The 47,543-nt window shown below is 67.1% G+C and carries 30 protein-coding genes and 1 pseudogene; 16 read left to right on the top strand and 15 right to left on the bottom strand.

Annotated features, from left to right (window positions below):
* The first annotated feature begins 178 nt into the window (after positions 1 to 178).
* On the top strand, positions 179 to 667 hold the full coding sequence (locus ACFWBN_RS08200; protein WP_385172390.1) for a hypothetical protein: 489 nt from the start codon (positions 179 to 181) through the stop codon (positions 665 to 667).
* A gap of 324 nt (positions 668 to 991) precedes the next feature.
* On the opposite strand, the gene ACFWBN_RS08195 is transcribed toward ACFWBN_RS08200, so the two are convergent.
* The 3 genes from ACFWBN_RS08195 to ACFWBN_RS08185 form a co-directional block, all read right to left on the bottom strand.
* A complete protein-coding gene (locus tag ACFWBN_RS08195; RefSeq protein ID WP_385172387.1) occupies positions 992 to 2,794 on the bottom strand; it encodes a hypothetical protein in 1,803 nt (600 codons plus the stop codon).
* A gap of 166 nt (positions 2,795 to 2,960) precedes the next feature.
* Positions 2,961 to 3,188 (bottom strand): hypothetical protein, encoded by a 228-nt coding sequence (locus ACFWBN_RS08190; RefSeq protein ID WP_385172384.1) that lies wholly within the window; start codon positions 3,186 to 3,188, stop codon positions 2,961 to 2,963.
* A gap of 364 nt (positions 3,189 to 3,552) precedes the next feature.
* Positions 3,553 to 4,575 (bottom strand): competence protein CoiA family protein, encoded by a 1,023-nt coding sequence (locus ACFWBN_RS08185; RefSeq protein WP_385172381.1) that lies wholly within the window; start codon positions 4,573 to 4,575, stop codon positions 3,553 to 3,555.
* 92 nt (positions 4,576 to 4,667) lie between these two features.
* Between ACFWBN_RS08185 and ACFWBN_RS08180 the strand changes: the two are divergent.
* Both ACFWBN_RS08180 and ACFWBN_RS08175 read left to right on the top strand, forming a co-directional pair.
* Positions 4,668 to 4,799 (top strand): annotated as a pseudogene (locus tag ACFWBN_RS08180) (NUDIX hydrolase); the annotation flags it as partial.
* 334 nt (positions 4,800 to 5,133) lie between these two features.
* On the top strand, positions 5,134 to 6,036 hold the full coding sequence (locus tag ACFWBN_RS08175; RefSeq protein WP_385172378.1) for a tyrosine-type recombinase/integrase: 903 nt from the start codon (positions 5,134 to 5,136) through the stop codon (positions 6,034 to 6,036).
* A gap of 411 nt (positions 6,037 to 6,447) precedes the next feature.
* Here the strand turns inward: ACFWBN_RS08175 and ACFWBN_RS08170 are convergent, their stop codons facing one another.
* The 5 genes from ACFWBN_RS08170 to ACFWBN_RS08150 form a co-directional block, all read right to left on the bottom strand.
* On the bottom strand, positions 6,448 to 8,586 hold the full coding sequence (locus ACFWBN_RS08170) for a UvrD-helicase domain-containing protein (RefSeq protein ID WP_385172376.1): 2,139 nt from the start codon (positions 8,584 to 8,586) through the stop codon (positions 6,448 to 6,450).
* The gene (locus tag ACFWBN_RS08165; RefSeq protein ID WP_385172374.1) at positions 8,586 to 15,194 is read right to left on the bottom strand and encodes a DEAD/DEAH box helicase; all 6,609 of its coding nucleotides are present in this window, start codon (positions 15,192 to 15,194) and stop codon (positions 8,586 to 8,588) included. The genes ACFWBN_RS08170 and ACFWBN_RS08165 overlap by 1 nt, the downstream gene beginning before the upstream one ends.
* A gap of 9 nt (positions 15,195 to 15,203) precedes the next feature.
* Positions 15,204 to 20,111 carry an Eco57I restriction-modification methylase domain-containing protein gene (locus ACFWBN_RS08160; RefSeq protein ID WP_385172371.1) on the bottom strand — a complete coding sequence of 1,636 codons (4,908 nt, stop codon included), beginning with the start codon at positions 20,109 to 20,111 and terminating at the stop codon, positions 15,204 to 15,206.
* Entirely contained in the window at positions 20,108 to 23,044 is a 2,937-nt protein-coding gene (locus ACFWBN_RS08155; RefSeq protein ID WP_385172368.1) for a DEAD/DEAH box helicase, read from the bottom strand. The genes ACFWBN_RS08160 and ACFWBN_RS08155 overlap by 4 nt, the downstream gene beginning before the upstream one ends.
* 187 nt (positions 23,045 to 23,231) lie before the next feature.
* Positions 23,232 to 24,383, bottom strand: a complete 1,152-nt coding sequence (locus tag ACFWBN_RS08150) for a serine/threonine-protein kinase (protein ID WP_385172365.1) — start codon at positions 24,381 to 24,383, stop codon at positions 23,232 to 23,234.
* A 1,352-nt stretch (positions 24,384 to 25,735) separates the two neighbouring features.
* Here ACFWBN_RS08150 and ACFWBN_RS08145 point away from each other — a divergent pair.
* The gene (locus ACFWBN_RS08145) at positions 25,736 to 25,996 is read left to right on the top strand and encodes a helix-turn-helix transcriptional regulator (protein ID WP_385172430.1); all 261 of its coding nucleotides are present in this window, start codon (positions 25,736 to 25,738) and stop codon (positions 25,994 to 25,996) included.
* 46 nt (positions 25,997 to 26,042) lie between these two features.
* A complete protein-coding gene (locus ACFWBN_RS08140; protein ID WP_385172363.1) occupies positions 26,043 to 27,287 on the top strand; it encodes a tyrosine-type recombinase/integrase in 1,245 nt (414 codons plus the stop codon).
* 418 nt (positions 27,288 to 27,705) lie between these two features.
* Here ACFWBN_RS08140 and ACFWBN_RS08135 read toward each other — a convergent pair whose 3' ends face one another.
* Complete coding sequence (locus ACFWBN_RS08135) at positions 27,706 to 28,875, bottom strand: magnesium and cobalt transport protein CorA (protein ID WP_385172360.1); 1,170 nt, start codon at positions 28,873 to 28,875, stop codon at positions 27,706 to 27,708.
* Between the two features lie 133 nt (positions 28,876 to 29,008).
* Between ACFWBN_RS08135 and ACFWBN_RS08130 the strand changes: the two genes are divergently transcribed.
* Both ACFWBN_RS08130 and ACFWBN_RS08125 read left to right on the top strand, forming a co-directional pair.
* Positions 29,009 to 30,130 (top strand): winged helix DNA-binding domain-containing protein, encoded by a 1,122-nt coding sequence (locus ACFWBN_RS08130; RefSeq protein WP_385172357.1) that lies wholly within the window; start codon positions 29,009 to 29,011, stop codon positions 30,128 to 30,130.
* Between the two features lie 162 nt (positions 30,131 to 30,292).
* On the top strand, positions 30,293 to 31,834 hold the full coding sequence (locus ACFWBN_RS08125) for an AMP-binding protein (RefSeq protein ID WP_385172355.1): 1,542 nt from the start codon (positions 30,293 to 30,295) through the stop codon (positions 31,832 to 31,834).
* A gap of 139 nt (positions 31,835 to 31,973) precedes the next feature.
* Here the strand turns inward: ACFWBN_RS08125 and ACFWBN_RS08120 are convergent, their stop codons facing one another.
* Positions 31,974 to 32,462 (bottom strand): glutathione peroxidase, encoded by a 489-nt coding sequence (locus ACFWBN_RS08120; RefSeq protein ID WP_385172352.1) that lies wholly within the window; start codon positions 32,460 to 32,462, stop codon positions 31,974 to 31,976.
* Between the two features lie 91 nt (positions 32,463 to 32,553).
* On the bottom strand, positions 32,554 to 33,405 hold the full coding sequence (locus tag ACFWBN_RS08115; RefSeq protein WP_385172350.1) for a hypothetical protein: 852 nt from the start codon (positions 33,403 to 33,405) through the stop codon (positions 32,554 to 32,556).
* Positions 33,406 to 33,673: 268 nt separating this feature from the next.
* Here ACFWBN_RS08115 and gcl point away from each other — a divergent pair, with 268 nt between their 5' ends.
* Positions 33,674 to 35,461 (top strand): glyoxylate carboligase, encoded by a 1,788-nt coding sequence (gene gcl, locus ACFWBN_RS08110; protein ID WP_385172347.1) that lies wholly within the window; start codon positions 33,674 to 33,676, stop codon positions 35,459 to 35,461.
* Between the two features lie 161 nt (positions 35,462 to 35,622).
* Here gcl and ACFWBN_RS08105 read toward each other — a convergent pair whose 3' ends face one another.
* The gene (locus ACFWBN_RS08105; protein ID WP_385172344.1) at positions 35,623 to 36,204 is read right to left on the bottom strand and encodes a TetR/AcrR family transcriptional regulator; all 582 of its coding nucleotides are present in this window, start codon (positions 36,202 to 36,204) and stop codon (positions 35,623 to 35,625) included.
* A gap of 172 nt (positions 36,205 to 36,376) precedes the next feature.
* On the opposite strand from ACFWBN_RS08105, the gene ACFWBN_RS08100 reads away from it, so the two are divergent.
* Complete coding sequence (locus ACFWBN_RS08100) at positions 36,377 to 37,315, top strand: nitrilase-related carbon-nitrogen hydrolase (RefSeq protein WP_385172342.1); 939 nt, start codon at positions 36,377 to 36,379, stop codon at positions 37,313 to 37,315.
* 438 nt (positions 37,316 to 37,753) lie between these two features.
* Here the strand turns inward: ACFWBN_RS08100 and ACFWBN_RS08095 are convergent, their stop codons facing one another.
* The 3 genes from ACFWBN_RS08095 to ACFWBN_RS08085 all read right to left on the bottom strand — a co-directional run bounded on the left by ACFWBN_RS08095 (position 37,754) and on the right by ACFWBN_RS08085 (position 41,238).
* A complete protein-coding gene (locus tag ACFWBN_RS08095) occupies positions 37,754 to 39,211 on the bottom strand; it encodes a catalase (protein WP_385172428.1) in 1,458 nt (485 codons plus the stop codon).
* Between the two features lie 227 nt (positions 39,212 to 39,438).
* Positions 39,439 to 40,329, bottom strand: a complete 891-nt coding sequence (locus tag ACFWBN_RS08090; RefSeq protein ID WP_385172338.1) for a 2-hydroxy-3-oxopropionate reductase — start codon at positions 40,327 to 40,329, stop codon at positions 39,439 to 39,441.
* 75 nt (positions 40,330 to 40,404) lie between these two features.
* Entirely contained in the window at positions 40,405 to 41,238 is an 834-nt protein-coding gene (locus tag ACFWBN_RS08085; RefSeq protein ID WP_030656704.1) for a TIM barrel protein, read from the bottom strand.
* Between the two features lie 126 nt (positions 41,239 to 41,364).
* Between ACFWBN_RS08085 and ACFWBN_RS08080 the strand changes: the two genes are divergently transcribed.
* From ACFWBN_RS08080 to ACFWBN_RS08050, 7 genes are all read left to right on the top strand, one after another.
* A complete protein-coding gene (locus ACFWBN_RS08080; protein WP_385172334.1) occupies positions 41,365 to 41,616 on the top strand; it encodes a thiamine-binding protein in 252 nt (83 codons plus the stop codon).
* Positions 41,613 to 41,996, top strand: a complete 384-nt coding sequence (locus ACFWBN_RS08075; RefSeq protein WP_385172331.1) for a helix-turn-helix domain-containing protein — start codon at positions 41,613 to 41,615, stop codon at positions 41,994 to 41,996. Before ACFWBN_RS08080 ends, ACFWBN_RS08075 begins: the two co-directional genes overlap by 4 nt.
* Positions 41,997 to 42,162: 166 nt before the next feature.
* Positions 42,163 to 42,669, top strand: coding sequence for a 2-oxo-4-hydroxy-4-carboxy-5-ureidoimidazoline decarboxylase (gene uraD / locus ACFWBN_RS08070; RefSeq protein WP_385172328.1), 507 nt, complete (start codon positions 42,163 to 42,165; stop codon positions 42,667 to 42,669).
* A 2-nt stretch (positions 42,670 to 42,671) separates the two neighbouring features.
* A complete protein-coding gene (gene uraH / locus ACFWBN_RS08065) occupies positions 42,672 to 43,061 on the top strand; it encodes a hydroxyisourate hydrolase (protein ID WP_030715205.1) in 390 nt (129 codons plus the stop codon).
* A gap of 1 nt (position 43,062) precedes the next feature.
* Entirely contained in the window at positions 43,063 to 43,986 is a 924-nt protein-coding gene (gene pucL, locus ACFWBN_RS08060) for a factor-independent urate hydroxylase (protein ID WP_385172324.1), read from the top strand.
* A 188-nt stretch (positions 43,987 to 44,174) separates the two neighbouring features.
* Entirely contained in the window at positions 44,175 to 45,578 is a 1,404-nt protein-coding gene (locus tag ACFWBN_RS08055; RefSeq protein ID WP_385172321.1) for an 8-oxoguanine deaminase, read from the top strand.
* A 399-nt stretch (positions 45,579 to 45,977) separates the two neighbouring features.
* Positions 45,978 to 47,369, top strand: a complete 1,392-nt coding sequence (locus ACFWBN_RS08050) for a nucleobase:cation symporter-2 family protein (RefSeq protein WP_385172318.1) — start codon at positions 45,978 to 45,980, stop codon at positions 47,367 to 47,369.
* Positions 47,370 to 47,543 lie beyond the last annotated feature (174 nt).

Raw genomic sequence — 47,543 nt, 5'->3', positions numbered from 1 at the left:
GAGCTACCTCGCCGGCCTCCACCTCCGCGCCGCAATGATCTGGATCGACGACCTGCTGAAAACCGCCGAATGATCACGACATCACACAGGCCCTAGTAGGGGATGGCCTCCGCGGGGCCTACTGGTCTCCATGACCTCCTGTGGTTGTGACTACGGCATCTCTACCGGGCCTGGCCTTATGGCCGCCGACTTCCTGCGCCGGCACCAGAGTGGCGGCGGGCATGACGAGGAGACCTGGCCCGACACGATGCGGCTGCTCATCCTCATCTACACCGAGTTGACGGATGATGGCCCAGTTCTCCTGGACTTCGCCGCCAAGGCGGAGGAAGCCAGGGTCAGCGTCGAGGAGCTGCGGGCCGAGGTGGAGTGGCTCGTCGAGCACGAGTTCCTCGCCCTGCACGGGGATGTCGGCGGAGTGGCCCGGCTGTGGGTGAACCCATCGGTGGCGTTCCTACCCGGGACTGATCCGAGGGTTGCCGCGGCCCGTCACCGGTTTCCGTACATTGGCGTGGCCGAGGGCGGAATGAGCGCCGGCGAACCGGTCATCGTTCATCCATACGAGCCGGAGCTCTGGGAGGCGGTCTACGACGCGCAGCGGGACATGTTTGAGGCCCCGCCGTGCTTCTCGTCGGATGGCTGCGCAATTCACGGGCCCCGCACTTCCTGATCGTCCGATCCGTCCAACGCTCCTCCTATTGGTTGAGTCGAACAGAACATCGTGTGGATCGTGCTGGCTAAAGCGTTTCCGGGCAGGGTCCACCACTCTTCGGCGAGGGCTTCGAGGGGTCCCGGCACTAACCGGGGTGATTGCCCGGCGGTGGCGCCGGCGTCTGTGATCCAGACGCCTGATTGTGCCATCGAAGTGACCGGCGAGCACCTCGGCGAGCCCCCCTCGGCGTGAGCCCGCCTCACCAGCTCCTCGACTAGCCGGTCACCCCCGCCTTCGACGCCCTCGGCTCAGACTGCTCGACGGCCCCGGACTGCACGAGGCTCATGGGTGTGCGGGGGGATCCATCGCCCGGTAGACGAAGTCCGCGACAACCCATTGGCCGACTTGTCCGGTGATGCTCCGGCGGGTGGCGACTGTGTCCATCAGTTCGGCGGCCGCGCAGGTGGCCAGAGCCGCTTCCCGGCCGTCGCTCATAATGCCGTCGTTGTCCGCTCTGATCTGCTGGAGTGCACGTGCCGCGTCCGCGATCGCCCTGTCGTCGCCGGACGCGCCTGGGAGATGCCGCAGCGCGGCGAGGACGGCGAGGTGCTGGATGAAGTCCTGCGGGGTCCAGCGGGACTGGTGTTCGCGCAGCCACCGGATGTCGGCGGCGAGCATCGTGGGGTCCAGTTCGTAGGTGCTGTCCAAACCGTCGGCAGGCTTGGTGTCGGCTGGCGTGGCCCGCTGGAGGTGGGATCGGGCTTCTGGCAGGCCAGTGGTGAAGGGGTTGGATTCGAGGATGGTGAAGAAGACCGTGCGTGTCATTCCGGCGAGGTGGTCGTGCTCGTACGGTTTGGTCGTGCGGGTGGGGGTGCGGAGGGCCTCTTCGACCTTGTTCTCGAAGATGTTCACCCCGTGGGTGGTCATGTTCGCCCGCGGTGCCTGCGGGTTCTTCTGGGCTGCGTCTGCTGCCCGGACGGCGCCGAGCCATGCGAAGTTGTTCAGCACGCCCAGGGGGTAGGCGGCTGCTGCTCGGTCGGCGGCCTCCTTGAGCCGAGCTACGTGGTTGTCCGGTACGGGTGGAAGATGGCGTAGTTCGAGCTGGTAGTCGAAGTAGCGGACGGCTTCTGCTGCGATGAGTTCGCGCGTCAGGTCAAGGAGTTGCTTCCGGTCTTCGGCCGTCAGCAGATCCGCTCTCAAGCGGTTGGAGAGGTGTTCGTCCAGGCGGGCTGCCGCCACGTCCATGCTGGTGCCGTAGGGCACGTAGTGGTACGCCTCCCTGGGGTGGTACAGGTCGGTCAGTTGCGGGGTCGGAAGGGCGTCCAGGTCGCCGCCGGCGTCTTCGAGGGCCTGCGCCAGTGTGGGCGGATCCCAGTCAAAGGCATGCGGGGGCGAGGAGGGATGGATGCGCAGAAGGCCAGCACGGACGGCTGCTGCGACAGCCTCACCACCCTGGTCCGGCTCGGGATGCGGGTGCTGGGCCCACTTACGGATCGGAGAGATCGGCGCCGTCTCGGGCGCGTAGCGCAGGACAGACAGAGCGGCCACGCACTCACGCACGCCAGCCGCCGGGATTTGGCCCTGCGGGTCAAGGCGCAGACCGTGATGATCAGCGATCTCTCGCTGCTGCTGTTGTTTCCAGGCGGATGCGACGCGGGCGGTGTTCTTCTGGGCCCTCTCCCGCGCTTCTGCCCGTTCGTTGTCCGTCTGCCGCTGCTTGAGCCGGTTCGGGTCGGTCATGCGGGCGATCTTCGCCGGCAGGCCCAGGGTGCATTCGACGCACGTGGAGTCAAAGCCCGCGCAGGCGCCCTCGTAGGCAGTGCGGGAGGTGAGCACGAGCTCGTTGTGGCAGGCCGAGCAGGCCCGGCCGCGTACAACGGCGCGGGTTCCCGCAGCCGCCGCGAGGTGGGCCGGTCCCCACCCCGTCACGTTGATCGACTTGACGGCCCGCGCCCAGTGGACACGGCCCTCGCTGAAGTCGTCACTTGCGAGCCGCCAGTAGTCCATCCCGATGGCGATCAGCGCGTCAGGGGCCTGGCGGGGCTCGACGATGAGCGGCAGGACGATGGCGCCCGGGGCGGGTCCAGCAGCGTTCGGGGTTTCATCGGCGGCCGGCCTACCTGCCGCATCCCGCGGGGTGGGCACTTGCTGCCGGGCCTCCAGCTCACGGCAGCGTGAGCAGGAGCGGGGTCCTGGCACGGACCACTGGGTTCGGGAGGCGACTGGCTCCTCTTCCGCGCACAGGGGGTGCACCGCGAAGGCCTGGCATCCACGGCTGACAGAAGCAGTCACCCACGAAGTCAGTCCAAGGTCACTGAACCTTGTACGCCCACGCGCCGTCCGCTCCGAGCGCCCAGTAGGCCGCGCAGAGCGAGCGGATCTCCGCCGCTGTCCCCGGCGTGATCACGACACGCAACAGGGGTGCTTCAGGCGACGGGTAGAGGTGCTCGGCCTCCGCCTCCTGCTCGTTCTCGTGTTCGATGTTGCCCGGTTGTTCGTTGGCTGCGCGCTCCCGCCGCCGCCGCTCCCGCTTGCCCATCCCTGTGCCCTCTCTCCGCATCCGTAGGAACACCACGGTGACGTGCTGCCGACTGCTTCCTGGCCAGGCAGAAGGCAGAAGAGGTAGGTGTGACCTGGCCATTGGGCAGAGGGTCTTCACCCGAAGCGGCGACGCTCTAGCGATGCAGATGCATGACGAATGCCTGGGTGCCCCCGCAGCGTAGGCGGGCTGCCGGCATCGCGGTCGGCCCGGTCAGCGGCGGCGCGGCCAAACCGGCCCGCCAGATCGGACCCGCAGTGGCCTCCGGGAACACGGTCGCCCTGTGGGCCTCCTTCACCGCTTTCCCGGTCAGTGGCTGGTACGAGACGCCCATCCGGGGTGTCGGCAGGCAGGAGTGGCCTGGTCAGCACAGGAGATGGCGCCCGGCCGCCGCCAGTTCCGGAGCCAAGGCTCGCTTGCACACCGTGCATCGCAGGGCGCTCGGCGGCAGGCGAGGTGCTGGCAGTGGCTTCGGGTGCCGGTCGGCTTCCTCGCGCCGCTGCTGTGCCTCGCGCAGCTGGCGGGCGTACCGCACTGCGCTCTCCCGCCGTACCGCAGCCTCTTCGCGGGCTTCCCGCTGGGAGTCGCTGAGTTTCTGTTGCAGGCTCGGAGGCAGCACGGCGCCGTGCCGGTCCAGGTCCAGCTCGCCGAGTGGTACGGCCTGCCGTTCCAAGTCGTCCAGCGGGCACGGCGGATGGTGCAGGCCGAACACCGCCGGGTCCTTCACCTCCCACCACCGATGCACCTTCTGGTGCGCCCGGCCGAAGGCCGTCCACGCCGAGCCCTTTGACGGGACGTAGAACCACACCGGCAGACCCTCGGACAGGACGACGTGGGGGAAGTGCACACGGGGCCGCCAGAACCAGACGTCGACGATGCCCTGCCGTTGATAGTCACGGTGTCTGGCGCGCCACGCGTCATCGGTCGTGAGCATCCGCTGCGCCTCCAGCGCGAGGCGTGTGCCGTCCTCCAACCGCACGGCAACATCTGCGCGGCGGTCCTGGTCCGGGGTCCACTGCTCCAGGCGTACCGCCGCGACGCCCGGGCGGCTGCGCGCCCACCGGGCCAGCGTGTGCTTGGTGGTGATGTGCCAGACCGTCTCCAGATGGTGACCGCCCTCGGGAGCCTGCCCGGACGGGTGCGCGAAGTGCGTACGCACTTTTCCGCCCAGGCGCCCACGCGTCAGCAACGGGACACGCGTGCCTACGGGTGCCTCGAACCCGTGAAAGCAGTAGAAGCACACCAGTTGCCTCGTGCCGCCGTATCCACGCTGCCGCCAGTACTCCGGCGGCTGCTCGGCCACGTGCACTTCGTGCCCTGTTTCCAAGTCGAAGCCGACCACCAGTAAGTCGTCCTGCACACTCCACCCCTCCCCTGTCGCGGCCATGATCCAACTCCCGGGCATGGATGACCAGGGGGCATCAGAACCGGGTGTGTAGGGACTCGACTTGGGACGGGCCCGAAAGCGGAGAAGCGGACGAGAACGAGTCGGACCAGGTCGAGTGGATCCCACTGGCGAACATCCGGGGCATGATCGACCGCCGTGAGATCGTCAGCAGCGGCTCCCTCGTCGGCCTCCTCTACGTCCTGATGGACGAAGGGGTCCGCTGATCCTGCGGGGGAAGCATCGCTCTCAGGCGTGCCGCGCCCCCTCTTATTCTGGCTCGGATTCGGGATGAACTGGAAGGGAAGTATGGCGTACATTCGCAGACTCAACTCGGGTAACTGGCAGGCTACTGTGAGGAATCAGGTCGGTGCGCGGTTTAGTGAGACCTTTCCCCTGCAGGCTCAGGCGCGTCAGTGGGGTCGGGACGAAGAGGTAAAGCTCAGTCGTAGCGCCCACCGGAACCCCCGGGCCGGGAGGACCAAATTCGACGAGTGGCATGACCGCTGGTGGGATGCCCGTGTGGTCGAACCTCATACTCGACGTGGTGACGCTTCCTGCATGCGCACGCATGTCACACCGCACTGGTCGGGTTGGGAAATCGGAGCCATCGGCCGCATTGACGTCCAATCCTGGGTCCGCAAGCTGGTCCTGGACGACAAGGGCGCGTCGGCCATTCGTCGTGCCTACAACCTCCTCTCCTCGCTGATGCGCGCCGCGGTAGACGAGGACCTCATTGCGGTGACGCCCTGTCGGAGCATTAGGCTGCCAGAAGAGGGGTTCAAGCCTCCTCAGTGGTTCACGCTCAAGCAAGCGCAGTCCATTCTCGACGGGTTGGCCCAGCCGTGGCAGACGATGGTGTTGTTGGCCTTCTATACCGGCTTACGGTGGGGTGAGCTCTCCGGCCTCCACGGACACCGCATCGACTGGCAGCGGGGTCGGCTGTTCGTCGTCGAGGTCAACACGAAGTCGGGCTTCAAGGAGTATCCGAAGAGCGCGAAGAGCCGTCGTGAGGTTCCGATTCCCGAGCATGTCCTGGAAGCACTGGCCCGGCACACGCACGGGCAGGCCCGCGACCGAGTCGTGTTCACCACCGTGACCAAAGGCCGGGCTGGCCGACGGCTTGATGACGGCAACTGGCGGAGACAGACGTGGTGGCCGGCGGTGGACCGGGCGCAGTTCGTCGAACTCGACGGCACTGTGCGATCTGTACCGCACTACCCGCCACACTCGATGCGACACACCTGCGCATCATGGCTGGTGCAGAAGGGTGTGTCTCTGTACGAGGTGCAGCATCTCCTCGGCCATGAGAGTTACCAGACGACACAGCAGTACGCGCACCTCGCTCCGGACGCGTACAAGGCGGTACTCGATGCTTGGACAAGACTCGATTCTCCGCTGCTCGTCCCGGCAGCCGTCTCTGCGGATTCGGGATCAGCACCCGCCGGGCCCGCTACCCAGTGACCGCAAGTGGCCTCGGGCAGGCTGCTAGGGGACTCAGACATGGCCGCTTCGCGGACCAGGAGGCGGCTGGAGCGCTGCTTGCGGACGCTATCGCGACGGCCCGCTTGGCGGACGAGCACGGCGTACTCGCCGACGCCTCGGCGCACGTCCTCGTGGTCAGCACAGCTTGAGGTGCCGCTGCAGCAGAGGCCACAGGCCCGGGCCTTGTTAGGGACACCATCGCGGCCTGCAGTCTCCGACTCCGGGGGAGGAGCGAGCACTGTGACTGCCTCCAACAGGGAATCTCTGCTATGTGCTGCTCCGCCCTCGGTTAACTGACACCGGTTGACCGGGATCAGGGGGGTCGCAGCCTGCCTCTGCAGGCTGCGACCCGTGTCTGTGGATCTGGTGCTGTTCGATACTCGACCGAGGCTAAGCGGGCCCCAGGAACGCGCTGGGTCGGCCTGACCAGGTGATCGACAGCTGCTCGCGGGCGCGTGTAGCGGAGACGAAGAGCAGCGACTGCTCGCGGCGGAGATCCGCGGCGTGCTGGAGCCGATCCTCGTGCTCCGGCGTTATGGCGCTGGGTAGCGGCATGTGTTGGGCGCCGACTCCGACGATGGCGACGGCACGGTATTCCAGTCCCTTGATGCGGTGCATCGTCATGGCGTGGACGCCTTCGTCGGGGTCGGGGACACGGTAGTCCTCGACCTTCACTGCGCCCAGTTTGGCGTCACGGAGCGCCTGAACAGCGCTGTCAGCGGTCGCATGTGTTCGGGCTACGACAGCGATCTCGTGGGGCTTGATCCCTTCCTGCTGCCAGCTGACAACACGTTTGGCCAGTGCCGTCATCTCTTCGGAGGTGCTGCGGTAGCCGGTGGTCTCTGGGGTGGCTCCCGCCAGGACGGAGCGGTAGCCGCGGAGGTGTTCGGGGCTGCCGTCGAGGTCGTCGAACTTGGAGTCGCCCAGTAGGTTCAAGGAGGCCGCGAGGATCTGTCGGGTTGTGCGGTAGTTCAGGGTCAGCCGCTTGGAGCGCCCCCGGATCTTGATGCCGTGGGCGCTCAGGGATGTCCGGTTGTCGTAGATCCTCTGGTGTGCGTCACCGACGATGAACAGGTCGTCGTCGCCTTCGGGAACCAGGGCGCGCAGCAGTTTCCAGTGGGCGGCGTGCAGGTCTTGTGCCTCGTCTACCACGATATGCCGGTACGGTCGCTCTTCATCGGACCAGCCGGAGGCGATCCGGGCTGCCTGAACCGCGAGCTGGGTGACGCCGGCGGCTTTTTCGCGGTCGAGCCTCCGCTCGAATTCTTCGACGAGGGACCAGACCTGAGCGCGTTCAGGGCGGTTGAGGCGTCGACCGCGCCCGGCGCGGCTGGCGGCGAAGTACTCGTCGCGGCTGCGGATGTCCTGGGCCAGTACGACCTGCTTCCACTCCGCGTCGAGGAAGCGGCCGTCGAAGCGAGGCGTCTGCTGTTCGTGAGCCAGTTCGATCCAGCGGTTGAGGATCTCGCCGTCCTTGAGCCTGCTTGGCGCTTCTGCGCCGAAGGTCTCCTTCACCGTGCCGTAGGCAACCTTGTCGATGTTCCGGACGTCGACCTTGGCCAGCAGTTGGGCGCCGCCGAGGTCCTTGAGCATGGACTTCAGTAGGTTGGCGAGGTTTGTAGTGAATGTGGTGAGCAGGATGGCCTGGCCGGCGGGCAAACGATCGGCGAGGGCCTTCACGCGGTGCAGGGCCACGACGGTTTTGCCCGTTCCAGGGCCACCGGTAACGCGGACAGAGCCCTTATACGGGGTCTTGCGTTCGGCCAGCGCACGCTGCGCTGGGTGCAGGAAGATCCGCCAGGCGGACAGTGGTTCGGTGAGGATCCGCCCGAACTCGGCGAAGTCGCCGGTGACCACGAAGGCTTCCTTGGTGGCGGGGCGCTCGATCGCGGCCTCGTAGTCCTGGGTGTCGACTTCTTCGTCGGTGGCGGCGAGTGAACTGACTTGTTCCCAGACCTCTTCGACGGACATGCCGTCTGCGAGGCAGAGGATGACGTCGCGGGCCAGTTTGGGCAGGGTCTCGACGATACCCAGAACCGCGTCCTCGCTGTGAATCTCGCGGAGCGCCGGAACGATGGAGGTGTGGACGCCCAGTCGTTCGAAGTCGGCGTCGGAGACACCGGCGAACAGCGACGGAGTGTCGGGCGCGGTGTCGGCGGCCTTCGTCTTTCCGCTGAGGGTGCCGTAGAGGCTGCCGAGGTTGATCAGCTCGATGCCACCGGTGACCTTGTTGATGTCGAAGAGGATGTTCGCGGCGAAGTCGTACGCGTCGTCATGGGGCAGCACTGCGACCAGGTAGTAGATGCGGTCGGCGTAGTGCATGAGCACGGCCCGGTAGTTGTCGGTGACCCGTGCCGTACGGACCCTCTTGTCCTTGGCACCCTTCGGCGGCTTCAGGTTGAGGCCGTTGGAGTCTGGGTCCCGCTGCATCTTCATGATGAACTGCAGCACCTGCGGCTGAACGGAGCCGTCCAGCGCGTCATAGGACTTCCCGAAGACGTCCGCCATGATCACCTTGGCGCCGGACATCAGTTCCCCTCCAACTTTTTGATGAGCTCATTCACGTTCACGGCGCCGGCCTGTGCGACGTACCATCCATCGCGCTCGAATTGGGCGTCTCGCCGCTCGTCCAGGTCAATGAAGATAGCGATCTTCTCATCCGGCCAGGCGAGTTCGGCCTGCATCGCCTGATCTCCGTACTCGAAGCCGACTTCCGGCACATTGATGCGTCCGCTGCGGGCTTCGTCGACGAGCGCGAGCAGGACCCCTTCGACCGCTGAGGAGGCCCATTCGATCGCCTCGGTCCATGCCGGCGGGAGCGGCTTCGGAGCACCTGCTTCCGTAGGCAGCGCGCTGGTCAGCAGGGCCACGGTGTGGGGGTCGACCTGGTCGCTGGTGGATAGCGCGACCTGGTGGAAGGAGCGGGGGAGTTCGGCGCCGCCCGCAGACTGCAGGAACTGCAGCAGGTTCGACCAGCGCAGCCAGTCGGTCCATCGATCCTTGTGTTCGCCACCTGTGATGGCTTCGGGCCGGTCGTCAAGCACCGCCAGCGCGGACCAAGCCCGCATGTCCGGTTGCTTGCTGCGTGGCTCGGGCCGGCGGTCCAGGAGGCCGATGATCCGAGTCTGACCCGTGGTGCGGGTGTCGAACGCGAAGGCCTCTGTGGCCGTAGCCGAGGCCGGCAGGCTCGCGCCGCCCAGTATGGCGGGAAGCATTCGGCCGATCTCTTCGCGGTCCACCGGCTGTGGGCGTGCCGCCGCCCCGAAGCCGCCCAGCAGCCCGGCTGCCCGGCGCGCCCACTTGGCCCGGTCAGGGTCGGCAAGGAACTCCAGCAGGGTCTCGACCGGGTTGCGCAGCACCGGGTCGAGGGTGTCATCGGGACGGGCCTGTCCGACCAGGCTCTGGTGGATCTGGCGAGCGAGCTGGAGTGCGGAATCTGTGTGAAGCGGTTTGGCGAGGGCACGAACATGCTGCCCTTCCGCCGCGCTGCTGACGCCTGATGCCCACGTCATGACGTCGTCCCAGGTCAGCTGCCACACCAACACGCCGTCCGCCCGGAGAGCCGCCCTCTTGGCAGCGTCGTCGGCGATGCGGTTGACCTTCTCACTCGCGTGGAAGGCGAAGCCGTCGAGGAAGACAGCGACTCTTTCCGCCCGTCCGTCGGTCCGTTCCAGGAGGAAGTCAGGTTCGCTGGGCACAGCAGTGTTCAGCCGCACGTGGTCCCGCATGCGCCAGCGCGTGGCTGCATCACCTCGGGTGAAGCGGAGTTCGTGTTCCACGCCGCCCTGGCCCGCCTTGGCGGCGATCGATCCGTCCTCCTCCGTTCGTCGCCCCCAGGTAATGAGGGTGCGGACAAACCGGTCCTCAAGTTCGCTGTCGACGAGCTGGTCGATGCGGACACCGGAAAGGGTGTCTACCGGTTCGACCGCCCAGTCCTTGAGGATCTCGTCCAGGAGCTCCTTCGCGATGCGCAGCGAGACGTGCGGGTGCTCGCTGCTGGATACGAAGGGCAGCAGGCAGCGGTGGCAGGGCGTGCGTTGCTCCTCCTTCTGGCAGGGGCAGTCTCGCAGCGCTGTCTGCGCGAGTGTCAGGACGCGGTGCAGCACCACAGCATCCGCCAGGTGCTCCAGGTAGCCGGTGCCGCCGGGCATCGAGTCGTGCAGGACGAGGAACCGCCGTCGAAGCTCCTGGCTGTCGCCGGGCATGCTGTCGGTGACCACGCGGATGTGGTCGGGAGCGCCACCGAAATGTTTGGTGATGCCGAGGAGCAAGGCAGCCTTGAAGGAGATGAGGCGCTCCTTGAGGTCCATCGTGGAGACTGGGAGCAGGATCCGCAGCGCCTGGGTCGTCAGCTCGTGGGCGAGCAGCAGCTTTTCCGTCGGCTCGTGAGACACGCCGTCGTCGCGGTGTGAGCACCAATACGCGTGTCGGGTGCCGACTCGCTGAGCCGACGGGTCCCATGCCTGCGGGTGGGTGCCGCGCACACCTCCGCATTCCAAGCACGTCTCGAAGCCGGAGACCTGGAAGTCTTCACCGCGGATCGCATGGGTCGACCCGGGTGCAGCTGAGGGTCCGAGGTTGATCGTGCGGATCGTCGCCACTCGGGCGAACTCGACGCCGAAGGGAAGGCCGCTGCCAGAGCGGCGCCATGCCCTCAGTCCTTGCGGCTGGTCCTTGTCGATGTCGACGAGGGTGACCACGTCGAACTGCCGACGTTCCCGTTCGTCCCGCTCGTCGGTCAGCCGGGCGTCCTCACGCCGCTCGCGGGCGAGGACCCGCTCGGGTACCAGTACCTTGTGTACAGCTCCCGGGTCGGCAATCTGCGGTGCCTTACAACGTGGGCAGGCGGTGATGTCGAGCCCGGTCTCCTCGGTGGCCACGAATCCGCATTCGGGGCAGAACCGCCACAGTGCGTAGGCGTCCTCTCCGCCACCGACACCGGTGCCGAGATCCACGCTGCTGATGATGAACTTGTAGCCGTCACTGTGGAAGATGTTGCCGGGGGCAAGTTCGGTCAGCGCGAGCCGAGAGCCGCGGCCGTAGTCGGTTGAGCTTTCGTCGAACTCCCCGCCGCTGTCCTTCCACCACAAGGTGGCGTCGAGCACGGTCGCATCGTCGTGGAGGGTGTAGTTGGGCAGCAGGCCCAGCCGTACCAGGGCGTTGATCGAGTTTTCTGAAACGAGGGCGTCGCGGCGTTTGCGTACCGTCCGCTGCTCGGCGAAGAGCTGGCGCCGCTGCTTGTCACGTTCCGGATCGCCGGAAGCTGTCGACAGCGCGTCGAAGGCCCGGCCGATCTGCCGCATCCGCGAGCGCAGGGCAGCCACCCGCTTGTTCCACGCGCTGGCCGCAGCTCCGACGGCCTCCTCCAACCCCTGGGCCGCGAAGTGCTGGACACCCTGGGCCGCAGCTGGCGTCATCGCCGGGAACAGCGCGATGAACGCGGCGGACAGCTGGGTATGACGGGTTCCTGCGACGTCGAGGAAGCGCCTGAACCAGCCGTCCTCGGCCAGGCCATGCCCGAATAGCTCACCAATGCGTGGTGGCATGGGGCGTTCGGGGATCGCTGTGCCTTCCCACAGGCTCCGGTCCGCTGCGCGGTCGAAGAGGAAGGCCAGATACTGGCGGCGCAGGATCTCCGAGGCATCCAGGTAGCAGTCCGGCGGGATGATGCGGCCTGCCAGCATCTGCTCCGGGACATGCAGGTAATAGTGGCTTCGGGCACCTCGCGGCACGAAAGTAACGGTGAGCGAGTTGCCAGTGCTGCGGCCTGCACGGCCGATCCGCTGAGCATAATTTGCAGGAGCCGGCGGCATCGAGGCGAGAAGCACCGCCGACAAGTCGCCGATGTCGATGCCGAGTTCAAGGGTCGGCGTGCAAGTGAGAACGTTCGGGTCGAAGGCCGAGGCCCGGTTCTTGAAGGCTGCCTCGACCCGCTCACGTCGCTGGCGGCTGAGCGCGCCAGTGTGCTCGGCGGTCAGCACGTCGCCCGGACGATCGACGGTGTACAGGTGCCGGTAGTAGTCGGCCGTGTAGTCGCGGTCGTCCTCCACGAAATGGCCCGCACAGTGGAACCGCAGGCACGCGCTGCCGAGCCAGTTCTCGCGGCGGCCAGGTGGCACGGTCTGCCGCCACGTGCAGGTGTCACAGCGCACCCCGCACGCGTTTACGCCATCCCCGCCAGCCGGTGAGGTGGCAGAGTCGTCGATACGGTGCACCAGGACGTTGCGGGGCTTGAGCGCGTAGACGAGCGCGCCGCCCTCGGCGTGATAAGTGGCCAGGATCTCGCGCTGGGCGAGCAGCTTCATCGCAAGCTCGGCCACTGTGCGTCCCTCGCGGCGGTCGCAGCCCAGCGCCCTGTGGCCCCAGTCCGCGAACCAGGTGTTGTCGCGGGACAGAGAGTCAAAGCCCGTGGTGCTGGTACCGCCCGATACCGGGAACGAGGGAGCAGCGAGGCCCCTGGGGAAGGCGGGCATGCCGGTGGGACGGCCGCCCCAGATCGGCCAGCGCCTCGCGCCAGCTTGTCGGATGTACTCCTGCAGCCAAGGGTGATAGAGAGCCCCGCGCAGGCGCAGTCGCTCGGCGAGCCCGCGCAGGAACACCGCGTACGCCCCGTCGTCTGCAGGCAGCGAAATCTGCCCGGGCAGGCGCTGGTGTCGCTCCCGCAGCTCGGCGCAGAGCGCGGGCAGATCCTTGAGGTCGACCTCTGCAGCAGCGGTTCGGGTCAGCTCCAGAGTGCGGCCCAAGCGGGAGCGCAGCCCGAACTCGAGAAGGGTTTGGAATACCATGCGGCTCTGCAGCATGTCGGCGCCGGCATCGCTGAAGTCCTCGGTTTCGTCGAGGAGCGTGAGGATGTCCGGGTTCTCCCGCAGGTCGGGCGGGACGATAGAGGCGAGTTCACTGCGCTTACCCGCGCCTGCGACCGAAACAACAGCTTCGGCAGCGTCAGCGGCGAGGTCATGTACAGCGACGGGCCGGCCCGAGGCGAGGTGCTTGGTCAGCAGGCCGCGGAAGGTGAATCCGAAGCTGCGGTTGGCGATGAACGCGGCGCGGTGGGTGGCGTCCTGCACCGAGTCTGTGAACACGAGCAGCTTCCGCTCGTTGCCGGCGAGCCCTCGGTCGGAGAAGAGCTGGGTCGTGGTGACCGAGGCGAGAGTGGCAGTGCCGGCGCCGAGGAAGCGCATGCCGTCGTCGAGACCGCACGAGGGGCATTCGTCACCCGCGTTCGCGAGCAAAGGACCATGGGCCGTGATGACCGCGACCGTGTCCTCGGTTGGGTTCGTCGTCAGGCGTTCATTCTCGGCGTGCAGGTGCAGCACGGGGTGCTCGTCCGGGCGGGCCCGCAGCATCCAACGCACGGCCCGCTTTCCCTGCGCGGAAGCCTGATAGATCTCCAGGGTGTTGGTCTTGAGCTGCTGCCACTCCAGTTCCGTGGACAGCGCCGCCCAGCCGGACCGGCCGCAATGGCGGCAGTACACGGCAGGAAGGTGCCGCCGATAGGGCGGTCCTACAGGGCGACGGGACGCATCGGTCCGCTCCCCGATCTCCCCTGCACTGTCGACCTCCGTCGGCTGGTAGATGGCGAGGTTGGCAGGGTTCGGCCGGGAGTCACCGGTCGGCCCGTCGTCGTCGTACCAGCGGAAGTGTGGCTCGGAGGTTGCCGCGCGGATGACGCGTCGGACCTCACGCACCCACAGCTGGGCCTCAACCCGTAGGAAAGGACCAGGCTTTCCCGTCACCGGATGCGGGGTACGGGCATGCGAGATCAGCGCGAGGATTCGCGCGAAGGCGAGCTCGACGAGCCGAGGGTCGCTGCGTGCAGCCTCATCCCAAGCCGGCCCGCCACCGCGCTGGGCGAACTCGCGGGCGATGTCGGGGATGGTGACCGGGTTGCTTCCGGCGACGTCGAGGATCGCCTTGACCAGGATGTGCTGCTTGAGCTTGGTGCCGATCTGCACCGGATCACTGATGGGCTGGCCCAGCATCAGCCGGGCCAGGTCTGTGAGGGCCGACTCGTCATCAAGGGGGTCGGGCAAGGCAGCCAGAGCGGCAGGGGCCGGTGAGGGGAGCAGGAAGTCGGGGTCGGTGACGACCTCCCCGGGTAGCAGCCGGTTCTCCCCAATGAGCGCATCATCGGGGAACGGTGTCCCGAAGACCTTCTCTGCGAACTCGCGCAGCAACTCACGATCGGACTTCTCAGGCCCGTCCACGGCTAGAGATGAGGAGCCGTTGGGCATTCCCCCGCCAAGCGTCGCGGACGTCGCCACCGGCGTGATGTTGCCGAGGGGACGTCCCTCACGGGCTGCCCCGGTGGCAGCGCCGAGGCGACGCAACAGCATCGCCACATCGGTGCCCTGGGCGCCGTCGTAGGTATGGAACTCGTCGAGGACGACGAAGGCGAGGGAGTCTGTTTTCCAGAGCGGGGCATCCGGAATTCGCTGGAGCAGGAGGTCCAGCATCTTGTAGTTGGTCAGCAGGATGTCCGGCGGGTCGGCGCGGATCGCGTCCCGATCGGTGATCAGGTGTCTGATGGTGGCGTCGCCAGCGAGGGACGTCGCACCGGTGTCCCGGCCGTAGGGGCCAGGCTCGTTTGCGTCTTCGTCCGACGCCGAGCGGGGCCCAGTGGCGCCCCCGATGTAGATGCCGGCGGTGACGTTCTTCAGTGCTGCCTCCGTACTGAGGAACTCATCGATACGGCGGGCCTGGTCATCGGCCAGGGCGTTCATCGGGTACAGCAGCAGGGCCTTGACACCCCCCTCTCCCGCAGCGCGAGCGCGAGCGCAGTGATCCAGGATCGGTACGAGGAACGACTCGGTCTTACCGGACCCGGTGCCGGTGGTGACGATGGTCGGCTCCGGTCGACGCCCCGCCTTGGAGGACAGCCGCTCCCAGGCCGCAGCCTGGTGCGTATAAGGGGTGAAAGCCCTCGGGCTCCAGTCGAGTGCCGTTTCCCAGCCGGAGTCCGCCTCCCGGAAAGGTGTGCGCACACGCAAGTATGGCCCCCGGAACAGCCGGCTCTCCGGCCGCTCCAGGAATGCGTCGAGCTCATCGCGTACATCGTCGTCGGCGAGCGCAAAACTCGTCGTCAGGTAGGTGGCGAGGGCACGACGTAGATCCTCGGCAACCAGAGAGGGCAGCATGACGGCGTCTTACCTGCTTTCTGCCGGTACATCGGCAAGGACCTGAGCGGCGTTGGCTGTGCCGAGAAGGTTGCCGTGATCCCCGTGCTCAGCCGCATATGCGACATAGTCGCCGTACTCGCCAGCAATCAGTCGCGCAGTAAAGTCCGCATGGGCCTGCCTCATCTCGGCCTCACGGTCTGGTTTCACCCAGCCGTCAGGAAGATCCGGGGTTGGGTTGCCCGCCCGGGCAGCTTTTACCCACGTCTTAGCGAATACCGCCTCTTCGGGAGTCTGTCGGACTCCGACGTTATATGCATGCGCCGTGTCCGCAATCTTGTGTCCATCTGGAGCGAAGAAGGTCTCCCACTCGTACCTGCGAAGGGTGCCAAACTGGGATCGATAAATTGCGCACAGTTGGTCCGATGAAAGACCAAGCATGACTGCGACAATTGCATCAATCTCCACAAGGGCGGCACGCCGGTCGTATTCCGTACGAAGTGGTGTCGACATAGACCACGCCGGTTCAATGTTTTGAATCAGGACGCCGAACGGCTTGGGGGCAGCCCACCGATCCATAGACCATTCGACTTCGAACAATTCCCCCCATAGGGGGGCGTAGTCTCGGGTGAGACAGTTTAGGCGAAGGGCGCGCAGGAGTAGAGGGGTGGAAAGTGGATGGGAAAGTGGCGAAGGGAATAGCGTCACCAAATCCGCAGATAGATTAGACTTTCCTGCTACTTTTACCAGGTAGTCCGAGGGTAGTCCTGCCCAGATTCCTGCGAGTGTAGCTGTATCTCGATTCGAGGAAAGTCTCAGAGTGCAGGTGCCGTCAGTATGAGTGGGGCCCGGTGGGATCACGACAGCATTTAGGGTTCGCTCGGTAATGGGGTCAACCATGCGGCGCCATGCCACCCTGAAGAAATCTACCGATGGCTCCTCGCCCCAGATAGCCCTCAGCGACCGGAAATGCTCAATCGAGCATGCGCGACTGAAGTTAGTGCGCGGAATCACAAACTCGGGAAGCTCCTCAAGCTTCAATGGTGAATAGTCATGTTTGGATCGGCCGCTCGGGTTGGGCTGCTTGTCGAATGGCGTAGCAACAGAGAAATTGGGGCCCTGGAGGATTACATCCTCCCAAGAATCGGCAACTGAAGTACGTCGCTCAATTACGCCATCGTCCTGCGCTCCGCCTTCATGCAGACCTGATGTCCACCAAAATTTGTACCCACCCAAGCGGATCGGGAAATTTGACAGACTCTGCAATACGCCGACGTCGACCTGGGTGATCGGAAGGACCATCCGCGCGTGCGACGGGGGTGTGCCGATTTTATCGACAAGCGCGGACCAAGATTTCAGGACCTCGATGGTGACACGGGAAACGCGTTCACGGTGTGGGCGGAGGTCCCAACCGCCGGATTCGAACTGGGCGCTCGGAATTTCACCAGTACCATCATGCCCGAAGGAGCGGTCGACCGTATCGGGATGGAAAACCATGTTCACATTCAAGAAGTCTACTGGCCGAGGCTGTCCATAGATGTGGATGCCGTAGCGTCGCGTATCCTTGATTTCGAAAAGATTCAATACGTTTCGATAGTGAAAGTGGCGACGCAGTCGCGGATAGAGCATTCCGCGCAACGCGCCACCCTTCGGGTCGCTGAAGTGTGATTCGGGATGGATCAACCCAGCGACGCCCGAAGGTCCGACATTCTCCCATGCTCGGATCATGAAGTTCAGGTAGAAATTAACCTGGAAGCCTGAAAGTTGTGGGAAATCGACCGCTGAACCCAGGTAGGTATTCATTCCGGCCCACGAATTCAGGTCCGCCATGTATGCCAAGCGTTTTTCCGAATCCGACAGGACTATTCCACGTCGAGTATTCTTGTCGGCTGCCGACACCTTATGTGCGAATACGAACCACGGATCATGCTCTGCCAGGACGTCATCGTCTTCCCACTTCGGCTGGTGCCACGGCGGATTCCCTACCTGCAGGTCAAATCCGCCGCGCTCAAAGATGTGGGCGAACTCCAGCTCCCAGTGGAAGAAACCTTCTTTTCGGGCGATTGAGTCCACTTCGCTGAGCCACGGGAAGCGCAGCGCCACTGTGGGCATGTCCGTGCACTGGCTCAGCGTGCGATCCAGCTCGTCGTCCACGGCGAGCTGCTCAAAATCCCCCGTGTCTGCGAACAGTCCGAACGCGTCATCCAGCCCAGCGCCGGAGCCACGCTTCGACGACGTTGCTTTAGCCTTGGCTGGTGGGACGCCGAGTACGGCCTCGCAGAAGTTCATCCATTCATCAAGATTCGGCGGTTCCGGGGTGTTGGGCTGGCCCACGGGCCAGAACCACAGTGCGCACCATGCATCCATGACCATTTTGAGGCGACCGCGCGGCGCGCCAGGCTTCTGTAGTGCCTGCTCCACCTCCTCGCGCGAGACGGCCCGGGCTGAGTTGGGAAGAGGCCGATGCGAGTCAACCTCCCAGACGGCGATGTCGCGACGAACCTCCATCTCCGACACGACGAGGCGGCGCCTCGTAAGCTCCCACAACCGCTCAACGCGGATTCCCAGCGCTACCAAACGCTTGGTTTGTGCAACCGAAGGGGTAGACGTGACCTTCTTGCGCCAATCCGAGAGGCGGTCGCGCTCCTCCTTAACAAGCTCCTTGGCCTGCTTGGCGTCGATGACCGCGCCCCAGCCCTTGGCGGGGAGCAGGAAGTGATGGATCTCTTGGCCGCCGAGGAAGGTACCTTCCTCGGCGGCTTCCCGTAGCGGCCGCTCTGTCGGGATCGTGGTCAGCCACGTCTTTCGCTTCAGCGCCGAGGCGTCGTACACGGCGCGGCGAGCGCCGATGAGCGAGTTGCCGCGCCTCAGATGGAGACCAAACCAAGGAGCCTTGAGGCCCTCATGCATCGCGTTGAGCCACAGCGATACTTCGGCCAGTTCCACTGCGGTGTGGTTGAGGTCCACGCCGTAGCAGTTGTGCAGAGCCAGGTACGCCTTGACCTTCTGCAGTTCGGCTTCGTACCGGTCCGGCGCCAGCTGTACGTCCTGGCCGCGCTCGGTTGAGAGCTCGACCATGCGGCGGCGCAGGTACTCGGCCGCGAGTTGGTTGATGGCCTCGTTGAGGAACGCTCCCGAGCCGAGCGCCGGCTCGCACACAACCAGGTCCAGGATGTCGCGAGCCCGCGTGGTCTTTCCGCCCTGGTCGAGCAGTTCGGCCAGCGCGTGTTTGACCGTGCTGCGGGTGAGCACTTCTGGGGTGTAGTACGAGGCAGACCGCTGGCGCTCTCGGCCCGAGAGCCGGTACACGAACGATCCCTTTCTGTGCTCGACCCGCCTGAGTGCGCCAGTGATCTCGTCGCGGCGCTTGACGAAAACCTCGTCGTCGTAGTTGTCCGCCTCCCCCTGGGGGACGACCCACGTGCCAGCCAGTCCGTCCGAGTCCGGCTTGGCTACCTCGTACAGGTCCTCGGAGGCGAAGAAGCCGGTGTACGACATCAGGCCCTCGTATACCGCGCCGAGCTGGTTGATACCGAGCTGGGCGTAGGAGATGAAGCCCTTGCCAGCTCCTTGGCTGAGCATCAGGCGGTTCAGCACCCGCCAAAGAACCTTGTTCCGCAAGCGGGTGTCCATCCGCTGGCCGTCGATGCGCACCGATCCGATCAACGGCGTGGCATCCGGGTGGAACAGGTCACTGCGCAGGGACTCGAAGCGGATGCCATCCGCGTCCAGTTCCGAATTGTGGGCCTTCTCCTCCAATGCGCGGTGGCCCTGGTCGACGAGATGGAAGAGTAGATCCAATGACTCGTGAAAGTGGAAGCCATCTTGGGCTTCATCCGGAAGGTCGTAGGACGCCAGCTCGCCGAGTCGAGCGAGTCCGTAGCCGTCTTGGTAGGCGTCGTCATTGCTGGGCAGGATGCCCAGTTCCGGTCGTGCCTCTGCGTACAGGAGGAACAGAATGCGGTACAGGTAACGCAGTGATTCTCGGGTGAGTCGGTTGGCTAGTTCGGTGCTGTCGCCGAGTTCGCTAGGGTCGCCGTCCTGGTCGTGGATGCGGTCCAGGATCTCCTGGGCGATCAGTTCGACGGACTGCCGCAGTCCCTCCCGCAACTCCTTGGACACGCCGACGGCGTGCTTGCGGCCCTTGTCAACGAGGCTGTCCAGGAATCCGGCGGCACCGCCCTCCGTCAGCAGGGACTCCGCGCCGAACAGGGCCGAGACGGCTTCCAGCTCGCCGCCGTCGGCCGCAAGGTTGCGGTCGAGCGCGGCGTCGATGCTGACGCCAAGGAATCGGCCTTCGTGCCACGCGGTGCGGTCGGCGAGCAGCACGGCACCGCCGGCGAGCAGGAGTACGAACCTGGGCGCGTACGCGTCCTCACTGCCAAACAGGAAGGTGATGGCCTCCGCTGCGCCGGTGATCTCATTCTTGCCGTCAAGGGTGATGGGAGCGAGCAACTTCGCGCCGCCGTCCTCGACATCGGAGGCGACGAGTTCGGCGTCCGTGATCCAGCTGACGTCCAGCGCGATCAGCTCGACGCCCCCGGGACCCTTCACAGCGAAGGCGACGGGGACTCTGCGGGGCTTGTCGCTGTGCATGACCTCAAAGACGCCACGCTGGATCCTGGTATGGCTGTCGCCCCCGCGCTCTGGCGGTTCGTCTCCACGGTGGATGTAGGCGAGCGCGGCGAGTAGAGAGTCGTTGAGTTTGCGCAGCTCGGATCCGCCGAAGTCGTCCTTCTCGGTGATGCGGACCTTGGCCTTGAAGTAGTCGCGGCCCAGGCTCCTCATGCCCGATCGGGATGTGGGCTGACCGGCCCGGTCCGCTGCTGTCCAGTGTTTGCGCAGGTCAGTGAGGTCCTTGGCGAAGAGTTCGGCGAGGTAGTGGGCGGAAATGTACTCACCGCGGTTGATGATCGCTTCGAATGCCACGGTGGTCACACACCCTTCTGTTCACTGGCTGCGGCGGTGGGGGCGAGGACCCCGATCACGCGGATCATTGAGTCGCCCTGGGTGGCGAGCTGCTCGATCAGCTGCTCGACCTCTATGGCGGTGGTTTCCACCCGCTGTTCCTCGTGTTCACGCCGGACGCCGAGGGTGAGTTGCTCGAACGTTGACTGGCTCGCCTTGCGCCAGGCCGCTAGGCGCTTCTCGTACTCGTCCAGCTGTTCGATCAGCGGTTCTTCCTGGCTGCTACGCAGCTTGAGTAGGTGCTGCCGCGTGGCCTCGACCGCGCGCGGCACTAGGGCGCGCAGGGCATCGACGTCCCCGGCGAAGGGCCGGTTGAGCATTTTGGGCTTCACGCCGGCACGTTCCAGGACACCGACCAGATCGTCGTTGAACACGGGGTTGCCGTGTTCGAGTCCGGTCACGCAGGACCAGGCGAGGACAGTGGGATGGCCCTTGGCGTTGGAGTACATGCCCTGCATCAGGAACACTGGCCCTGGGACGTTGGCGGTGATGACGGGCGCGGCATTGCGCGTGAGCCGGACCAGAACCTTGTCGGTGAGCCACTCCACCACTGGGTGCTGGTCGGTGAGGTAACTGACGTCGGGCCAGCCGGAGGTCTCGCGTCGCTCCTGCTTCGTGATCGCGCCTTTGCTTCTCTCGCCGCTGCGCTCGCGGGCGCGGTCCAGGCGCTGCTGAGCGAACCCGGAATCGAAGGTGACCCTGAGCTTGTCGAGCACTCCACGCTCGTCCAGGTAGGTCTGCGGGAGGACGAGGAGTCGTCGTTGCAGTTCGCGGTCCGGGGCGAAAGAGAGCATCTCCGGGTAGTCCTTGTCCCACGCCTTCCCGATCTTCTCCTCGGGGTTGCCGTAGACCTCGTCGAGTGCCTCCTCGACGAAGGCCCGTGTCGAGGCGAAGAGCTGCGGTACTCGGTAGTGGGCTCCCGACCCGTCGACGGTGTGGTGGGCCATAAATAGATTGAAGGGATCGACCGGCTGTGCGGGGACAATCTCGTCGAACATCTTCCCGTCCGCGAGTCCCGCCTTGATCGCAGTCTCCTCCGACTCCTCGTCGCGCAGGCCGAGGATAGAGGCCGCCTCACCGAGGGTGCGATGGACCTCATCCTCGCGCTCCAGCAGTCGCCGAGAGACCAGTCGGTCTGCGGAGGGGACATCGGGATCCTCGTCCTGCCGGACCAGTAGCAAGGCACGGACCTCTGGGGACGTTGGCTGGCCGTACCGGTCGATACGACCGTTGCGCTGCTCGATGGTGATCAGTGACCAGGGCAGGTCGTAGTGGATCATCTGGTGGCACTGGCGATGCAGGTTGACACCCTCGGACGCGATGTCACCCGTGAGCAGGACACGCAGCTCGCTGTCCGCTAGGCCGAAGTCCTTTACGGTCCGCTGCTGTTCGTCGTCGGGCCGACCACCGTGCAGCTGGCGGATCGCTCCCCGTCCGTTCTCCTTGCTCACCTCGAAGCCCAGCACACCAGGCAGGGCGTTATGGAGCATCTGCAAGGTGGCCCGGCGCTCGGAGAAGACGACGACGCGCTGGTCGGAGCCCTGCCCGATCCCCATGCCTTTTAGTTCGTCGACCAGGCGGCGGAACTTGGCCGCGTCCTCCACCGTGGCCTCGCTGACGAGCTCGCCAAGCCGGCTGAGGGCCGAGCGCTCTGCGGCCCGCTGGTCACTCCTTTCCGGGTGCTCCCGGATGTCCTCGTCGATGCGCTCGATCCGGTTCTCGACTGTCTCGGCCAACGCCTTATGCGAGGAAAGGAAGGCTTTCAGGAGCGTATAAGGGAACAGCCGGGCGCCCTTGCCACTCACCGGAGCGGACTGGCCTGCCTCAGGCCTGATCCAGACGTCGTACAGCTCCTCAAAGATCTTCTGTTCCGTGCGGTTCGCGACGCAGTCGAAAGCCACCGGCGGCTTGCGGGTGGCCCACTTGTGGCCGATCTCCGCCGAGACGTCCGGGGACATCTTGTGCCGGCGGACGTAAAGGTGCTCAAGCTGGGTCTCGTCGTAGTCGCTGGTGTCGGGGATGGCGGTCGGGTCCAGCAGGCTCAGCAGCTCACCGAACGACTCACGCTGACCGTTATGGGGTGTGGCGCTGGCAAGGATAAGGGCGTCGGTTCTTGGAGCCAGCAAGCCCGCGAGCCGGTTGTTCTTAGTCCCGGTGTTGATCAGCTTGTGTGACTCGTCGACGACGACAGCGTCCCAGGCAACCTGCATGAGGTGGCTACGCCAGCGGTCGGAGCGCAGCGTGTCGATGGAGATGATCGCGCGTTTGTAGTACGAGAAGGGGTTGCGACCAGCCGGGATGTTCTGCCGGATGCGTTCGATACCGGTCGAGTCCAGGCGTACGAGGGGAATCGCGAAACGCGTCCACAGTTCGTGCTGGAACTGCTCCAGGATGTGCTTGGGCGTGACGACGAGAATGCGCTCCCCCCTGCCCCGGCGGATGAGCTCCGACAGCAGCAGGCCTACCTCCAGGGTCTTACCCAGCCCGACAGCGTCGGCGATGAGCAGCCTCGGCCGCAAGCCCCGCAGCGCTGCCCTCGCAGGCTCACGCTGGTAGGCCAGGTCATCGGCGAGGTGCGTGCCGACCGTGGCTAGCCGCTGCTCTGACAGCGGAAGCGGCGTCTTCCGGATCAGCGCGTCGATGAACAGCCGGGAGCGGCGGCACTCCGGGGAGTCGTCGACGACGAGGTCGGTGTCCTCGGGCCGCAGAGGGGTGACCCGGTCCAGGGATTCGTGGGCGAAGAAGACAGCCCGCTGGTCGCGTACGAGCGGGGAGATGCCGCGGACGTCGAGGCGCGTACCGTCGTGCGAGGTCTCGGAGACCTCGACCACCAACCAGTCCTCATCCCGTGCACGGACCTGCATTCCCGCGGCGAATTTGGCTGTGCCTGCGGCGCTGGTCACTGAGCCCTCTCCTTCGATCACTGTTGAACTGCCTCGTCGTGCCTACTGCCTGTCCCACTGAAGGCTCTGCGGAATCAGCCGCCGAAGTCGGACCGGCGGGCGCGGATCTGTCCGCGCCAGCGGTCAGCCCACGGCGCGCCTCCACTGCTGGATGCGCCTGCGGCGACAGGTTCTGCAGGCTGCGCCTTCACCGCCGGTGCCGCCAGGCCAACCAGAGGCGGCGCTGGCAGCCGAGAGGCCGGGGGCCCCCCCCCGGGTGGTTGGCGCGGGGGGCGCGTGGTGTGGCCGGCGCGGGTTCCCCCCCCGGGGCCCCTCCCCTGGGGTGAGCCGGAGCTGGCTCAGGAAGGGCAGGCGGCACCGGCGGTGCACCTTCCACCTGCAGAACGTCCGTGAGGAACGCACCAGGCAGCGGCGGGTAAAGCGGACCACTTACCGGCACCGCATGCTCCAGGAGCCGGTCCATGGCCGCCTCCAGCACGCTGTGGGCGGTAGGCCGGTCCTCCGGAGCGTAGGACAAGGTAGTGACAACCAGCTCTCGCAGGCTCTCAGGCAAGCCCGACAGGTCGGGTGGGACGTCCAGTATCCGCTGTACGGGAATGTCGGCGTAAAACGGGGGGTGCCCGGTTGCCGCATGTACCAGCGTCGCGCCCAGGCTGTAGACGTCCGCGGCCTCACTCGCCTTGCGGGAGTCCTTGGCTTGCTCCGGCGCCATGTAGACGAGAGTGCCGACCGGCGTATCGCCGGAGGTGAGCCCGGTCGCGCCTCCGACATGGCAGACGCCAAAGTCGATCACGCGAGTTCCCTGCGTGGTGACCAGCACGTTGCTGGGCTTCAGGTCACGGTGGAGCAGCCGGACAGAGTGGATGTGAATCAGCGCATCGGACAAACTCGCCGCAAGCCACCACGCCCCAAGCTCGCTCACAGCACCGTGCTGGTTCAGCAGTCCCTCGAGTGAAGGCGCGTGGACGTACTCGGTGGCGATCCAAGGCTGCTCCGCATCCGGGTCGGCATCCACGAGCGCTGCGGTGTGGAACCCACCGACACGCCGGATCGCCTCCAGTTCCTGAGCGAACCGCTGACGGAAGTACGGTTGGTCCGCCAGCGTCGGCTTGATGACCTTAATCGCCACCGGGCGGGGGCTGCGGTATCCAAGGTAAACAACGCCCATCGCTCCCTGGCCGAGACGCTGGGTCAGCCGGAAGCCCGCGATCTCTCGGGGGTCCTTCTCCCGCAGCGGCTCGAACACCATCGCCCCCCATTCGGCGACCGGGCAGGTGAACACGGAATGCGCCGGACGCGATGCGTCACACGTCAACAACGCTGAGGTTATCAGCGGCACGGGCTACGTCTTGTGCCTTATTGGATCTCTCGTGAATCCGAGGGCCAAGTTCAGCCGGGCCTCGGTGACCGCCGCCCCCGTGGAGCTCCCTTCTCGAAACACCTCGCATGCGTCACCGGGTCCAGCTTGTTGCTGCGGATCACCTTCCCGCGCCCGGGTCACCCGTCGGCGAGCAGACGGATCTGCGCGGGTCTCCACCCACCAGGCCGGCGCCGCTGCACCCACGGGTCGGTTGGGGAAGACGCATCGGTGGACGTCGTTGCGATGCTGCCCGGGCGAACAAGCATGTCGGCCGCTTTGAGGTAGGCCGCGTCGCATGTCTGGCTTCGGGCCTGTAGGGCCGAGTACTTGGCATGGCAGCGGTTGCGTGCCTCTCGGTCCTCCCCGGCGGAGGCGACTGCCTCTCTTGCCGATGTAGCCCGTTCATGTGCCGAGGCGGATACCTGCCCCAGCTGCCGCAGGCGATGCAGTGACTGCTCCCAGAGCGCATCGCCCGTCCGCATCGGCATGCCCTTCCTCGATAGCAGGGACGTTTGGCGTTGAATCCGCCCACAGCAGACGACAAATAGGCACGGACGACTGGAACGTCCTGTCGGGCCATGTCAACGTACAACACCTGCGAAAACAGCAGGTCAGCGAGGGGATAGCCCCTGGCTGACTCCATCGTCGAACGTGATGCCAACAGGCCAGGGCGCCGATCCGGTCTCACGGCGTCGTACTTCAGGAGGCTCCACTGTCCAACACCGTTCTCCGCTCGCTCCGCCTAACTTCTCCGCTCCTCTTCGCCCTGAGCGCTGCCTACGCCGTGGCTGGCCAGCAGCGCAACGACTACGGCGCTGTCGCCACGGCGCTCTGCCTCTCGGTGTGCTCGGCCGGCCTCTTCGCGGAGGACCTCCTTCAGGACGGCTACAGGCGAGACCGTGTCGTTCTTGCCTACGTTGCGACGCATCGCGGCGCTACGGCTCAGCAGACATCCGGGGCATTGGAGATTTCCGAGAGCCAGGTGTCTTTCCCGACTTACGGATGATGGTCTGGTCGCCGTGAGCGAAGAGGCTTCTGATGCAGGGCTCCGCTCCTATCGACTCGCCGAGTGAGCCGAGCATGGGTGCGCGCTGGTGTAGGGGATATCAGACGGTCCGTGAATTCGGTAATCCCAGATTCTCCGGATCATTGGATCTGTCCGTGGTGGTTGTGCTTGGCGGTGTAGCCGTGCGGACGACTGCTCGATGGCAGCTGGAGATTTCAGAGAGGATCTCCGGCGGCTTCCCCGCCCTTGATCTCTACTGAAGGAGTTCTCCTTGCAGGGCCTCACTAAGCCAACCCAGGACTCGGCACTCCGGAGCGCAACCACCATGCACCGCGCGTTTCTTGGTGTGGCGGAAGCGGCTGCCTACCTCGGTCTCTCGCCCCGGACGCTGTACGTCTGGCGTCACCGGCGTCAGGGGCCGCCAAGTTTCCGTCTGGGACCCCGCGGGCGCGTGACCTACCGGATCGACGCCATCGACGCCTGGATACGCGAGCAGGAACAGGCGGACTCCCGCTCGAATCCTGCATTGAACCCCGTGAGCGCTGCGCCGTACCGGCGCCGTGCCGACTACTCAGCAACCGCCTGAGGCCTCCAGGCCTACGGCCCGCAACCTCATAGTCGTAAGGAAGTTTTTGGCCGGCTACATCGAAGATCGATGGATAAACAAGAAGAAAGACCCTGTCACCGGCAAGCGGGAGCGATCCGCCCGCTACGGCAAAGGCACCAGGTACCGAGTCGCCAGAATTCCGGGCGTCCGTGACATGTCGTTCGACACCCTGGAGGATGCGAAAGCGTGGCTGCGCCGGGCAGGCACCGACAGTGAGCGTGGCGAGTTCGTCGATCCGCGTGACGGCTCCATCACCGTCACCGACTACGTCACCCGATATTGGAAGGCAGGCGTGCGGGGTGCGCCGGGTACGATCAAACGGGTCGACGAGCGCGTACGTCTCCACATCCTTCCGCATCTCGGCTCAGTGGCTCTGAGGGACATTTCTGCGACCGTCCTGCGGGGCTACATCGCCACACTCGAAGGCGAGTGCGCACCTCGCTACGCACGCCAGATCCTCACGTCCCTCTCGAACATCTTCGAGACGGCGATCGACGACAAGCGCCTCGTCCGCAATCCGATGCGCGCCAAGTCGGTGCGCTGGCCCAAGGTGCCGGAAGATCTGCGGGAGATCTGGCCGCTGGAGACCGCGCAGCGAGTGCGGGACGTCATCAACCCGCGCTACAGGGTTGCGGTTGTGGTCGCCCTCGGATGCGGGCTACGCCAGGGGGAGGTCTTCGGCCTCTCGCCGCTCGACGTCGACTTCGAACGCGGTGTCATCCGCGTGCGGCGCCAGGTTCAACTGCTCAACGGCCGTTTGTACTTCGCGCTGCCCAAGGGTGGGAAGACCCGTATCGTCGATATGCCTCCTTCGGTCGCGGCCGAGTTGCTCGCCCACTTCCTACAGCACCCCGCTGTTGAGGTCGAGCTGCCGTGGGGCGGTCCTGAGCCCGAGCGGGAGAAGCAGGCCTTCCCGCTCGTCCTGACCACGACGTACGGCAACGCGATCCGCGCCAACATCTTCAACGACGAGAACTGGAAGCCTGCCCTCGCGAAGGCAGGTGTCATCCCCCTTAGGGAGAAGGGGGAGCGCTGGAAGGCATCACGCAAGGACGGCTTCCACGTCCTACGGCACACCTACGCCTCGATCATCCTTGAAGCCGGCGAATCCGTCGTCACTCTTGCTCGGTGGCTCGGCCACTCCAGCCCGACCATCACCCTCGACCACTATGCCCACTTCATGCCCGAAGCTGGGGGCAAGGGGCGAGCGGCCGTCGATGCACTGCTCGGCGTAGCGCCGCAGTACGTCCCAGAGAACCTCACGGCATGAGGAAGCGGGTGGCACAGCAGGCGCTGTGCCACCCGCTTCCTCATGCCGCGGTGACGCCCCGGCGCGTAGGTGTCAGGGGATGAGGCGGCGCCGATCATGGGTTGAACGCTGGCGGGCTGGTGAGGATCTCGAAACCGACGGCTTGGCCGATCACTCGAGGCCCCGCCGTACCGCCATCCATACCGATGGCATCGTCGCCAGATCAGCCACCCGGCGCGGCAGGATTCACTCTCGGTGATGCTTCACGAGGGCGGGGTGCTTGGGGCCTGCCTGCATTAGACGTGGGGAGCGGCAGGTGACGGTGAAGCGCCTCGCTCCCCCAGCAGAGCGCATTCCCCCCAGATTCCCCCCAGGCCCCTCGGGGGAGACTTTCAAGACGTTTGCGTCTGCGAAATTGATCTGTGGGTGGGGCTGCTGTCTATAGCCAGTCACGCTTCTTGAAGATGACGTACAGGCTCACGCAGACTACTGCCATCAGCAGGATTGCGAAGGGGTAGCCGCCTGCCCACTTCAACTCCGGCATATCCTGGAAGTTCATGCCGTAGATGGTTCCCACCAGTGTGGGTGCAAACAGGATGGCGGCCCAGGAGGAGATCTTCTTGATCTCCTCGTTCTGTTCGAAGCCGGCTTCGGCCAGGGCGCGCATTTCGGCGTTCTGTTGTTGGGAGACCAGGGTGGCGTTGACCGTCAGGATTTCGGTGAGGGCCTGGCGGAAGCCGTCTACGCGTTCGCTGGTGTGGGTGACGTGGTCCGCCACGTCGCGGAGGTAGCGCTGGAGTTCCTCGTCCGTGCCGTATTTCGCGAAGCCGGCCATCAGGGCGTGGAGCATGCCGACCAGGGGGCGGGTGGCGCGCTGGAACTCGACCATTTCGCGGGAGAGTTCGTAGATGCGGCGGGAGACCGCGGGGTCGCCGCGGAAGACCTCCGTCTCGATCTCGTCGATGTCGGTCTGGACGCCCTCGACGACCGGGGCGTAGCCGTCGACCACCGTGTCGAGGATGGCGTACAGGGCGGCCTCGGGGCCGAGGGAGAGGAGTTCCGGGGTGCCCTCCATGCGGCGGCGGACGCTGGAGAGGTCCGGGGCGCCGCCGTGGCGGACCGTGATCAGGAAGTCCGGGCCGACGAAGATGTGGAGTTCGCCGAATTCGACCTCCTCCTGGGCGTCGAGGTAGCGGGCCGCGCGCAGCACGACGAAGAGGGTGTCGCCGTAGCGCTCCAGCTTGGGTCGCTGGTGGGCCTCCAGTGCGTCCTCGACGGCGAGTTCGTGGAGGTTGAACTCGGCGGCCAGGGAGTGGAGTTCGAGCTCGGTCGGGCGATGCAGGCCGATCCAGGCCATCCCGTCCGGCTCCTCGCGCAGCAGTCGGAAGGTGTCCGCCAGGGTGGCGGGGGAGGCAACCCGGCGGCCGTCGCGGTAGACGGCGGAGTCGATCACGCTGCGGTGGTCCGGGGGAGTGGGGGCGGCCGGCGCGGGCTGCGGGGCCGGCGGCTGCCCGCCCGTCGGGGGCGTGGCGGCCGGGTGGCCGGGCCGGCGCCACACCGGGCGCTTCGCGGCGGACGGCGGGGTGCGGCGGTCTGGGCGCTCCGACATCGCAGGTCAGCTCCCGGTCGAACGTCTGTTTACGGGCAAGGTGCAGGATATAGGGGAGAAAGGGGTGCGTGAGGCGGGATGAGTTTGTGAGTTGCGGACAGAGTGTGTCCGCAAGGAGGGTTAGCTTGCTGTCATGGCCTCCAGGACAACGCATCCCGTACTCGACACCCGGTCGCTGAACCGTGCCACGCTCGCCCGCCAGCTGCTCCTGAGCCGCGCCGAGATGTCCGCCGCGGACGCCGTCGGGCACCTCCTCGGCCTCCAGGCGCAGAACGTGAAGCCCCCGTACTACCAGCTCCACGCCCGGCTCGCCGGCTTCCGGCCCGCCGAGCTGGCCGGGCTCATGGAGTCCCGCGAGGTGGTTCGGATGGTCACCATGCGGTCGACCATCCATACCCATACCGCCCACGACGCGCTGACCCTGCGCCCCCTCGTCCAGCCCGCACGCGACCGCGAGGTGAACTACTTCCGCAAGGGGCTGGTGGGGGTGGACCTCGAACGGCTCGCCGACCTCGCCCGCGCCTTCGTCGAGAGCGAGCCGCGCACCATGGGCGAGATCCGCGAGGAACTGCTCAAGCACTGGCCCGACGCCGACCCGCAGTCCCTGGCCGTCGCCGCCCGCTGCCGGCTGCCGCTCGTCCAGGTCACGCCCCGCGGGGTGTGGGGGCGCAGCGGGCAGGTCCGCCTCACCACCGTCGAGACGTGGCTCGGACAGCCCGCCGGGGCGGCGCAGCCCGTGGACGACGTCGTCCTGCGCTACCTCGCCGCCTTCGGGCCCGCCTCCGTCAAGGACATGCAGGTCTGGGCAGGGCTGACCCGGTTGCGCGAGGCCTTCGAGCGGCTGCGCCCCGGCCTGGCCGTCTTCCGGGACGAGAACGGCGTGGAGCTCTTCGACCTGCCCGACGCCCCGCGGCCCGACGCGCAGACCCCGTCGCCGCCCCGCTTCCTCCCCGAATTCGACAACCTCCTGCTCTCGCACGCCGACCGCACCCGCGTGGTCGCCCCCGAGATCAAGGGGCGCACCTGGACCGGGAACCAGGCCCACTGCACGCTGCTCGTCGACGGCTTCGTCGCAGGCCTGTGGAAGGCGGAGGACGGGGGCGTGGTCACCGTGGAGCTGTTCGGGGAGGTTTCGGCGGCGCGCAAGGAGGAGATCGTCGCCGAGGGCGAACTGATGATCTCCGCGATGGGCGGTTCCGAGAGCGAGCCCGGACCCGGACGGGGCTCCGTGCGCTTCGGGCCGATTCGCCGGTGATCGGCCGCTCGGTCCTGCGCTGATCGGTCGCTCCGACGCTGAGCGGGCCGGTCCGCCGCCTGCCGCGCCGGTCCGACCCTGACCGCGCCGCCCGGGCGGTCCGTGCCAGACTGCGGGCACTCGTCACCCCCTGAAGTCGTCGTCCCGATACAGGAGAGAGCAATGCGGATTCCGATGACCGTCACGGACTTCCTCGACCGGGCGGAGCTGGGCTTCGCCTCCAGCCCCGGTGTCGTCGACGAGCCGAGTCAACCCGGCCCGCCGGTACCCGAGTCGACGTACGGGCGGCTCGGCGAGCGCGTACGGGCGTGGCAGGCGGGCTTCGACGCGCTCGGCATCCGGGAGGGCGAGCGCGTGGCGGTGGTCAGCCACAACTCGGCGCGCATGCTGGAGCTGTTGTTCGCGGTGCCCATGAGCGGCCGGATCTGCGTGCCGGTCAACTTCCGCCTCAAGCCCGAGGAGATCGAGTACGTGGTGCGCCAGAGCGGGGCCTCGGTCCTGCTCCTCGACCCCGAGTTGGACGAGGCGCTCTCCGGAATCACCGCGCGCCACCGGTTCGTTCTGGGCGAGCAGACCGACAACGAGCTGATGCGGTTCGGCATCGAGCCGCGCCCCTGGTCCCACCCGGACGAGGACGCCACCGCGACGATCAACTACACCTCGGGCACCACCGCCCGGCCCAAGGGCGTCCAGCTGACCCACCGCAACATCTGGGTCAACGGGCTCACCTTCGGGCTGCACACCCGTGTGTGGGAACGCGACGTCTACATGCACACGCTGCCGATGTTCCACTGCAACGGCTGGGGAATGCCGTACGTGATGGCCGGACTCGGCGTGAAGCAGGTGGTGCTGCGCAAGGTCGACGGCGCCGAGATCCTGCGCCGCGTCGCCGAGCACGGCGTCACGCTCATGTGCGGCGCGCCCGCCGTGTGGAACGCGGTGCTCGACGCGGCGGCCACCTGGGAGGGCGAGATCCCGGGCCGCGACCGCGCACGGATCGTGTGCGCCGGTGCCCCGCCGCCGAGCAGGACGATCCAGCGGGTGGGCGAGGAGCTGGGCTGGGAGTTCACACAGATCTACGGCCTGACCGAGACCTCGCCGCTGCTCACCTTCAACCGGGCCAGGCCCGCGGACGCCGGGCTGCCCGCCGAGGAGCGGGCGCGCAAGCTGTCCCGGGCGGGCCTGCCGGCGCTCGGGGTCAAGCTGAAGGTCTCCGGGTCCGGCGAGGTCCTGGCCCGGTCGAACGTCGTGCTCGACGGCTACTGGGACAAGCCCGAGGAGACCTCGGCGGCGCTCCGGGACGGCTGGTTCCACACCGGCGACGGCGGCACGCTCGACGAGGCCGACGGACACCTGACGATCTCCGACCGGAAGAAGGACGTGATCATCACGGGCGGCGAGAACGTGTCGTCGATCGAGGTGGAGGACACGATCTTCAGCCACCCGGCGGTCGCGGAGGTCGCCGTCATCGGCGTGCCGGACGAGAAGTGGGGCGAGACGATCAAGGCCCTCGTGGTCCTCGCCGAGGGGGCGACCGCGCAGGAGGCCGACATCATCGCCCACTGCAAGGAGCGGATGGCCGGCTACAAGGCGCCGACGACCGTCGAATTCCGCGAAGCCATCCCGCGCACGGCCACCGGCAAGATCCAGAAGTTCAAGCTGCGGGAGCCGTACTGGTCGGGCCTGGACCGCGAGGTCAACTGACACGGGCGGCCCCGTCGGCCGCCCGGCGCGCATGGCGCCGGTCGGCCGCCCGGCACCCGCCGGTCGGCCGCCCCGCAGCAGCCCGTCAGCCGCCCGGCGCCACGTGCGCCGGGCGCTGCCGTACGGGCTACGGACCCGCCTACGCGCTCAGGAGCGCCTCGATCGCGGCGACGACCTCGGGGGACTCGGGCTCGGTGCGCGGGCGGAAGCGGGCCACGACCTCGCCGGCGGGGGAGATCAGGAACTTCTCGAAGTTCCACTGGATGTCCCCGGCCTCGCCCTCGGCGTCCGGGACCTTCACGAGCTCCTGGTAGAGGGGGTGCCGGTTCTCGCCGTTGACCTCGGACTTCTCCAGCATCGGGAAGGTGACGCCGAAGCCGGCCGCGCAGAAGGTCTGGATGTCGTCGGCGCTGCCGGGCTCCTGCCCGCCGAACTGGTTGCAGGGCACGCCGATGACGGTGAAGCCCTTCTCCTCGTACTTGAACTGCAGCCGGGCCAGCCCCGAGTACTGAGGGGTGAGCCCGCACTGCGAGGCGGTGTTCACCAGCAGGATCGCCTTGCCCTTGTGGGCCCCGAGGCTGGTGGGCTCGTCGGACAGCGTGGTCAGGGGGATGTCGTACAGGCTCATCGGGCTCTCCTGGCAGGAAGGGCAACGGCTGGCAAGCAGCGGATAACGCCTCCGAGCGTAGGCGATGCGCGGACGGACATCTTTGGGGCGCCTAGGCCCCGCTGCCGATGAGCTCGTCCGCCGGGTCGTTGACCGGCTGCGGCATGCCCGTGAGGTCCATGACGAACAGGGGTATCCCCAGGTCGTCCGCGCGGGTGCGGGCGTCCTCCGTGTACCCGGCCAGGGAGAAGTAGACGCTGGTCGCGGAGGCTGTGAGTCCGTTCAGCCAGACGCACTCCACCGCACGCAGCCCGGCCGGCGCGGTGGTCGGGTCCACCTGAGCCACCAGCCCCGGAGCCCGCAGGTCCACGGCCGCCGAGGGGATCGGGCGCCCGTCGGGCTGCCGTACGTCCTGGAAGCCGAGCCAGCGCAGGTACAGCGCGGCGGTGGCCACCGCGTCCCGGGCCGTACGGATGGTCACCGGCCGGAACGCGGGGCGGGGCACCGGCGCGGTCGGCGGGAGCGGTATGTGCGCCGGCCGGGCGTCGCGCCGCGCGTCCGGCGGGGCGTCCCGACGGGCGTCCGGACCGCCCTCGGGCCGGGCCGCCGCCGCGGGGTCCGGCCCGGCGTCAGCCCCCGGCTCCGGGGCGGACCCCGCAGGACGTGCAGGACGCGCCGGACCCGCCCCGGGCACCCCCTCCACCGGGTGGACCGGAAGCCGCACCACCGTCCCGCACGATCCGCACCCCAGCTCGGGATGCGGCCACTCGCTCTCCCGCCCGCAGGACGTGCAGCGCACCGCCACCCAGCTGTCCGACCAGGTCCGGTGGGTCAGCGGAACGGGCGGCGCCGCCAGGTCCAGCGGTGGGTGGACCGGACTCCCGCAGGCACAGGGGAAGACCGGGGCGGTGTAGCCGTTCTCGCGCAGGCACGCCGGGCAGCGCACCGGTACCGCTTCCGCCATGAGACCTGGACCCCCTCCGTCGCTGTGCGTAGGTACATGCTCCACCACCGGCCACCGCCGGGGCGAGCGTGCCCGCGGATTCACGCCGATCCGCCCCCGGCGCCCCGGACATTTGTGCAACTCGTCGAACGAGATGTGGCTTTTGGTGGTTTCCGGGGTGCCGTACCGCCTTGACGTGCGCGAGGTCGCCGCTTAGCTTGTTCCGTATAGCAGAACAAAACTTCCGGATGACGGAAAAGTCTGACCGCCAGACCCGCAGGAGACCCTGATGCCTCGTATGACAGCCGCCGCCGCTGCAGTTGAGATCCTCAAGCTCGAGGGTGTCGAACAAGCGTTCGGCGTGCCCGGTGCTGCGATCAACCCGTTCTACCGCGAGCTCAAGAACGTGGGCGGCATCAAGCACACGCTGGCCCGCCACGTCGAGGGCGCCTCGCACATGGCCGAGGGTTACACCCGTGCCAAGGCGGGCAACATCGGTGTCTGCATCGGTACCTCGGGCCCGGCCGGCACCGACATGATCACCGGCCTGTACTCCGCGATCGCGGACTCGATCCCGATCCTGTGCATCACCGGTCAGGCTCCGGTCTCGAAGCTCCACAAGGAGGACTTCCAGGCCGTCGACATCGCCTCGATCGCCAAGCCGGTCACCAAGAAGGCCACGACCGTCCTGGAGGCCGCACAGGTCCCGGGCGTGTTCCAGGAGGCCTTCCACCTGATGCGCTCCGGCCGTCCGGGCCCGGTCCTGATCGACCTCCCGATCGACGTCCAGCTGACCGAGATCGAGTTCGACCCCGAGACCTACTCGCCGCTGCCGGTCTACAAGCCGACCGCCAGCCGCGCCCAGGCCCGCAAGGCCCTGCAGTTCCTGCTCGAGTCCGAGCGTCCGCTGATCGTCGCCGGTGGCGGCATCATCAACGCCGACGCCTCCGACCTGCTGGTCGAGTTCGCCGAGCTGACGAACGTCCCGGTTATCTCCACCCTCATGGGCTGGGGCGTCATCCCGGACGACCACGAGCTGGCCGCCGGCATGGTCGGTGTCCAGACCTCGCACCGCTACGGCAACGCGACGTTCCTCGAGTCGGACTTCGTCTTCGGCATCGGCAACCGCTGGGCCAACCGTCACACCGGTTACAACCTCGAGGCCTACACCAAGGGCCGCAAGTTCGTCCACGTCGACATCGAGCCGACCCAGATCGGCAAGATCTTCGCCCCGGACTTCGGCATCGCCTCGGACGCCAAGGCGGCCCTGGAGCTCTTCGTCGAGATCGCCAAGGAGCTCAAGGCCGAGGGCAAGCTGCCGGACTTCTCCGCCTGGGCCGAGTCCGCCCAGGAGCGCAAGGCCACCCTGCAGCGCCGTACGCACTTCGACAACATCCCCATGAAGCCGCAGCGCGTCTACGAGGAGATGAACAAGGCCTTCGGCCCGGAGACCCGCTACGTCACCACCATCGGTCTGTCCCAGATCGCCGGTGCGCAGATGCTGCACGTCTACAAGCCGCGCAACTGGATCAACTGCGGCCAGGCCGGCCCGCTCGGCTGGACCATCCCGGCCGCCATCGGTGCCGCCACCGCGGACCCGGAGACCCCGATCGTCGCGCTCTCGGGCGACTACGACTTCCAGTTCATGATCGAAGAGCTGGCCGTCGCCGCGCAGCACAAGGTCCCGTACGTCCACGTCCTGGTGAACAACGCCTACCTGGGCCTGATCCGTCAGGCGCAGGGCGGCCTCGGCATCAACTTCGAGGTCAACCTCGAGTTCGAGAACATCAACACCCCCGAGCTGGGTGTCTACGGTGTCGACCACGTCAAGGTCGCCGAGGGCCTGGGCGTCAAGGCGATCCGCGTCACCGACCCGAACGAGCTGGGCGCCGCCTTCGAGCAGGCCAAGAAGCTGGCCCAGGAGTTCCAGGTCCCGGTCGTCGTCGAGGCCATCCTGGAGCGCGTCACCAACATCTCGATGAGCAAGACGGTCGACATGAGCGACGTCACCGAGTTCGAAGAGCTCGCGACCGAGCCGGGCCACGCCCCGACCGCGATCAAGGCCCTCAAGGTCTGATCCTCCGCAGCACACGGCGGCCCCCGTCCCTCCGCGAGGAGGGGCGGGGGCCGTTCCGCGTTGCCCGGCGGGTGGCCCGTTCCGCGTTGTCGGGCGGGTGGTCGTTCCTCGTTGTCGGGGGCGGGTGGCCCGGTCCCGCGGGCGCGCGGGCGCCTGCCGCGCTATTCGGGGCGGGGGCCGAGCTCCGCGTCCACGGCGCCGGTCAGCAGCTCGCGGGCCCGCTCCAGGCTCAGGGAGCCGCTCAGCCAGCGCTCGCTCAGCCCCTCCACCAGGGCGGTGAGCCGCTCGGCGGCGTCCAGGGGTGTGACGTGCAGGTCGGCGAGGCCGGCCGCTTGGGCGTCGGAGATGGACTCCGCCGTGTCCTGGGACCAGGAGCGGGTGGACTCGGCCAGGGTCGCGCGCAGGTCGGCGTCGAAGATGGCGCTGGCCCGCAGCTCACCCCAGGCGGTGCTGTTCTCGCGTACCCGGGGGGTGTCCTGGAGCTCGCTCAGCAGCAGTTGGAGCAGGGCGCCGCGGGCGTCGTCGGTGCCCTTCAGGGCCTCGTCGGTGTAGCCGGTGGCGCGGTCGCTGATGAAGGCGAGGGTGCGCTGGATCAGGCCGGCGCGGTCTTTGAAGTGGTAGTAGATCAGCGCGGTCGACACCCCGGCCTCGGCCGCGAGCTCCTCGACGCGCAGGCCTCTGACGCCGTTGCGGGCGATGACGCGTACGGCTGCTTCCAAGATCAACGCCTGGCGATCGGCCACTCTCGTTCGCACCTTTCGGCTGGACATCCCTTGACTGAGCTTTCAGTCAGGGCACACGATAGCTCCCATCCGACACCCTGACTCGATTTTCAGGTTCCATCATTCTGACTGAAATTTCAGTCAGGATGCTGCCCAAGGACGACCGCCCCACCGCACCCCAGGAGCACCGCGCATGACGACGTACGAACTCCTCACCTCCTACGGCTCCCCCCTCGGCTCCCCGGCCCGCCTGGAGCCCGCCGAGCGCGGCCTGCTCCGCGTCGGCCTCGTCCAGACGCGCTGGTACGCCGACGCGAGCGAGCACGACGACCGCCTGCGCGAGGGCGTGGCCCTCGCCGCCGGCCAGGGCGCCAAGGTGGTCTGCCTCCCCGAGCTGACCCGCAGCCCGTACTTCTGCAACACCGACGACCCGATGGCGCACGGCGCCGCCCGCCACCTGGAGGACCTGGAGGACGGCCCCACCGTCCGCCTCGCCGCCGAGCTCGCCACCGGCCTCGGCATCACCGTCCACGCGTCCCTCTACGAGCGCGCGCAGGACGGCGGCCTGGGCTACAACACCGCCGTCTGCGTGGACCCGGACGGCAAGCTGATCGCCCGCACCCGGAAGAACCACATCCCCGCCTTCCCCGGCTACCGCGAGGACCTCTGCTTCCGCCCCGGCGACAGCGGGTTCCCGGTGGTCTCCCACGAAGGCGCCCGCTTCGGCTTCCCCACCTGCTGGGACGAGTGGTTCCCCGAACTGGCCCGCGCCTACGGCCTGCACGGCGCCGAGATCCTCGTCCACCCCACCGCGATCGGCTCCGAGGTGGACCTGCCGGACTTCGACACCCGGCCCCTGTGGGAGCACGCCATCAGCGCCAACGGCCTCGCGAACGCCCTCTTCATGATCGTGCCCAACCGCGTCGGCACCGAGGGCCGCTCCACCTTCTACGGCTCGTCCTTCATCTCCGACCCCTACGGCCGGGTCATGCTCCGCGCGCCCCGCGACCGCCCCGCCGTCCTCGTCGCCGACCTCGACCTCGACCAGCGCCGCGACTGGCTGGAGTTCGGCCTGATGCGGACCCGCCGCCCCGAGCTGTACGGACAGCTCACCGAACCGCTCACCCGCTGACCTGCCTCCGGCCTGCCTGGCCTGCCTCCGACCTCCCTCCAAGAAGGGCGGACACGACAAAGCGCCGAGTCACGGGACCGTCCGTGACTCGGCGCTCTGGTTGTTACCGCCCGACGGAGCGAGGCTGGCGCGACAGGACGTTCGCACCGCCGGGCGGAGTCGGAGGGGAGGTGTGCTCCTCCTCGTACAGGGGGCTCTGTGCGTAGCCCCTGTACAAAGAGGAGTGGCTGGGACCGTGGCGGTCGGCGACGAGAACTCCGGCTTCGTCTCCCTCAGGTCAAGAGACGGGCCTCGGAACCCATTACCACCGCACTGGCTCGCACGCCCGCCACGGTCCTCGTCCTGCCCTCACTGCGTACCACCCCTCATCCGGGTAAGCAGCTCGGGCTAGTACCCGGAGCCTGACCTCCCGTCAGGCCCCCGGTACGGCTGTGTGGCTCAGGCGTCGCGCAGGGCGCGGACGGCCTCCTCGACGCGGCGGCCGTAGTCGGCGTCCGCGGCGTGGAAGTGAGCCAGGTTCTTCTCGATGACGTCCTCGAGGGTGACCTGAGACAGGCCGCCGGCGATGTTCGCCACCAGACGCTGCTTCTCGGCCTCCGACATCAGGCGGTAGAGCTCACCGGCCTGGAAGAAGTCGTCGTCCTTGGTGTGGGCCGGGGCCTCGTGGGTGCCCGTGTAGCCGGAGACGGCCTTCGGGGCGCCCAGCGCCAGACCGGTCTCGGCCGGACCCTGGTACGAGTTGGGCTCGTAGTTCTTGTCGTGGCGCGAGCCGTTGCGCAGCGCCATGACACCGTCGCGGCCGTAGTTCTCGGCCTTCGTCGCCTTCGGGGCGTTGACCGGCAGCAGGGTGTGGTTCACACCGAGGCGGTAGCGCTGGGCGTCGGCGTACGCGAAGAGACGGCCCTGGAGCATCTTGTCCGGCGAGGCGGTGATGCCCGGGACGAAGTTGTTCGGGGAGAAGGCGGACTGCTCGACCTCGGCGAAGACGTTGTCCGGGTTGCGGTCGAGGACCAGGCGGCCCACGCGCTGCAGCGGGTAGTCGCTGTGCGGCCACACCTTGGTGAGGTCGAACGGGTTGAAGCGGTAGTCCGCGGCCTCGGCGGCGGGCATGATCTGGACGTAGAGGGTCCAGCTCGGGTTCACGCCGCGCTCGATCGCCTGCAGCAGGTCGGTCTGGTGCGAGTTGGCGTCCTTGCCGACGAGCTCGGCGGCCTGGTCGCCCGACAGGCAGCGGATGCCCTGGTTCGTCTTGAAGTGGTACTTGACGAAGAAGGCCTCGCCCTGCTCGTTGGTCCACTGGTACGTGTGGGAGCCGTAGCCGTTCATGTGACGGTACGACGCCGGGATACCGCGGTCACCCATGAGCCAGGTGATCTGGTGCGTCGCCTCGGGGGCGTGCGCCCAGAAGTCCCAGACGTTGTCCGGCTCCTGCTTGCCCGTGAAGGGGTCGCGCTTCTGGGAGTGGATGAAGTCGGGGAACTTGATCGGGTCCTTGATGAAGAACACCGGGGTGTTGTTGCCGACGAGGTCGTAGTTGCCCTCTTCGGTGTAGAACTTCAGCGCGAAGCCGCGCGGGTCGCGGACCGCGTCCGCGCCACCCAGCGAGTCGGCCACGGTGGAGAACCGCAGGAAGGTCTCGGTCTTCTTGCCGACCGTGTTCAGGAACGCGGCGCTCGTGTACGCGGTGACGTCGTCGGTCACCTCGAAGTGGCCGTACGCGGCCGAGCCGCGGGCGTGCACCACACGCTCCGGGATGCGCTCACGGTTGAAGCGGGCAAGCTTCTCAAGGAGCTGCTGGTCCTGGACCAGGAGCGGGCCACCGACGCCGGCGGTGGCGGAGTTCTGGTTGTCGGCGACCGGGGCGCCGGACTCGGTCGTCAGCGTGCGCTTCGACATGGTGACCTTCCGTACGGGTAACTGCTGACGGAAAGTGTCTTCCGCCATGCGGAGCCTAATTTCGGCGAGAACTAAACGTCAACAGTTTGTTGAACAAAGATGGGGAGAGGTAATCCGGACGGTGCCGGCGCTTGGGCGCGACAGGACAGGTGTCAGCACCGGCACCATCCGGAAACTCAGGCCCCCGTGAGGGGGAGGGGCGGCCCGGGGGAGCGGGCCGCGGGGGATCAGATCTGGGCGCCGGAGAGGCGCTCGACCGCGCGGAGCAGCGCGGAGTGGTCCAGGCCGCCGTCACCCTGGGCGCGCAGCGAGGCGACCAGCTGGGCGACGACCGCACCGACCGGAAGGGCGGCACCGACGTTGCGGGCGGCGTCGGTGACGATGCCCATGTCCTTGTGGTGCAGGTCGATCCGGAAACCGGGCTTGAAGTCGCGGTTCAGGAAGTTGTCCTTCTTGCGGGTCAGGACCGTGGAGCCGGCCAGACCGCCGTTGAGGACGTCCAGGGCGGCCTGGAGGTTCACGCCCGACTTCTCGAGGAAGACGACGGCCTCGGCGCACGCCTGGATGTTCACCGCGACGATGAGCTGGTTGGCGGCCTTCACCGTCTGGCCGGAGCCGTGCGGGCCGCAGAGCACGATGGTCTTGCCGAGGGTCTCGAGGACCGGCAGGGCCTCGTCGAAGTCGGCCTGCTCGCCACCCACCATGATCGACAGGACGGCCTCGATGGCGCCGGCCTCGCCGCCGGACACCGGGGCGTCGATGACGCGGATGCCCTTCTCGGCGGCGTTCTTCGCCAGGTCGATGGAGGTCTGCGGGGTGATCGAGGACATGTCCACGATCAGCGCGCCGGACTTGGCGTTCTCGAGGATGCCGTTCTCACCGTAGGAGATGGCCTCGACCTGCGGGGAGGCGGGCACCATCGTGATGATGACGTCGGCGTCCTTGACGGCCTCGGCGATCGAGCCGGCCGCGCTGCCGCCGGCGGCGGCCAGGCGGTCCAGCTTGTCCTGCTCCAGGGTGAAACCGGTGACCGAGTAGCCGGCCTTCAGGAGGTTCTCGGCCATGGGGGAGCCCATGATGCCGAGACCGATCCACGCGATCTTGGGGAGGTTGCTCATGATGAGGGTCCTTCTCTTAATGCTTTGTACGAAAAGTTCGTGACGTGCCTGGCTGATCGCCTGGACTTTGTCCGCCTACTTCGCGGCGCGGGCCTCGGCCGGCAGCCACGCGAAGGACGCGGCGGCGTCGGCGGCCTTGTACTCCAGGCCTACGTAGCCCTCGTATCCGGCCTTCTTCAGCTGGTCGAGCAGCTCCTCGAGGGGCAGCTCGCCGGTGCCGGGGGCACCTCGGCCGGGCTTGTCCGCGATCTGGACGTGACCGGTCTTGGCGGCGTACTTTTCGATGACCTCGGAGAGGTCCTCATCGTTCATCGCCAGGTGGTACAGGTCGAGCAGGAACTTGGCGTTCCCGAGGCCGGTGGCCTCGTTCACCTTGTCCACTACCTCGATGCCGGCCGGGGCGCTCACCAGCGGGTAGAGCGGCGACTCGGGCTTGTTGAGGGTCTCGATCAGGAGGATCGCGCCGACGCGGTCCGCGGCCTGAGCCGCCACGACCAGGTTCTTCAGCGCGAGCTCGTCCTGGACGGCCGGGTCCACACCCTCGACGCGGTTGCCGTAGAGGGCGTTCAGCGCCTTGCAGCCGACCGAGGCCGCGAAGTCGGCGGCCACGTTGATGTTGGCGTTGAAGCGCTCCGACTCCTCACCGGGAACCGAAACCGCGCCGCGGTCCGGGCCCGGCAGCTGGCCGGCGTAGAAGTTCAGGCCCACCAGCTGGGTGCCGGCGTCCTCAAGAGCCTTCTTGAGGGCGTCGAGCTCCTCCTGGGCGGGAGTGGGGGTCTCGATCCAGGGCCACCACAGCTCGACCGCCGTGAAGCCGGCCGCGGCGGCAGCCGCGGGGCGCTCCAGGAGCGGGAGTTCCGTGAAGAGGATCGAAAGGTTTACATCGAAGCGCTGGTCCGTGTATCCCATGAGGGGTGTGCGCTCCTTCCGTATTGCGGAAGTTAGTTTCTGCTTGATGGAAGACTGCATGGAGGTTCGCGCAGCTGTCAAGTACGGACTCCCGAAAAGCCCCGACTGCCCGGTAGCTTGGCAAGCGTGCGATTGAGAGTGGAGTTCACGACCGAGCCCTTCGATCTCGAAGAGGCCCCCGCCCATGCCGTGGCCGCTCGCGAGGTCATCCAGAAGGCCCAGCTGGACGCGGTGGATGTGGGCCCGTTCGGCAACACCGCGGAGGGTGAGGCCGACCGGGTGCTGGCGGCGGTGGGCGCGCTGCTGCGCGATTCCCTGGAGGCCGGCGCCACGCGCGTGTCGCTCCAGGTCAATGTGCTCGGGGAGGACATGCCGTGACCGAGCCCCGCGACCACCCCTTCGTCACCGCGGTCAAGCCGCTGGTGGACGCCATGGGCGGTGAGCTGATGGATCCGGCCCTGGCGCAGCCCGACGACGTCGTGCTCAGCTGGGAGGGGCAGGACCTGCTGGCCGTGCGACTGCCGCAGCTCTCGGATTCGCTGGACCACATCCTGGCGGCGCTGGAGCGCCGGCACGGCGTACCGTTGTCCCAGCTCGACCGGAAGGCCAAGCAGGACGTCGTGCGGATACTCGAGGCGCGGGGCGCCTTCTCCGTGCGGCATGGCGTGGAAACGGTGGCGAGCGCCCTGGGTGTAAGCCGCTTCACGGTCTACAACTACCTGAACCGGGAAAATCAGAACAAGACCACCCAAGGGTGAAGCCAAGCGTGCATGAAGGCTGACCCACAGTGACGAGCCGCCGCCCAATTCATCCGGGCGGCGGCTTTTGTGTACGGGAAGTTTCAACAAAGTGTTGACGCCGTGTTGTCGAGGGCGTTAGCTATGCGCAGCCCGTCAAAGCAACAACAGGCCACGGAGGCCTACCGTGACTTCGAGTCCGACCCCGGGTCTCACCCGGTTCAACGCCTTGGACGACAGCGCGGCCACGGCCGAGCTGCACGAGGTGTGCGCCAGCTCGGCATGGGGGAGCAAGCTGCTCGCCCAGCGCCCCTTCACCAGCGCAGAGTCCCTGTTCGCCGCGAACGAGGCCGCCATGGCGGAGCTCACCGCGGAGGACCTGGGCGAAGCGATGGGAGGCCACGCGCCGATCGGCCGGCCGAAGCCGGGAGACCCGACCTCCGCCCGCGAGCAGCGTGGCATGGCCGGTGCCTCGGAGGAGCTCAAGAACGAACTCCTCGAACTGAACCTGGCGTACCAGGAGAAGTTCGGCCACGTCTTCCTCATCTGTGCCACCGGTGCGACCGGTGAGTTCATGCGGGACGCGGTCAAGGTCCGGATCGACAACTCGCCGGAGCAGGAGCGAGAGATCGCTCGCGGTGAACTTGTCAAGATCAACAAGATCCGCCTGACCCGACTCGTAGAAGGAGAGTGAGCATGAGCACTGAGACCACCGCGTCGGTGTCCACGCACATCCTGGACACCAGCATCGGCAAGCCCGCCGAGGGCGTCGCCATCTCCCTGTCGGCCCGTACGGGACTCGACGGTGAGTGGGCGGCCCTGGGCGGCTCCGCCACCGATGCGGACGGGCGCTGCAAGGACCTGCCGGCCCTGCCGGAGGGCACCACCCACGTGCGTCTCGACTTCGAGACCGAGACGTACTTCTCCAAGAAGCAAGCCGAGGCGCAGCAGGACGCCCCCCGCGTAAGGGACAGCGGTGCGTTCTTCCCCGAGGTCACCATCACCTTTGCGGTGAACCCGGGCGAGCATTACCACGTACCGCTGCTGCTCAACCCGTTCGGCTACTCCGTTTACCGAGGGAGCTAGCATGGCCACGATTCTGGGCCAGAACCAGTACGGCAAAGCAGAGAACCGCGTCGTCAAGATCACGCGGGACGGCGACACGCACCACATCAAGGACCTGAACGTCTCGGTCGCCCTCTCCGGCGACATGGACGACGTCCACTACTCCGGCTCGAACGCCAACGTGCTGCCGACGGACACCACCAAGAACACGGTGTACGCGTTCGCCAAGGAGTACGGCATCGAGTCCGCCGAGCAGTTCGGCATCCACCTGGCGCGCTGGTTCGTCAACAGTCAGGAGCCGATCCAGAAGGCCCGCATCCGGATCGAGGAGTACTCCTGGTCCCGGATCGCGACCTCGGACGCGAACTCCAAGTTCATCGGCTCGGACGAGGTGAACCACTCCTTCGTCCGCGAGGGCATGGAGACCCGCGTCACCCAGATCACGTACGACGGTCAGAACTGGGAGGTCATCTCCGGCCTCAAGGACCTGGTCGTCATGAACTCCACGAACTCCGAGTTCTGGGGTTACGTGAAGGACAAGTACACGACGCTGAAGGAGGCCTACGACCGCATCCTGGCCACCCAGGTGTCGGCTCGCTGGCGCTTCAACTGGTCGGACGACGAGCAGCGGATGCCCAACTGGGAGAAGTCCTACGCCGAGACCAAGAAGCACATGCTTCAGGCCTTCGCGGAGACCTACTCCCTGTCGCTGCAGCAGACCCTGTACCAGATGGGTTCGCGCATCATCAACCACCGTTCGGAGATCGACGAGGTCCGCTTCTCGCTCCCGAACAAGCACCACTTCCTCGTCGACCTTGAGCCGTTCGGGCTCAAGAACGACAACGAGGTGTACTTCGCCGCGGACCGCCCGTACGGTCTGATCGAGGCCACTGTTCTCCGGGACGGCGTCGACGCCCGTATCCCCGTGGACATGACCAACCTCTGAGTCGCGGCACGCGCGTCCCGGGGCTCCGCAGTGGCCCCGGGGCGCGACACCCCACAACTTCCTGAATCGGCACCCGGACGCACGAGCGGGGCGGCAGTACTGTCAGCTGTCAAGGCCCCCGGCTCCGGCACTCAAATCCCCTGGGTCTTGCCGTGCCCGTACCGCCACTGAAAGCACGAGGAAGTCCCATGGCAGCATCGGCAGCCCATGACAGCGCCGTAGAGCGCATCGTCATCGAAAACTGTGCGATTGCAACCGTTGACGCGAACGACACCGAGTACGCCTCGGGTCACATCGTCGTCGCCGGCAACAAGATCGAGTCCATCGGTGCGGGCAAGGCCCCCGAGAACCTCGAGAACGTCGTCCGCCGCATCGACGGCACCGGGCACCTCGTGACCCCCGGTCTGGTCAACACGCACCACCACTTCTACCAGTGGATCACGCGTGGCCTGGCCACCGACCACAACCTCTTCAACTGGCTCGTCGCCCTGTACCCGACGTGGGCGCGCATCGACGAGCAGATGGCCTACACGGCCGCCCAGGGCTCCCTCGCCGCGATGGCCCGTGGCGGTGTCACCACCGCGATGGACCACCACTACGTCTACCCCAAGGGTTCGGGCGACCTCTCCGGCTCGATCATCCGCGCCGCCTCCGAGATGGGCGTCCGCTTCACCCTCGCCCGCGGTTCCATGGACCGCAGCGAGAAGGACGGCGGCCTGCCGCCGGACCACGCGGTCGAGACCCTCGAGGGTGCCCTCGCGGACACCGAGGCGACCGTGAAGAAGTACCACGACGCCTCCTTCGACGCGATGACCCAGGTCGCCGTCGCCCCGTGCTCCCCCTTCTCGGTCTCCACCGAGCTGCTGAAGCAGGGCGCCGAGCTGGCCCGCCGCCTGGGTGTGCGCATGCACACGCACGGCTCGGAGACCGTCGAGGAAGAGAAGTTCTGCCACGAGCTCTTCGGCATGGGCCCGACCGACTACTTCGAGTCGACCGGCTGGCTCGGCGAGGACGTGTGGATGGCGCACAGCGTCCACATGAACGACTCCGACATCGCCGCGTTCGCCCGTACCAAGACCGGTGTCGCGCACTGCCCGTCCTCCAACGCCCGTCTGGCCGCCGGCATCGCCCGCGTCCCGGACATGCTGGCCGCCGGTGTCCCGGTCGGCCTCGGCGTGGACGGCACCGCCTCCAACGAGTCCGGTGAGCTGCACACCGAGCTGCGCAACGCGCTGCTGATCAACCGCCTGAACCCGGTCCACCGCGAGCGCGCCCTCAACGCGCGCCAGGCCCTGCGCCTCGGCACCTACGGCGGCGCCCAGGTCCTCGGCCGCGCCGACAACATCGGCTCGCTCGAGGTCGGCAAGTGCGCCGACCTGGTGCTGTGGAACCTGAACACCTTCCTGCACTCCTCGATCGCCGACCCGGTCACCGCGCTGGTCTTCGGTGCGGCCGCCCCGGTGACCGCGTCGTTCGTCAACGGCAAGCAGATCGTCGAGAACAACCGCCTGCTCTTCGCCGACGAGGACGCCATCGCCGTGTCCACGCGCGAAGAGGCCCAGCGCCTCGCGCGCATCACCGCGCAGGGCTGATCCCCTCGGAGTCCGGCCGGGGGGGACGGCCCCCGGTCGGCAGCCGCGGACCCGAGCGGGGTCCGTCGGCAGCCGTTCCCGGGAAGCGCCTGAGGACCATCCGAGGGCGCGCCCGGGAGCGGTGACTCGTGACACTCGTGCCATGGGCGCCGCAGTCATCTCCTCGCGCCACTGCCACGGCACCACCAGCTTCGGGAACGTTGAAGCACAGCGTTGAAGCACAGCTTTGAAGCGAAGCGCGGAACCGGTTTGGGCGAATCGTTTCTGCATTCCTTCGGCACCCCTTGGGACAAGCAGTCGCACCACCCACAACTCCATACAGGCTCGACTCGCACAGCTTTCGCACCACCTCCAAGACACCACGTCCCTGCCGACGTGTTCAACCGAGCGGAGGAAGCCGTGGCCAATACGCCCAGCTTTCGCAAAGACGCAGTCGCAGTACCGGAGGAGAAGCACCCGGTCGACGAGACCTTGCCTCCTCTGAAGATGTTCACGAGCGGCCTCCAACACGTGGCCGCCATGTACGCGGGCGTCGTCGCCCCGCCCATGATCGTGGGCCCGGCCGTCGGTCTCTCGGCCACCGAGACCGCCTTCCTGATGGGCGCCTCGCTCTTCACCGCAGGGCTCGCCACCCTCCTCCAGACCCTCGGGTTCTGGAAGATCGGCGCCAAACTCCCCTTCGTCAACGGCGTCTCCTTCGCCGGCGTGACCCCGATGATCGCCATCGGAAAGGGTGAGGGGGACAACGCCATTCCCATCATCTTCGGCGCGATCATCGTTGCCGGAGTCCTCGGCTTCTTCGCCGCCCCCTACTTCGGCAAGCTCGTCCGGTTCTTCCCACCGGTCGTCACGGGTACGGTCATCACCCTGATCGGCGTCTCGCTCCTGCCCGTCGCCTTCAACTGGTCGCAGGGCGGGAACAGCACCGCCACCGACTACGGCTCGATGAAGAACATCGGCATGGCCGCCGTCACGCTCGTGATCGTCCTGCTGATGCGCAAGTTCCTGCGCGGCTTCCTCCAGCAGATCTCCATCCTGCTCGGCCTGGTCGCGGGCACGCTCATAGCCCTCCCGCTGGGCATGACCAGCTTCGACGCCGTCAAGAACGCCTCGGTGGTCGGCTTCCCGACCCCGTTCCACTTCGGCGCCCCGCAGTTCCAGGTCGCCGCCATCATCTCGATGTGCATCGTCATGCTCGTCTGCATGACCGAGTCCACCGCCGACATCCTGGCGCTGGGCAAGATCGTGGGCCGCCCGGCGGACGCGAAGACCATCGAGGGCGGGCTGCGTGCGGACACCCTCGGCAGCGCGCTCAGCCCGCTGTTCAACGGCTTCATGTGCAGCGCCTTCGCCCAGAACATCGGGCTCGTCGCCATGACCAAGGTCCGCAGCCGGTTCGTCGTCGCGGCCGGCGGCGGCATCCTGATCCTGCTGGGCCTGTGCCCGATGGCGGCCTCCGTCATCGGCGTGGTCCCGCTGCCGGTCCTCGGCGGCGCCGGCATCGTCCTCTTCGGGTCGGTCGCGGCCAGCGGCATCCAGACCCTGGCGGGCGCGGCCATGGAGAAGGGGGAGAACGCCCTGATCGTCGCCGCTTCCGTGGGCATCGGCTTGATTCCGATCGCCGCGCCGGACTTCTACCACGCCTTCCCGAAGGACCTGCTGGTCGTCCTCGACTCCGGCATCAGCACCGGCTGCGTGGTGGCGATCCTGCTGAACCTCGCCTTCAACCACCTCGGTGCCCGGAAGGACACGGCCTCCGCGGCCGGCCCGGAGCCGGTGCCGGTGCACTGACCCGGCCCCGTCCGGACCCTTCACGGCGGTGCGCACGCCACCCACTGCGGGGGGTGGGGGGGCCCCCCCCCGGGGGTACCCCCGCGGGGGGCCCCGGCCCCCCGCTAACCCGGGGCACCCGCGCGCCCGCCCCGGCGGCCCGTCCCGGCGAACTCGACGCCGGGACCGCCGAAC

The organism is Streptomyces sp. NPDC059989, assembly GCF_042736975.1.
In the GTDB taxonomy this organism is placed as follows: domain Bacteria; phylum Actinomycetota; class Actinomycetes; order Streptomycetales; family Streptomycetaceae; genus Streptomyces.
Note: the sequence above shows the minus strand (reverse complement) of the source record. Positions and strands in the feature narration are given on the sequence as shown.

Bases quoted from the DNA above. Each gene is read 5' to 3' on its own strand.
- ACFWBN_RS08085 (WP_030656704.1), bottom strand. From the start codon at position 41,238: ATGGGATACACGGACCAGCGCTTCGATGTAAACCTTTCGATCCTCTTC.
- ACFWBN_RS08125 (WP_385172355.1), top strand. From the start codon at position 30,293: ATGCGGATTCCGATGACCGTCACGGACTTCCTCGACCGGGCGGAGCTG.
- uraH (WP_030715205.1), top strand. From the start codon at position 42,672: ATGAGCACTGAGACCACCGCGTCGGTGTCCACGCACATCCTGGACACC.
- ACFWBN_RS08090 (WP_385172338.1), bottom strand. From the start codon at position 40,329: ATGAGCAACCTCCCCAAGATCGCGTGGATCGGTCTCGGCATCATGGGC.
- ACFWBN_RS08115 (WP_385172350.1), bottom strand. From the start codon at position 33,405: ATGGCGGAAGCGGTACCGGTGCGCTGCCCGGCGTGCCTGCGCGAGAAC.
- ACFWBN_RS08135 (WP_385172360.1), bottom strand. From the start codon at position 28,875: ATGTCGGAGCGCCCAGACCGCCGCACCCCGCCGTCCGCCGCGAAGCGC.
- ACFWBN_RS08145 (WP_385172430.1), top strand. From the start codon at position 25,736: ATGCACCGCGCGTTTCTTGGTGTGGCGGAAGCGGCTGCCTACCTCGGT.
- ACFWBN_RS08190 (WP_385172384.1), bottom strand. From the start codon at position 3,188: ATGGGCAAGCGGGAGCGGCGGCGGCGGGAGCGCGCAGCCAACGAACAA.
- ACFWBN_RS08100 (WP_385172342.1), top strand. From the start codon at position 36,377: ATGACGACGTACGAACTCCTCACCTCCTACGGCTCCCCCCTCGGCTCC.
- gcl (WP_385172347.1), top strand. From the start codon at position 33,674: ATGCCTCGTATGACAGCCGCCGCCGCTGCAGTTGAGATCCTCAAGCTC.
- ACFWBN_RS08165 (WP_385172374.1), bottom strand. From the start codon at position 15,194: ATGCTGCCCTCTCTGGTTGCCGAGGATCTACGTCGTGCCCTCGCCACC.
- ACFWBN_RS08130 (WP_385172357.1), top strand. From the start codon at position 29,009: ATGGCCTCCAGGACAACGCATCCCGTACTCGACACCCGGTCGCTGAAC.
- ACFWBN_RS08120 (WP_385172352.1), bottom strand. From the start codon at position 32,462: ATGAGCCTGTACGACATCCCCCTGACCACGCTGTCCGACGAGCCCACC.
- ACFWBN_RS08095 (WP_385172428.1), bottom strand. From the start codon at position 39,211: ATGTCGAAGCGCACGCTGACGACCGAGTCCGGCGCCCCGGTCGCCGAC.
- pucL (WP_385172324.1), top strand. From the start codon at position 43,063: ATGGCCACGATTCTGGGCCAGAACCAGTACGGCAAAGCAGAGAACCGC.
- ACFWBN_RS08185 (WP_385172381.1), bottom strand. From the start codon at position 4,575: ATGGCCGCGACAGGGGAGGGGTGGAGTGTGCAGGACGACTTACTGGTG.
- ACFWBN_RS08055 (WP_385172321.1), top strand. From the start codon at position 44,175: ATGGCAGCATCGGCAGCCCATGACAGCGCCGTAGAGCGCATCGTCATC.
- ACFWBN_RS08200 (WP_385172390.1), top strand. From the start codon at position 179: ATGGCCGCCGACTTCCTGCGCCGGCACCAGAGTGGCGGCGGGCATGAC.
- ACFWBN_RS08175 (WP_385172378.1), top strand. From the start codon at position 5,134: ATGCGCACGCATGTCACACCGCACTGGTCGGGTTGGGAAATCGGAGCC.
- ACFWBN_RS08170 (WP_385172376.1), bottom strand. From the start codon at position 8,586: ATGTCCGGCGCCAAGGTGATCATGGCGGACGTCTTCGGGAAGTCCTAT.